This is a genomic window from Maledivibacter halophilus, from assembly GCF_900167445.1.
Lineage (GTDB): Bacteria > Bacillota > Clostridia > Peptostreptococcales > Caminicellaceae > Maledivibacter > Maledivibacter halophilus.
Window position 1 is genome coordinate 115,343 of record NZ_FUZT01000009.1, and the last position, 57,671, is coordinate 173,013.

The following is a 57,671-nucleotide window of genomic DNA, read 5'->3' on the forward strand; positions in this document are numbered from 1 at the left end:
GAAATCCAATGTAGAAGAAAAAGAGGTTGAAAAAATTAAAAGAAAAATGGAGAGCTTAGGATGTGAAATTCATGAATCAATAGGGGCAAATTATCATTTGCTTGGACTTGTAGGAGATACAAGTAGAATTGACCCATCCCAGATACAGGCAAATAGAAATGTTGAAAAATTAATATTTATACAAGAACCATATAAAAAAGCAAATAGATTATTTTGTCCTGAAGGGTCTGTAATAGAGGTAAGGGATAAAAAAATCGGTGGGAATAAATTTTCTGTAATAGCAGGACCTTGTTCAGTAGAAAGTGAAGAACAGATCATAAGTATTGCAGAGGATATTAAGGAAAGTGGAGCTTCCTTTTTAAGAGGTGGAGCATTCAAACCTAGAACTTCACCCTATAGCTTCCAGGGACTTAGAGAGGAAGGACTGGAGTTTTTAAAGGCAGCTAGGGAGAAAACAGGACTTCCAATAGTTACAGAGCTCATGTCACCGGATAAAATAGAACAATTTGTAGAGGATGTTGATGTAATTCAAATCGGTGCCAGAAATATGCAAAACTTTGATTTGTTAAAGGAAGTTGGTAAAACACAGAAGCCTGTATTATTAAAAAGAGGCATGTCTGCCACTATTGAAGAATTATTAATGGCTGCTGAATATATAATGTCCGAGGGAAATGAAGAAGTTATTCTTTGTGAAAGAGGAATAAGGACCTTTGAAAAATATACAAGGAATACATTAGATCTTAGTGCAATACCAGTAATAAAGAAAAAAAGTCATTTGCCTGTAATTGTAGACCCAAGTCATGCAGGAGGATTATGGTGGTTAGTTGAACCTATGGCTAAGGCAGCTTTAGCAGTTGGGGCAGATGGAATAATGGTAGAAGTTCACAATGATCCGGCAAATGCAAAATGTGACGGGCAGCAATCAATAAAACCCGAAAGATTTAAATCTTTAATGGATATATTAAAAAGAATGGCAGAAATAGAAAATAAAGAAATATAATGGGGTGGTTGTATTGAGTGAGATAGACTTTAATATTACTATAGTAGGATTGGGACTAATTGGTGGCTCCTTTGCAATGGCCCTTAAAGAACTAAATATTAAAAATCTTTGGGCAGTTGATATAGATACAAATGTCATAAAGACTGCTGAAGATATGAGAATAATTGATAAAGGATATACTGACCCTGAAACTCCTTTGCAAAACTCTGATATAGTAATAATATGTTTATATCCCAATTTAACATTGGAGTTTATAAAAGAAAACATGGATAGCTTTAAATCGGGAGCAATTATAACTGATACAGCAGGTATAAAGGAAAGATTAATAAAAGAGGTTGATTTGGTTTTAAGAAAAGACATAGAATTTATTGGTGGTCATCCAATGGCTGGAAGAGAGTATAAAGGCTTTGAATTTGCATCAAAGGAAATTTTTAAAGGTGCCAATTATATAATAACTCCTACCAATAAAAATAGCAGGGGAAATATAGAAAAAATAGAATTACTTATAAGGAGAATTGGTTTTAAAAGAATAATTAAAATTACTCCCCAAAAGCATGATGAGATTATAGCATATACAAGTCAGCTTCCCCATATAATGGCCACAGCCCTTATTAATAGTGATGAAGAATGCGATACAAATTCGTTTGTTGGAGGAAGCTTTAAAGATGCAACAAGGGTGGCTAGAATAAATTGTGATCTTTGGACCGAGCTATTGATTAATAATGGTGAAAATGTATTAGCTCAAATAGAGAGCTTTGAAAAAAGACTAGGTGATATAAAAAGGGCTATAATAGATAATGAAAGGGATGCTTTAAAAGCTCTATTTGAAAAGGGAAGTCTTAAAAGGGAGGAATTGATTTAAATCATGAAAATATTAGAGGTAAACCTTCCACAAAAAAAGTATTCTATATTAATAGAAAAGGGAATTTTAAATAATATAGGTAAAGAGATTAGAAAAATATATAAAAATAAAAAAATAGCCATAATAACCGATTCAAATGTTGAAGGGTTATATGGCGAAAAAATAATTGAGATATTAAATAAATATGATTTTCAGACTAAGACCATTGTAATAGAACCTGGAGAAAAAAGCAAATCTTTACATTCAGCTGAGGAAATCTATGAAGAATTATTGGACTTTGAAATAACAAGGGGAGATATGATAATAGCCTTTGGTGGAGGAGTAGTTGGAGATTTAGCCGGTTTTGTGGCTTCTACATTGCTAAGGGGAATTCCATTTATACAGATACCTACATCTCTTTTAGCCCAGATAGATAGCAGTGTAGGTGGAAAGGTTGCAGTAAATTTACCCCGTGGGAAAAATCTCGTAGGCAGCTTTTATCATCCTGAGGCAGTATTTATAGATCCGGATTTATTGAAAACTCTTGATAAAAGATTCTTATATGATGGGATGGCTGAGGTAATAAAATATGGATGTATAAGGGATAAAGAGTTGTTTGAAAGATTAATGACAATTGAAAACGAAGAGGAACTTTCTAATAATATGGAAGAAATAATATTAAAATGCTGTACTGTTAAAAGAGATATAGTTCAGAGGGATGAAAAGGATAATGGAGAAAGAATGCTTCTCAACTTTGGACACACAATAGGTCATGGAGTGGAAAAAAGCTTTGGATATAAAACATATACCCATGGAGAAGGGGTGGCCATAGGGATGTACAATATTACAAGGAGAAGTGTGGAAATGAACATAACAAAAGATAAAACATCTGATTTAATCAAAAGAATACTTATTAAATATAATTTACCCTGTGAAATGCCTGATATAGAAAAGGAAGAAATTATAAATGCTGTTAAACTTGATAAGAAGAATAAAGGCGATAGAATGAATATAGTACTGCTAAAGGAAATAGGTAATGCTTTCATAAAGAATATTGATAGAAAAGATGTAAAGCTGTATATTTGAAAGGGGATTGGTATATGAATACTGTTAAAATCTATCCTAATGATCTCTTTGGAGAAATAAATATTCCTCCGTCAAAAAGCCTGAGTCATAGAGCCATAATATGTGGGGGACTAGCTGAAGGAGTAAGTAATATAGATAATTTGATATTTTCAGATGATATTAAAGCAACATTAAAGGGAATGAGGTCTCTAGGGACAAGGGTTCAGTGTATAGAAACACAGGCCCATAAAGAAACATATTGTGTTAAATTAGAAGGAAATGCTAATCTTAAGGTCCTAGATGAAAATATAGATTGTAAAGAATCCGGGTCAACCCTAAGATTTTTAATACCCTTTGCAGGGCTCACAGGTGATAAAATAACCTTCACCGGCAGAGGCAAACTTGTAGAAAGACCTTTAGACCCATATTATAGGATTTTCGATAAACAGAATATAAAGTATAAAAATGAAAAAGGTAAACTGCCGCTGGAAGTAATGGGAAGGCTTAAGCCTGGAACCTTTGAGATTGATGGCAATATAAGTTCACAGTTTATAACGGGTCTTATGTTTGTGCTGCCATTACTTAATGGTGATTCCACCTTAAAGATAACAACTGAGCTAGAGTCCAAGGGATATGTTGATTTGACCTTGGATATATTGAAAAAGTTTAATATAAAAATCGAAAATAATGATTATAAAGAGTTTAATATAAAGGGAAATCAGCAGTATAAAAGTGGATACTATAGAGTAGAGGGAGATTTTTCCCAGGCAGCTTTTTGGATAGTTGCTGGGATTTTAGGAAGAAATATTAAATGCAAGGATTTAAGAATAGATTCTCTTCAGGGAGATAAGGTTATATTGGATATAATTCAAAAAATGAATGGAAAAATTCAAATAGAAGAAGATTTAATTGAAGTAAATCAGTCAAGAACTAAGGGGATTGTAATAGATGCTTCAGAGTGTCCGGATTTAGTCCCAATACTTGCTGTTTTAGGTTCTGTGAGCAAAGGGACCACAAAGATAATTAATGCAGAAAGACTTAGAATAAAGGAATCCGACAGATTAAAGGCAATATCTACTGAGCTGAATAAACTGGGAGCAGATGTAAAAGAACTAAAGGATGGGTTAATTATTGAGGGTAAAGAAGATTTAAGGGGTGGAGTAGTGGTAGATAGCTGGAATGATCATCGTATTGCCATGGCATTGGCAGTGGCTTCTATTAAATGTATTGACCCTATAATAATAACTGGCAGTAATGCAGTAAATAAATCCTATCCGAGTTTTTGGAGAGATTTTGCGGGACTAGGAGGTAAAATAGATGAGCGGTATTTGGGGTAAAAATATAAAATTATCTATTTTTGGAGAATCCCATGGTAAAGCCATAGGAATAGTTATAGATGGTTTGCCATCGGGGATAAAGCTTGACCATGAATATATCAGTAAAGAAATGAAAAGAAGGGCTCCAGGAAGAAGTAAAACAGCAACTCCCAGAAAAGAAGGAGACAATTATGAAATTTTAAGTGGATATTTTAATGGAAGAACCACAGGAACCCCTCTATCGGCAGCTATATATAATACTAATCAGAGGTCCAGAGACTATGAAGCTACTAAATCTATAATGAGGCCGGGGCATGCAGATTATACAGGTCATGTCAGATATTCAGGCTTTAATGACTATAGAGGAGGAGGTCATTTTTCCGGAAGACTTACAGCTCCATTAGTATTTGCAGGGGCTATTGCAAAGCAGATTTTATCTAATAAAAATATAGTAATAGGAAGTCATATAAAAAGTATAGGTGATATAGAGGATAGATCCTTTGATGGAGTGAATATTGAAGCTTCACTATTAAAGGAGCTTACAGGTAAAGAGTTTTCTGTAATTGACCCTGAAAAGGGAAAAGAAATGAAGGATTATATATTGAAAATAAAGGAAGAAAAGGATTCAGTGGGAGGGGTAATAGAGGCAGCGGTAGTAAATCTTCCAAGGGGTATCGGATCACCCTTTTTTGATTCTGTAGAAAGTAAACTTTCCCATTTGCTTTTTTCAATACCAGCGGTAAAGGGCGTAGAATTTGGAGCAGGCTTCGATATAACAAAAATGAAGGGAAGCAGTTCCAATGATGAGCTTTATATAAGGAAGGAAGAAATAAGTGCTTATTCCAATAATAACGGTGGAATAGTAGGAGGCATTACTAACGGGATGCCAATAATATTTAGAGTAGCTATAAAGCCAACTCCTTCTATAGGTAAGCTTCAAAGAACAGTTGATATAGAAAAAGGTATAAATACAGAGATAGAAATAGAAGGACGTCATGATCCATGTATAGTACCTAGGGCAGTGCCTGTAATTGAAGCAGTATGTGCCGTGGCATTAATTGATCTGATGATGGAAAAGGGTGGATTAATATGAATGAGCTAGAAAATCTAAGAAGAGAGATAGATAAAGTAGATAAAGAGATAGTGGCTTCATTTGAAAAGAGAATGGAAACTGTTTTAAAAATTGCAAAATATAAAGAGAAGAATAATATAGAAATTTTTAATCAAGCTAGAGAAATAGAAGTTTTAAAAAAGAATATTTTAAGATTAAAAAATAAAAGATTTGAAAAATCCACTGAAAGGTTTTTAAATAAACTTATGGAAATAAGCCGAGATATCCAAAAAGAACATTTAAGTGATGACAGGGGACGGTTCTTTGTCATGGAGAAACTTGACAAAGAACCGTCCCCTGTCAAACCGTCCCCTGTCAATATAAGAGTTGGATATCAAGGGGAGCCGGGATCCTTTAGTGAGGAAGCATTGACACAGTATTTTAAAGGCAATGTAAGTACACATAATGTAAGGGAATTTGAAGATGTGTTTGAAGCCCTTAAAAAGGATAAAATAGATTATGGAGTGCTTCCAATAGAGAATTCTTCTACTGGAGGAATCTCTGAAGTATATGACCTTTTGAGAAAATATGGATTTTATATAATTGGAGAAAGATGTATAAAGGTGCAGCATAATTTAGCTGCAATGAAGAATACAAAATTCCATGAAATTCAAGAAGTATATTCCCATCCTCAAGCATTTAAGCAGTGTGGAGAGTTTTTTAAGGATTATCCTAATATAAGATTAATACCATATAAAAATACTGCAATAAGTGCTAAATATATTGGTAAGGAGCAATCGAGATCAAAGGCGGCAGTTTGTAGTGAAAAAGCAGCTCAGTTATATGATTTAGAAATAATTAGAGGAGATATAAATTGTAATAAAAGTAATTATACTAGATTTATTATAATTGGGAAAAATCTTACTATAGATAATGATTGTAATAAAATTAGTATAGTGACTACAACCTCCCATACTCCTGGGGCACTATATAAGATTTTAGGATTTTTTGCTAAGAATAATTTAAATATGATGAAAATTGAATCCAGGCCAATCATAGGTAGGTCATGGGAATACTTCTTCTATATAGACTTTAGTGGAAATCTTAATAATAACTCAGTAAAACAATCTATTGAAGATATTGAAAAAAGCAGCAGTTATTTTCAGTTATTAGGTAATTATAAAGAACATAGCGTATAATGGATAATTAATAATTGTAAGGGTCAAGTCTTTGGGGTCTAGTAAGAGACTTAGTGCTAATAAATATGATAGGTGGGATAGGATGAGCAATTTATTTGGGCTTATAGGAGAAAAATTGAAGCACAGTTTTTCTCCTGCTATACATTCAATAATATTTAATGAGCTTAATATAGAAGGATATTATGATTTGTTTGAGGTGAAAAGCCAGGATTTAAAGATGGCAATCTACGGATTAAAGGCTATAGGTGCTAGAGGAGTAAATGTAACTATACCCTATAAGGTTAATATTATGGAGTACTTAGATGATTTGTCTCATGAAGCTAAAAAAATAGGTGCTGTAAATACCATTTGCTTTAAAGAAAATAAAACAATAGGATATAATACCGACTATTTTGGCTTTGGTATTATGTTGGATAAGTATGATATTGATATTAAAAACAAAGAAGCAGTTATTCTAGGGACGGGAGGAGCTTCTAAAGCTGTATTACAGTATTTACTTGATAAAGGAATAAGGGATATTATTTTTGTAAGTAGAAATATAAGAAAAAGCAAGGAAAGACTTAAAAATTATAAAGTTATATCTTATGATGACTTTAAAAAAATAAGTGATAAGGATATGATAATTAATTGTACACCATCTGGTATGTATCCAAAGGTGGAAAATTGTCCAGTAAGTAGAGATGATATATCAAAATTTCAGGCAGCTGTTGACTTGATTTATAATCCAGTAGAAACATTATTTTTAAAACATGCTAAAGATCAGGGAATAAAATCAGTAAATGGTCTATATATGCTTGTAGGGCAAGCTGTAAAGGCTCAGGAGCTTTGGAATGATATTGAAATTAGCAGTGAAGTGATTGAGAAAATATATGAGGAAATAAAAAAATTAAGATAAATTTAGTATACAGGGTGGTTATAAATCATGAAGAATAGAGATGTTAACATAGTTCTCATAGGTATGCCTGGCTGTGGCAAAACAACCATAGGGAAGCTTATATCAAAAAAATTAGATATTGGTTTTTGTGATATTGACCATTATATTGAAGAAAAAGAAGGAAGAAGTATTCCAGATATATTTAAAGATAATGGTGAGGAATATTTTAGAAGATTAGAGAGTAAAGCAGTAGAACAAATTAGTCAAAAGTCAGGATTTGTAATATCTACAGGTGGAGGAGTAATAAAATTTAACGAAAATATGGAATTGCTAAAAAAAAGTGGTATAATTATATTTATTAATAGAAAATTAGAAAATATAATATCAGATATAGAAACAGATGGACGGCCACTATTAAAGGATGGAAAGGAAAAACTTCATAAGCTTTACAAGGAAAGAATTGATTTATATAAAAAATACTCAGATCATGAAGTGCTCAATGAGGGGAGTTTAGAAGCTGTAGTAGAAAAAATTATAAGAATTATTTCTAACTAAGCTTTCTAAGGAATACCCTAATACTTAGAATTTGAAACTTATAACTGGCAGGAAGTCTTTAGACTACCTTGCCAAGAGGAGTTGAAGCCTTTGAAAATATTAATAATAAATGGGCCTAATATTAATCTTTTGGGAATAAGAGAAAAGCATATATATGGTAAAATTAACTATGAAGAAATGTGCAAATACCTTAAAGAGAAAGCGGAAAAATTAAAGCTTAATATAGATATTGTTCAAAGTAATATTGAAGGGGAATTAGTGGATCATATACAGGAGGCCTATGGCAAATATGATGGAATAATAATCAATCCAGCTGCTTATACCCATTATAGTATAGCTATACTAGATGCACTAAAGGCAGTTGATATTCCTTCGGTGGAAGTGCATATTAGCAATGTTAACTCAAGGGAGGAATTTAGAAAAAGATCTGTAACAGCTCCAGGATGCATTGGACAAATATGTGGTTTTGGTATATATGGTTATGTTATGGCTATGATGGGATTGATTAATGATTTAAAACAGGAATGAATTTTAAATAAGGAGATTTTAATATGGAATCAAAAAAAACCTTGTCACTAATTGCTATAATGATAACATCCACAGTATGGGGACTATCTTTATTGAGTGTAAAAGTTATAGTTGATGTTATACCGCCAATGACTATGACTTTTTTTAGGTTTTTAATAGGATCTTTAGTATTATCGATTATTTATATGATTAAAGAAAAAGAAAAGAAATTAGATAAAAAAGATATACCTATGTTTATTTTGTCAGGGGCTTCTGGGGTAAGTGCATTTATTTATTTTCAGAATAGTGCTGTTCAGTTTATATCAGCTTCTTCGGCCTCAATAATAGTTGCTGCTATTCCAATATTTGTATTGATTGCTGAGGTAATAGTTTTCAAGACTAAACTATCAAATAAGAAAATTATTAGTGTTATATTGTCCTTTATAGGTGTATATTTTATAGTAGGTTATGATAGTTCTTTAGCTTCTTCAGATTCCTTTAAGGGTTATTTAATGATGTTTGGAGCAGTTATAGCTTGGGTTGTTTATAGCATTGCAACAAAGCCCTTATATAAAAAATATTCTCAAATATCTATTGTATACTTTCAAACCCTGTTTGGAACATCGGTCTTAATCCCCTCTATATTTGTAGAAACAGCAAAATGGAGTCTGGTAAATAATGTGATAATATTAAATCTTCTATTCTTAGGAATATTCTGTTCAGCAATAGCCTATTATCTATATGTTTATGCGATGGAACATTTAGGTATCTCTACTACAGCATTATTTTTAAATCTTATTCCTGTTATAACAGTAGTAAGCAGCTATTTTATACTAAAGGAAAAAATAGGGATATATCATATAATAGGTGGAGCTTTAGTAGTTACTTCTGTTTATTTAGCTAATATTAAGGGAAAAAGTGGTGAGGAGAAATTGGTGGAAGAGGGAGAACTTAAAAAAGCTACATAGTAGAATAATGTAGCTTATGAAAGATAGAAAGTAAAGGTATGATTCTTAAAGGAGTCATACCTTTACTTTTATTCAAAATGATTTAAAATTTTTTAAAACTTCTCCAAAAAATCAATTGCAAACCTAAAATACAGTTCAGTTCCTATGGCTAAGCTGTCTTCATCAATATTAAATCTTGGATGATGATGGGGAAAATCTGCTCCTTTTTCAGGATTTCCTGCACCAACAAAGGCTATTAAACCAGGTATTTTTTCAAGATAATATGCCATATCCTCGCTTCCCGTTGTTTTTTCCATTTTCAAAAGCCCATCTTCTCCAAGCATGCTTAAAACAGTACCTTCAGCAATAGATGAGCATTTTTCATCATTGATTGTAGGTGGTGTTCCTTCTATATATTGAACCTTTGCCTTAGCTCTATAGGCTTTGGCAGTATTATCTGCATGTCTTTTAATTATTTCAGGGAGTATAGCCCTTGTTTTAGGATCAAAACATCTTACTGTACCTTCAATATGGGCTTCTCCTCCAATGACATTAAACCTTGTTCCAGATTGGATTTCCCCTATTGTAAAAACAACAGTATCTAAGGGATTTACTTCTCTACTCATAATGGACTGGGTATTCATAACAAGGGATGAAGCTGCAACAACTGCATCAATACCTTGATGGGGCATTGATCCATGTCCCCCCTTACCAATAATATCTATTTTCACATGATCTCCTGAAGCCATTCTAGGACCTGGGTCTACTGAAATTTTTCCGGTTTCGATACCAGACCATAGATGTATTCCCAAAATACCGTCAACACCTTCCAAAGCTCCTTCTTCAATCATTTCTTTTGCTCCTTGAACCATTTCTTCAGCAGGTTGAAAAATAAGCTTTATAGTTCCCCTGATGTTTTCCTTGATTTCATTTAAGGCTCTAGCAGCTCCAAGAAGCATGGCAGCATGGCCGTCGTGGCCGCAGGCATGCATTACTTTAGGATTTTGTGATTTATATTCAATTTCATTTTTTTCAGTAACCTCTAAGGCGTCTATATCTCCTCTTAAGGCCACTATTTTGCCTGTAGGCTTTCCTTTTATAGTAGCGACAACACCAGTTCCAGCCATTTCAATGTATGGAATACCCATATTTTCAAGTTCGGATTTGATTCTTCTAGAAGTTTCAAACTCTTTCCAGCTAAGTTCAGGATTCTTATGGAAATACCTTCTTAAGTTTATAACATAATCCTTTTGGATTTCTAGGAGCTTTTTATAATCCATTTTACCCCCCCTATCTATTTAAAAAGTCAATTGCAAATTGTGCATATAAAGATGAAGCTGTTTCAAGGGCATCTTCATCTATATCAAATTTTGGATGATGATGAGGGTAGTAATCTACCTTTTTCTCATTTCTTGAACCTACAAAGGCAAAGGCTCCTGGTGCTTTTTGAGTGAAGAAGGAAAAATCTTCTCCACCAGTGGTTTTTTCGTAGGTTACTAAAGCATCTTTTCCACTGGTTTTTTCTACAGCTTCTTCAGCTATGGCAGACATTTCTGGATCATTTATTGTTGGTATAACAAGCTGTTTGTAATCAACTTTAACCTTGGCTCTATAGCTCTTAGCAGTTTGATCAGCTACTCTAGTGATCATATCCTCAAAGGAATCATTTACTTCCATGCTAAAGCATCTAGTTGTTCCCTCCAAATGGGCTTCACCTGCAATAACATTGAATCTGGAACCGGCATTAAACATACCAACACTTATAACTGCAGGGTCAAGGGGGCTAATTTCTCTGCTAACAATGGATTGAAGATTCATAACTATGGCAGATCCAACAAGTACCGCATCAACACCCTGATGGGGCATAGAGCCATGGCCTCCTTTTCCTATTACATCAATTTTAAATATTCCTGCAGAAGCCATTCTAGGTCCAGCTTCTACAGAGACCTTGCCTGCTTCAGTGTCATTCCATATATGGAGTCCAAAGATTCCATCTACGTCTTCCATTACTCCTTCTTCTATCATTTTTTTGGCTCCCTGGGCTACTTCTTCACCGGGTTGGAAGAGTAATTTTACACTGCCACTAAATTCATTTTTTATTTCATTTAATATTTTAGCTGCTGTAAGTAAACTGGCAGTATGAGCATCATGGCCGCAGGCATGCATAAGTCCTTTAACCTTTGATTTATATTCCTTGTCATTTTTTTCATTTACCTCAAGGGCATCCATATCTGCCCTTAAAGCTACAGTTCTACCATCAGCTTTGCCTTTGATGATTCCTACTACTCCAGTTCCAGCTACCTTAGTACACTCAATTCCCATTTTTTCCAATTCTTCTATAACTCTACCGGAAGTTCTAATTTCCTTCATACTAGGCTCAGGATTCATATGGAACTCTCTTCTTAAGTCAATAGCATATTGTTTATATTTTTTAGCAAGCTCTTTAACAGTCATTTATAGTACCTCCCCTAAATCAAGTATTGTATTATATACAACTTCAATTCCTTTTTGCAGATCTTCATAATCAGTCCATTCCTCGGGACAATGGCTTCTACCATCCTTACTAGGAACAAATATTAATCCAACATCTGTTATACCTGCCATAACCATAGCATCATGACCTGCACCACTAAGCATTTTAATATATGAAAAGCCCTTTGAATCGGCATTTTTTTCAAAGCTTTTTATTATTTCTTCTGACATTTTAACGGGTTTTACATCTAACATTTCTTCTATTATTACATCTAGTCCAGAAGCATCAGTTTCTTTTTGAATTAATTCAATAACTTTATTTTTTACTTCTTCTATACAGCTTTTATTTTTTGATCTAATATCAATAGTAAATTGGGCTTCACCAGGCACAATATTTGCTGCACCGGGTTTAACACTTAAGGCACCTACAGTTGCAACAGTACCTTTTCCAGCTTCTATTGCATAATTAGGAATATGTGAAATTATTTTTGAAGCAGCAACAAGAGCATCGGCTCTCATATTCATTGGAGTAGTTCCAGCATGGTCAGGCCTACCCTTTATTGTGACTTTTAAGTTATAAAGTCCAACTATAAAATCAACTATGCCTAAGTCTTTTTCTCTATTTTCTAATACAGGTCCTTGCTCTATATGAAGCTCAATAAAGGCTTTTATATCTTCAGGATTTCTCTTAGCATTATTAATATCATCTGGATTAAAGCCAAATTCTTTAAAAGCTTCAGCCATAGATATTCCTTCATTATCCTTATTATTATTTAGTTCTTCTATTGATACAGAACCTGCCATTGCTCTACTTCCAAAAACCCCTGAGCCGAATCTGCCGCCTTCTTCTTCTATCATACCGACAAACTCAATTGGGTATTTTGTCTTAACATTATTCTCAGTAAGGACCCTCATTACCTCAAGAGCCATAATTACACCGGCAGGGCCATCAAAATTACCACCATTTTTTACAGAATCAAAATGAGACCCTATCATTATAACTGGAAGATCATCATCAGATCCTTTTTTTCTTCCAAATATGCTTCCAGCAGGGTCTTCATAAACCTCTAGTCCTAGCTTTAAAAGTTCATTTTTTATATAGTTTCTTGCACCTCTATCTTCCTCAGTAAGAGAAAATCTCGTAAGACCTTGACCAGGAGTTGCATTAAATTTTGATAACTCCTCTATGTCTTTTTTTATTCTATTAAGATTTGTTTTCAAAACATTTCCCTCCAATTTTAATTAGAACAATTCTTTATTAAAGATATAGATGTAGGTTTGTAAAGTTTAATTTACTCAGTTAGCCACTGAGAAACTTTTTGTGCTCCCCAGTGGCTAATTTCATTTCTAAAGTTTTATTAACGTACATTTATAAAGAGTTGTTCTAAAATTCTATAATAAATTAGTAAATATGCCTGCAATTATTACAGAAACAATTGTAACTGTAGTAAATCCACCAACAAGCATTTTAGGAAGCATTTCATCCATAAGGAATTTTTTTTCTTCCTCGCTTTCAGTAAGGGCTTTGGATGCTTCTTCAGTAAGAATATAGTTAGGTGGAAATCCGTAAAGTGCAGTAAGGGCTATAGCAAAGGACATTTCCTTAGTGTATCCTAATCTTTTGCCAATTAGCATTGAAAGTAAAGCCATTCCAGATACGCCTATAACTATTATTCCACCAAGAGGAACAGCTATTTGGGCAAGCATTGCAGGGGTGGCTTTAGCAAGACCTGCAAATATAAATGCCATAAGACCTGTGATTAGAAATCCAAATGAGCCTGAAAGATTAAGAGGCTTTTGTTCAACAAATCCTAATTCTTGAGCAATTACACCGAAAAACAGACACATAACAAAGGGTGAAATGTCGACTGCTGGCTTAATGAGGTTTGCGAATCCTACAGCAGCCCATGCAGTTATACCAAGCTTTGCAAGGATCATATATGTTGTTGAATAGTTTTTTGGTATAGCAGGTATAAGCTTTTTCTTAGGTGCAGTTTCCTCATTGGATTCAGCTTTTTCAGTAGGTTTTAGCTCACCATTTCTAAAACCATTTAAAAGTCTAGTTCCTTCTTTTTTCAACATTAGTGCTGTAAGGGGATAGCCAACAAAGCCCTGCATTACATAAGTAACTATGGCAAGGACTGCTAATTTATCCATTCCTATTTCAGCGGCTGCTTCAGACATTATGATGGCAGCTACAATACCACCTGTTAGTGGAGGTGTGGCTATAACAGCAGTTTCCCACCCAAATATAGCTTTACCTACTGTAAGGGTAAGTGCACATACACCTACGATTCCTATTAATGCCACGGTAATAGTTTTCCACTGGCTAGCCAGTTCTCTAATAGTTAGCATGGTACCCATATGAGTTATTAATAAGTACATGGATAAATAAATAATTGGCTTTTGAAAACCTGCGAGATCAACGATGTCCTGGGGAAAGAAAGTCCAGAAACCAAATAAAAATAATAGTGCCGAAACAAATACCGATGGAATGAATGCCTTTGATTTAGTAGACACAATATCTCCTATTGTTAAGACCACAAGTACAATAGAGAATGCCATTAATAAGCTCATTATTATTACCTCCTTTATTAGTTAATTTCATATAATATGTCCTTATATTCTAAACATTCTATCAACTATTAACATTTTTTTCTATGTTGCTGACACCAAAATTTTATAGACAAATTTAGTGTATTTTTATACAATAATAAGGATAAAGAATTATGTAGGGTTTATTATAGTAAAACTTAGTTTATACATGCCCAAATACTCAGTGCTTCTGGAAGTTTTGGACATGTATAAATTAAAGTCTTTACTTAAATCACTATAGGTATATAGAAATTCCCGTAAAGACTTTAATGCATACATATTAAAAATTACTATTGATGGAATGATATTATATATACATAAATTTAGTTTTACTAGGAACTCTATATAATAATTTAAAAGGAAAAATGAAGGGTTGAGTAAATGGAAAATAAACCAATTAAAGTAAATAAGTTGGAGGAGTTATTAGAAGCTAGTAAGCTTCTTAATTCTACCCAGGACACAGATTATATATTAGATTATTTATTAAAAAAATCCCTTGAGCTTATAAAGGGTGGAGATACAGGAGTGATTTTTCTTTATAATAAGGATACAGGCCTGTTAGAAATAAGGTCCTTTGTAGGCTTTGAAAGCGGTGTTGTAGAGGCCAAACTTTATCCTGGAGAGTCTATGACAGGGATTGCTTTTCTTAAACAGGGAACTATATTTTTCAGTAATTCTAAGGAAACAAAACAGGCTATGGGTACAATGAGAGAAAAAAATATGAAAATATTACAAAACTCCCTTAATAAAAAGCAGAATAAACTTTTACAATCTATATGCTGTCCTCTGATATATAGAGGAGAATGTATTGGAGTAATAGTGATAGACAATTTTGAAAACCCTGGTGCACTAGGGGAAGAAGATGTCTATCTTTTAGAAGCAATTTCCATTCAGGCAACTATAGCCATAATCAATGCACAAAACTATGAGAAGCAGCTTAAAAATAATGAAGATTTAGAAAAATATAATAAAATGTTAAAATTTGAAAAAAATAAGTATAAATATTCAACTAGTCTACATAGTAGATTTACTGAAATGATACTAAATGGTTGCAGTGTTGAGGATATTCTTTTAGAAGCATCGACATTATTGAAGAGAGACGTTTTTATTATTGATTTATTTTATAATATTAGCAATTATGTTTTTAATCACTATACTAATTTTGATGATGTTAAATTAATGAGCCATAATTTAATAAAGTATTTAAGTGAAAGCAAAACATCTAAATATCATAGCGAAGATAATAACCTTCATTTCTATTTTTCTCCTATAATGGTTAATAGAGATACATTAGGCTGGTTTTGTGTTATATCAGATGATGATAAGTATTCAGAATTAGATAATATTACTGTAGAAAGAAGTGTAACTATACTAGCCCTTGAGCTATTGAAAATGAATGAACTTAGTAATATGGAGCAAACCCTTAAGGGCGATTTTCTAGAAAGCCTTATAGCAAATCAGAACAAAGATTATATTATGAAATACGCAAAAAATTATGGCTTTCGTTTTGATAGAAAGCACCAGATAATCGTTATTGAAGTTGAAAGGAATAAGGAACTTGTGGGTCAAGAGCAGCATCAAAATAAATTTAGTAAATATATAAAATATTATTATAGTATTATAAATGAAAAGATTAATAGAATTTTCTTTAATTCTATAACTTTAATTAAGGGTAATAAGATTGTAATTATACTTCAATTAGATGATGATAATAACAAAGAGAAGATAAAGCTTTTTCTAGAAAATATTGTGACAGAAAATAATATAGGTTTTTTTACTAAATATGGGAATAAAAGGGTCAGAGCAGGAGTAAGTGACGAAATTAATGGCTTGGAAAATTTTAAGGATTGCTATTTTAATGCTATGCAAGCTGTTAAAATGACTAAGGATATCGATGGAGAGGATTTATATTATTTTTATGATGACCTAGAAATAAAGAAAATGCTATTAAATAATGATAAAAAGGATCTTGAATATTTTATTTCAAAAACCTTAGGAGCTCTTTTGAATTATAGAAAAAATGCAAGAAAGGAATACTTAGAAACTATTAAAACCTATATTAAGAGTAATGGTAATTGGACCTATACTAAAGATTATCTCCATATACATGGAAATACCCTTAGCTATAGGCTAAACAAGATAAAGAACTTACTAAATATAGATTTAAACGATTATAATCAACGATTAAGGCTGCAAATAGCCTTTGAGATACTTGATATACTTCCTTACATGGATAAAATAGAAAATTAAGAAGGGGGTTAAGAAGATTTTCTTAACTCCTTTAGTTTGTGTCTAATTCCATTGTATATATGATTGAAATACTTTTTTATCACTATGATTATTAATACCTTCAATGTAAAAAGAATTTATATTATTTTCAAAAACTCCTCTGAAGATGTGAATTATATCTTCAAATTTACATTCAGATATAAAGTTTATCTGCATTTCTTTTATTTCTTTTTCTTTAAATATGTCTTGTGGAAAGCTATCCATGATAAGTTCAACATATTTTACATTATTCATATGCTGATTTATATCTATATCTGAGTAACTTACTCTTTTTTCAAAAAGAAATTGCGTTTTGTCAGTCCAAGAGATTTTATCTGGAACTTCGTATAAAGAATGCTCGTTTTTGAAGTGGTGAAGCTTTTCTATATATAATTTAGGTCTTTTGGGACGCATTTTTTTACTATCAATAATTAACCAGGCTGTAGTGGCCTTGGCAATAATTTTATTTTCAGAATTGTAAAATTTAAAATCTCTAAGTACAAACAGTTTATCTATTCTCTTAGGCCATGTTTCAACTCTTATTTTGTCTCCAAGTTTAGGCAGATTAATAATTTCAATTTTCACCCTTGAAAGCACCCAAAACAAGTCTTCTTTTGATAAGTTATCATAACCTATTTTTAGATGGTTTGCATGATTTGTGGCAGATTCCTGCATGTAATTAAAGATAGAACTTATTTTTACTTGATTTTTAAAATCAACATCATATGTATGTATTTTAAAGGTTTCTTCCCAAACGATACTCATAGTACTTTTCTCCTTCAATATATAAATTTGAGCTTTTGCTTAAACTCCTATAATGATATTCTATAATATTAAGCTTACATATTTCAAATAAATATTATATTTAGCATTATATATACTCTTATAAAGTTTTATTTGTATATAAAATTTGATAATATTGAAATATATAGAAAAAAGCAATAGGGGGAATAATTATGGCTTTACTCAAGGTTATAGACCTGAAGAAACATTATAAAAATATAAAGGCAGTAGGTGGAATAAGCTTTGAGGTCAAAAGGGGTGAGGTTTTTGGACTCCTTGGGCCAAATGGTGCAGGAAAGTCAACAACAATATCTATTATATCTACTCTTATAGCACCTGATTATGGGGATGTTTTATATAAGGGTGAGAGTGTAATCAAATCACCTAAGAATTTACAGAAAAATCTTGGAGTAGTACCACAGGAAATAGCTTTATATCCTACTCTTACCGGCTATGAAAACCTTAGATTTTTTGGGAATATATATGGATTAACAGGTAGATTGTTGAAGCAGAGAATTGAAGAAGTATCGGAAATTATAGGAATAAAAGATAGATTAAAGGATAAGGTTGAAAAGTATTCCGGCGGCATGAAAAGAAGAATAAACATTGGTGCTGCCCTTTTGCATCGGCCTGAGCTTCTTATCATGGATGAGCCTACAGTTGGAATAGACCCCCAGTCAAGAAATCATATATTGGATACAGTTTTAGAGCTTAATAGAAAAGGTATGACTATTATCTATACAAGTCACTATATGGAAGAGGTTGAATATCTCTGCACAAGGATAAGTATTATGGATAAGGGAAAAATTATTGAATCTGGGACTAGGGATGAGCTTATAGAAGTTATAAAGGGAAATAAAAGGATAGAAATTAGGTTTGATAAAGTATCAGATGAACTTATAGAAAAAATAAGGGATATTAATTATGTAAATAAGATAGAAATAATAGAAAATGAGGTAACTATTACTATTAATAATGGAGATGAAATTTTCAAGGATATTATAGAAAGGGTAGGGGAGACAGACGTTAGTATACTTTCTATTGATGTTAAAAAACCTAACCTTGAAGAAGTATTTTTACACTTAACTGGTAAAGCTCTTAGAGATTAAGGGGGAAAGAATAAATGAAAATAATTGATATATTACGAAAGGACTTAAAAATAGTTTTAAGTGATAGAAAGGCTTTAATTACTATGATCTTTATGCCAATAATTCTTTCAACTATACTGGGCTTTGCTTTAAGTGGTTCTTTTATGAGTAGTGGGGATAGAGATATTTCAAAGTTTAATATAGCTATAGTAAAAAATTATAATATTGATGAAGAATTAAAAAAAGTTAATGAAGAATTAACAAGAGGTATGATAGGTGAAAATCTAAATAAAGAAGAAAAAAGTAATTTAATTAAAGTATCAAATGAGCTTGATATAGAAAGTATTTTTTTTGATGAATTTCTTGGAAGCAAGAAGATTAAAAGAATAGTTAATTATAGAATAGAAGATGAAAAAACATCAAGAAAATTATTGGAAAAAGGAAAAGTATCAGCTGTAGTAATATTACCTGAAGATTTTATTTATGATATGATTATTAATTTTTTAACTCCCTTTAGAAATATTGTAAAAATAGATATGATTGGAAATCCAGAGTATTCCATAGGTTTTCAAATAGTAGAAGATATAATGAATGGTTTCACTGATAGGATATCTTCAATAATAATTGGGAAAAATGTTTTTCTTGAAACTGTTTTAGAAAAAGATGTAGGCAAGAGGGCCTTTGAAGATATAGAAACTATAAAGAATAAGATTACAAATAATATAGGAAATATTGAAGTAGATATTAATTATGTAACTTTAAATGGGAAAAAAACTATCTCTAGCTTTGGATACTATGGAGCAGCAATGGCAACAATGTTTATTCTTTTTGCTGCTGGCTATGGAAGTAAAACTCTTTTAGAGGAAAGAGATAATATGACATACCAGAGGATGGTCATAGCTGGAATATCCAAATGGAAGATGACAATAGGTAAATTTTTCGTAATAGCCATTGTAGCATTATTACAAATATCTATTATAATACTTTATTCTAGTATCTTTTTTAAAGTCAGTTGGGGAAATATAGGATTGATTTTTTTAATAAGTATATGTACGGTATTTTCAGTAGCAGGACTAGGAATAATGATAGCTGGGGCCACATTTAAAGCTGGTAATTATAAGATTACAATTGCTTTTCAAAGTATAATAATTCAGATAATGGCTCTAATAGGAGGAAGCTATATCCCCCTTGAAACACTACCTGAATACATACAGAAAATCAGTATTTTATCAATAAATGGTATTGCCCTTAAATCCTATTTAAAATGTATGATGGGATATGGTATAGGGGAATTAAAGTTATATCTATTATTGCTTTTAGCCATGGGGGTAATATTTATTTTCTTTGGAATAATCCTTTTAAGAAATGGGGGAGACCTAAAAAATGCTTAGTATAATTAAGCTTAGATTTTTAATGCTTCGTGATGAGTATAAGTCCATAGTTTTATTAACAGCCATGGCACTTGGCTTCACTGCTGTTTTTGGGATATCCAATGTAGATGGATATAAACCTAAGGTGTTGATAATAGATGAAGATAATAGTAAATATTCACAGCTATTTATAGAGGAATTAAAAATGAGTAATAGCTTTGAATATGAAATAAGTAATTATGATAGAGGAATTAAGCTTGTGGATGAGGGAAAGGTATTAACAGCAATTATATTGAAGAACAATTTTGAGAAAGACATAGAGATGGGTAAGTCTCCTATTATTGATATTTTGAAGTTAAAGGATGATATTTATATATATAGATTAGAAGGTCTTATATCTAATATTTTTAATAAAATGATAAGTAATATAAAAATATCTGAGGCTGCTGCCGATTATATAGGGCGTTTAAAAAGTATCAACAGGCAGGAAATTGTAAGTAAAACATATTTAAAGGCTTTAGAAGCTTGGGAGTATGAAAAGCCTATAGTAATAAATCAAGAGATGATTGAAAGGAAGGGTAAGTCTGAGTATAATCATTTAAAGCATATGATGATAGGCTTTGCCATATTCTTTTCAACCTATACTGTGGTTTTTAGCATAGGAAATATTCTTAATGATAGAAAACATAATATATGGCAGAGAATGTTAATTTCACCTGTGTCAAAGACTTCCATATTAGGTGGCAGTATGATATCAGCATATATAATAGGATGTATTCAGCTTGGAATATTAATACTTGGAGGGAAATATCTATTTGGTATAGATTGGGGAAAGAGTGTTTTAGGAATAATAACAATAGCTGCATCCTTTGTATTCACAATGACATCATTAGGATTGCTGCTTTCTGGTATTGTTAGGACTGAGGCCCAGCTATCAGCTATCACACCAGTAGTTCTGACCAGTACTGGAATGCTTGGAGGATGTCTGTGGCCCCTAGAAATAATAAACTCAAAGGTATTACTTACAATTGCAAATTTTGTTCCCCAAAAATGGGCAGTTGAGGGAATGGAGAAAATAGCAGTAAATGGATACGGCTTTGAGGCTGCACTTATGCCTTCTTTGGTATTACTTGGAATGGGACTGATTTACTTTATGGTAGGGGTTAGATTGGTTAAGTTTGAATAAGTATAAATTAATTATTTTACTGGAATATCTATAGATATGGGCCAATACAAAGTTAAGAAAAGAAGTAGCCTCTGAGGTTTTCTTGCCATCAATTATTTAATCTAAAACTCATTTTCACATGAGCCAAAAGAATTCTCAGTGGCTACGACTACAGATTTTATTTTTTAAATAGACCTTTGTTAAAATCAATAGTTAATTTTCCATCTTCAAAATGAATGATATCATTTTGAAATAATGTTTTTTCAAACATTGGTTTAGGGGATGGAATATTTACAATATTACTTCTTCTATGTACAGATAAAATCAATCCTAATAGAAACATGGTGAAAGTAAAGCTAATAGCTCCATAGGATAAAAGTGGAGGTGCTTGTGTAAAGATACTATAGAAACCCAAATTGTTTACAATAGATCCAATAAACTGTAATAATAAAATTGACAGACACCCTAGAGATACTGATTTTCCTAAGATGTTATTTTGTCTAGTAGATATTTTATACAATCTATATAATAAAAAGAGGATTAATAAACCAACTACTATTGCAGGAATATATCCCAATTTTCCAATTATAAAGGCAAAGGAAAAATCACTACTCCATCCCGGGAGATACTTTTCCAAGGGTTCTTTGTGGATTGAAATGGTTCCAATGGGCTTGGCATTACTAATAATATGCCTAATAATATTTACTTGATATCCTAATCCTTTAGGGTCAGCATTTTGGGTAAATAGAGGTATAAGCCTTTTGATACGATAGGGTGCTTGGACTATTAAAATGAAAAAAACTAATATAGATGATAATATTGTTGGAATATAAACTAAACCTAGGCTCAATTTAGTATTACAATTAAATAATCCACTTTTGATCACTGAAGTAAGTATCACTAAACATGAAATAACTATTACTAAACCGGTACTCATAGATGGAATAAAAAGAGTTATAATAATTGGCGGGATACAAAGTAATCCCGATAAAATAATTCCCAAATATTTCATATTACCAAGATTATATACTAAACCTGAAAAAATAGGGATAAATAGTAAGGAAGCAAAGGGCCCATAGTATATGGCACCATTTATAACTGGTGAAAAAATAAATACTGCTATCATGAATAATATATAAGCTATATATAATATCCATGAGTATTTTTTTAATAGTGTATAATCAAAAAAATAAGCTATAGTAAATATTACAATTCCTATAGGTGCATATACAAGAAAACCACTAAAGTATTCTCCTTGGACACTATTTGAAAAAGGTTCTACAGTACTGTAGAGATATTGCATACCTCCACTTATTAAAAGAAATATTGCTGTAGTAATTAATACAGACCATTCAACTAAAGGCTTATGGGTCTTATTAAGTTCTTTACCAATTAATATAGGATCTCCCATATCTTCAATTGATTTAAGTAGGGCTTCCTTTTCATCCATTCCCTCTACAATATATGCTTCTTTTTGATCTTCAATATGGTCATTAAGCTCTTTTCGTATTTTTTTATGTAAATTTTTAGCTTTAACCCGCTTACATACAAGGTTTAAAAAATTTTCTTTATCTTTAAATTCCCTCAAAGTTTACACCTCCTAAAACCTTATTTACGCTATTGGTATATATAGACCATTCATTTTGCTTTTTGTCTAATAGTTTTCTTCCTTCATTGGTAATGCTATAATATTTTCTTAACTTTTGATTTTCAGATTTTTTTTCGTAGGAAGTCAAAAATTTTTGCTGCTCTAATTTGTGTAAAAGGGGATATAATGTTCCTGCCTTAAGGGTAAATACATTTTGTGAGCGAAGCTTTAGCTCCTCAATCATCTGGTATCCATACATATCTTCATTACTTAAAAGCTTTAAAATCAGCATTGTTGTACTTCCGGATACTAGACTTTTATCAACTTTCATAGTTTTCCTCCTATCATATATAGATTATCTACATATATTGTATATAGATGATCTATACAAGTCAAGGGAAAAAGCAAATTATATATAATTGAAATTAAAAACGTTGAAATATGATTGCTAAAATGCTAGAATTATAATGAACTGAATAAAGGATATTTTTATGGTGCAGTTTTACTGCTTAAAAGGGAAGCTAGTGAGAATCCAGCACGGTCCCGCCACTGTATATAGGGAGTACTATATCATGCAGCCACTGTTTTTTATAAAATGGGAAGGTGATAATAGTATGTTGATCTTAAGTCAGGATACCTGCCATATTAATACACGCTAAAGCTCACGAGGATGGGGAGGTGTTACAGCAGAGTACTTATATAGGTAGAGTACCTATGTCTATACTTCTTTATTTTTCATGAAGAAGTATTTTTATTTTTTTGCAATAAAAATACTAGGAGGAAATAATATGAAAAAAGTTTTAAGAAATAATAAAGTAACTATATTAGTATTAATCATAGCTATGATGTTAAGTTCAGCTTTACTTATTGGATGCAGTGGTCAAAAGACGACTGAACCTGCCGATACAGCAAAACCTAAAGAAACTACTGATGAGCAGAAGCAAGAGGAAACTATAAAGGATGAAGAAATTGTACTTGCTGCCCCTAGAGATGTTGCACCTGGAAAAGAAGACGCTTTTTTCACTAGTGTAATCCTATATATTTGGGAGCCTCTTATAGGGATGGGAGAAAATGGAGAGCCTGTTCCAAAGCTGGCTACATCCTGGGAAGCTTCTGAAGATAAAAAGGAATGGACATTAAAGCTCAGAGAAGGAGTAATTTTCCATAATGGCGAAAAATTTAATGCGAATTCAGTTGTTGCAAACTTTAATAGATATAAAAAAATGAAGTCTAGAAACTCAAAATTCTATACATTCAATGTTGATAAGGTATATCCAGGATTAATTGATTGTGAGAAGACAGATGATTTTACAGTTAAGATTACATTTAAAAATCCATTACCTACACTACCATACAATATGGTCAACTTTGGAAGTCCCATATACAGCAGTGACAGCTTTGATGAAAATGGTGATTTTGTAGGTATACCGAGTGCAACTGGACCATTCAAGCTAGTAGAGATGGAGAAGGATTCATATTGTGTATTAGAATCCTATAAAGGATATTATGGTGAAAAAGCTAAAGCTGAGAAAATAAGAGTGAAAGTAATTCCCGATGCCCAGACAAGATATTCGGCATTAAAGGCGGAAGAAATAATGGGAGTAATGGACCTTGGAGCCATAACACCTGCATTAGCCGAAGAGCTTTTGAAGGATGACAGATTTGAAAAATCAGTAGAGAAATCAACCATAAGCCATTATATTTCAGCTAATGGTAATAAACCTCCCTTTGACAATCTTAATATGAGAAAAGCAATAAGTCTTGCATTGGATAGACAACTTATAGTTGATGAGTTCTATAAAGGTCTTGGAAAGCCTACACAAAATATACTAAACTATGCTTCACCCTTTGAAAAAATTATAGAGCATGAATATGATATAGAAAAGGCCAAACAACTTGCAAAAGAAGCTCTAAAGGGAGAAAAAAAGGATATAGATATGATAGTTCCTTCGGCATTTACACAAAAATATCCATATAAAGAAGAAGCTGAATATATTCAAGCTACATTAAAAGAGCTAGGGTTAAATGTAAATATTCTCATTTATGATTGGCCTACATTTAAGGAATTAAGAAAAAATGGAGAATTTAATTTATCCATGCATATACAAGGACTGCCTAATATGGAGCCCTATTCAATATTTGACAGATTTATGAGAAGCAATGGTTCTACAAATATAGCCTACAATTTGGGATACAAAAATGATAGAGTTGATGAATTAATGGATAAATTAGATCAAACATTAGACCTTGATGAAAGGGCTAAAATATATGATGAATTACAGGATTTATCAGCAGAAGAGCTTCCTACTATTCCTCTTTTCTGCGATGCAAATTTAATAGTATTCAATAAAAAAATTGATGGGTATAAATCAATTATTTATGGCACAACTCTCCCAGAACTTCATTGGAGAAAGTAATGATAAACACTCTGAAATACATAGTTAAAAGAATATTAAATGCAATACCAGTTTTAATAGGTGTATCATTGATAGCATTTGTTTTAGGAATTATGGCGCCGGGAGATCCGGCCCTTGAAATTCTTACAATGGATGGAATGAGTTATCCCACTCAAGAGGAGCTGCAGGCTATGAGAGAGGAGATGGGGTTAAATGATCCAATAATAATACAGTACTTTAATTGGGGGAAAAATGCTTTAAAAGGAGATTTGGGAAGATCTTATATGACTAATGAGCCGGTATTTGACGAAATTATAAGAAGGTTACCTATTACCTTTTCAATAGCAAGTTTAGCAGTTATCATAGCCGTTTTACTAGGTATTCCATTGGGAGTTTTAATGGCTTTTAAGAGATACTCCCTAATTGACCATTTGGGGAGAGTTATTGGACTCATGTTTATCTCAATACCTGGTTTTTGGCTTTCATTTATGCTAATAACTGTTTTTTCTGAAAAGCTTAAAGTATTACCTACCAGTGGATATGGATCTTTTAGACACTTAATTTTACCATCGATAATTCTTGCTTCTGGAACCATAGGGGTGATTATGCGATTAAACAGGGCAACCTTGATAGAAGAGATAAATAAAAATTATATTCTTACAGCAAGGTCCAAGGGGCTATTTGACAGAATGATAATTGTTCATCATTCTTTGCTAAACTCTATTATGCCTGTTATTACATATTTAGGTAATTATTTTGGAGGAATACTAGGAGGCTCAGCTATAATAGAAACAATTTTTGCAATACCTGGAATAGGCAGCTTTGTAGTTGATGGAATTTTTAGTAGAGATTATCCTGTTATTCAGGGCTATGTATTATTTATGGGTATAGCCTATATATTATTTAACCTATTGGTGGATATATGCTATGTTATGTTAAATCCTCAGATAAGATTAGGAGGGAAAAATTAATATGACATTATGTAAAATTACATCTGCAGTATTGATAGTTATTTTACTTCTTAGTTTGTTTGCTCCATATATAGCCCCATATAATCCTAATGAAATAGATATGGGAAATAGGCTAAGTAAACCATCAACAAAGAATTTTTTAGGGACGGATTCATTGGGAAGAGATGTTTTTAGTAGAATTCTTTATGGTGGAAGAACATCTATATTATTATCTATTATAGCTTCTATGCTTACAATGCTTCTAGGACTTATTTTAGGAATTATATCGGGATACTTTGGAGGGAAGCTTGACAGTTTCATACAAATACTTGTCAATATTTTTCAAGCCCTACCTAGTATTAGTTTTATGATATCCCTTATAGGAATAATGGGACCGGGAATAAAAAGTATACTTTTTTCAGTGGTTTTAACATCCTGGGCTAATTTTTCTAGAATTGTAAGGGGAGAAGTATTAAAAATAAGGGAAGAAAATTATATAGAAGGAGCTAGAGCCCTTGGTGCTAAAAATTTTTATATTATTATTTATCATATAATACCTAATATTATAGGGCCATTTATTGTACTTTTTACAACCAGAATTGGGAAGGTTATCTTGTCCATTGCAGGTCTTAGTTTCTTAGGACTTGGACTTCAGCCTCCTACTCCTGATTGGGGAGTAATGATAAGTGATGCAAAGACTTATTATATAAGTAATCCAATATTGATTATAGCTCCGGGCATGTGCATAATGGTCCTTAGTCTAAGTATAAATCTACTTGGTGATGCACTAAGAGATTATTTAGATAGCAGCGAAAAATCTTATACACAATTATTGTAGTGAGCTAGGAGATATTTATGAAAGAAAATATAAAAATTGAAAGCTTAAATATTTATTTTAAGACAAAGGCTGGAAATGTAAAAGCAGTAGATAATGTTTCTTTAGAATTAGAAAAAGGAAAAGTAATTGGTTTAATAGGTGAAACTGGCAGTGGTAAATCAGTTTTAGGTTTATCTATATTAAGACTTCTTGCTGGGAATGCAGTAGTGTCAGGAAGTATTATTTACAAAGATATTGATATATTGAATTTAAATAAAACGAATATAGTAGGTATTAGAGGGAAAGAAATTGCCCTTGTCCCCCAAAATCCTGGAACAGCATTGAACCCTATAATAAAGGTTGGTAAACAAATAGCAGAGGGTATAATACTTCATGAAAAAGCTAAAAGAAAAGAAGCAAAGACTAAGACCTTAGCTATTATTAAAAGACTTATGATGGATAGTAGTATTTCAAAGGCTTATCCCTTTGAGCTAAGTGGTGGAATGAAACAAAGAGTTTTAGCAGCAATAGGAATTTCATCTGATCCTACATGGCTTATAGCAGATGAACCTACAAAGGGTTTGGATGCAATAGTTAGGAATCAGGTGTATAAAACATTTAACAAAATAAAGAAAAGAAAAGATACTGGAATACTCCTTATAACCCATGATTTAATCCTTGCTGAAAAATTATGTGATAAGATTGCAGTGATGTATGCCGGTGATATTTTAGAATTTGGCTTAAGTAAAGAAGTCTTAGAAAATCCTAAGCATCCATATACAAAAGGCTTAGTAAATTCTCAGCCCCATATGAATTTAAAGCCTATGAAAGGCTTGTCTCCTAGCTTAATAAACTTGCCTAAAGGATGCAAATTCCATCCAAGATGTGGGTATGCTATGAAAAAATGTTTCTTAGAAAAACCGTTACTCTACAAGACGCCAAGTGGCTCTAAGGTGAGGTGTTTTTTATTTGATAAGACTAGAAAATATTACAAAGATATTTAAGAAAAGAAGTTTTTCTGGTGAAAATACTTTGGCAGTAGATAATGTATCTCTAACTATTGATAAAGGAAAAATATTAGGTTTAGTTGGGGAAAGTGGATGTGGAAAATCTACTTTAGGAAGAATAATACTTAGATTAACACCAGTTGATAAAGGTAAGATATATTTTTATAATAGGGATATTACTAATTATACATTTAAAGAAATGCAAGCTATAAGAAGAGAAATGCAGATCATTTTTCAGCATCCAGATACATCATTAAACCCTCGTAAAAAAATAAAGCATAGTTTAATAGAGCCATTTAAGATTCATAGATTAAGCAGTAAAAATGAGGATAATATAATGTCAAGAATCATGAAATATTTAGATTTAGTTGGGTTAAATGAGGAAATATTGGATAGATATCCAAATCAAATAAGTGGTGGACAGATTCAACGGGTTGTACTTGCAAGGGTTTTAGTGCTTGAGCCTAAATTTTTAATACTTGATGAAGCTACTTCGATGCTAGATGTATCTGTACAGGCTCAAATTATAGAGCTTCTAAGAAAGATTAAAAAAGAGTTTGATATAACATATTTATTTATTTCTCATGATATTGATTTGGTGAAGGCTTTTTGTGATGATATTGCTGTTATGAAAGATGGTAAAATAGTAGAATTAGGCAGCAGTGAAAGAATATATAATTCACCTGTTCATGAATATACAAGAAAACTAGTAAAAACATTTAGAGAATTTTAAAGGATAAGAGGATTATGATAAATAAGAGTAAATTTATGTTGGATATAAGTAAGAAATATAATTTGGATTTTCAAAAATTATGGCAAGAGAGTATCTTGACTAAGGGAGAATATAATGTTAAAAGAGCCTTAGATGATAATGTGGAATCAAAGTTTTGGGAAAAATTGGCCTCTAAATATGATTGTAGGGAAACTCTCTACGATTATGCACCAGAAACATTTGATAAGCTTCTTAATATTATTGGCAAAAATAGAACTATTATTGAAATAGGTTGTGGAACTGGAAAATTTACAATTCCAATGTCAAAGTATTCAAAATCAATTTTAGCCATTGATTTTTCAAAGGATATGTTAAGTATTCTAGATCAAAAAATTAAGAAAAATAATATAACTAATATAAATACAAAATGGATGAAATGGGAAGATATAAAAGTAAATAAAGTAGATGTAATTTTCAATGTAAATGCAATTTATCGTATGTGGAATATAAGAGAAGCTCTACTTAAGATGAATAAATATGGTAAAGAAAGAGTAGTTTTAGTATGGACTCTTCAAAGATCATTATTTGACTCAATATTTGCTGAAATGGGTATATTTGGTATAGGTGCAAATAGCGATTATATACATATTCAGAACATATTGTATGGACTTGGTATAGATGCAAATACTGAAATTTTAAGAATTACAAGGCCAGTTATTTATAAAAGCCTAGAAAAAATATACGATGATTTTAGAAAGGATTCTAAGAATTTAATTCTATCAGATGATAAATTTGTAGAAATATTAAATAGAAATATAATTAAGAAAAATGATCATTATATATACAATGCTAAGCTTAAGGTTGCTTTTATACATTGGGTTCCAACGATAAAATGTTTATATTGACTTTCATCTAGTATAAGAGCTATTTATATGGATTTAATCATTTTAAGAGTGGGTTATGTTTATTGCCTGCTTTTTTTCTTGTAAATAATCTGTTTTATATCTAGTTTATATTTTATTTTAAAAAATCAAAAGAATGTGTTAGAATTGAATTAAGAAATAATACCCTCCTTAAATTTTGTTTACCCTATTAAAATTATTTAACTTCAATTTAGATGTGAAAAATTTCTTAAAGTTCTTTTCAATAGAATGAAAATGTGTTTTCTTATTAAATTTCCTAAGAATATGTTTTTAACTTAATTAAATGAGCAAATCGTATAACTTTTTTTAAAAAAATTACTACATATTCCTTTAAAATCTTCTAAACTATACCTTATATAATATTCAGTTTTCTTAAACTACAATTATGCAATTGTTTCAGGCATAAAGTGGGTTTTTTAATAGAGGCTATAAAATAATATTTGGTACTATAAAAGGAGAAATCTTAATATATGAAAAAAAGAATAATTTATTGTATATCAATTTTTTTGTTGTTTACTATCTTATCTATAAATATTTATTTAAATACTAAATATAATATAAGCTTATTTCAATATTTAAGTAGATCTAACAAAATAACTAATGAAGAAAGAAATTGGCTTGAAGACCATGGAACCATTATATATGGGACTACAAATAATAATCCTCCACTTAGATATGTAGACAAAGAAAGCGGAGTTGTACAAGGTTTGGTAATTGATTATATTACTGCCTTGTCTATTGAATTAGAAACAGAAATAAAGCTTAAGCCTCTTTTATGGAATGAAGCAGTAGAAAAGTTGTCCCTAGGAAAAACCGATATTTTAGATATGTTTGCTTCTCCGGAAAGATCAAAATTTTTTCTGTTTTCAGATCCTATTTATAATATGAGGGGAGTTATTATTATATCTAATGATGAAAAAAATATTAATTCCTATTGGGATTTGAGAAATAAAAGAGTTGCTGCATTAAAGGAAGATTATTGTATAGAATTTTTAAAATCAAATGTGAAAGATATAAAATATTTAGAAACCGATGATGTTAAAGATGCAATGCTATTATTAAAAGAAAATAAAGTAGATGCCGTTGTAGGGGATGAGCCGGTAATTAGTTATTATAGAACAGCTTTAGGAATGAAAAATAGATTTGAAATTATTGAAGAGCCAATGTATGAAAAAAAAGTTGTTTTAGCAGTACCAAAAACCCGTAAAAAGCTCCTTAATATATTGAATAAGGGTATTTACAATCTCAATAAAAGAAAAATAATGAATAAAATTCAGCAAAAGTGGTTTGGAATATCAACCCCCCTATATAAAGAGAAGGTTACAGAAAAATTCATTTCAATAGTTTTAATATTTATAGCAATAATATTTTTAATCGCTTATATTTCTTATTTTTGGAATAAATCATTAAAAAAGGAAGTCAAAAAAAGAACAGAAGAACTATATATTAGTAGGAAGGATCTAGAGATAACCTTTGATGGATTGACTAATCTATTAATAGTTTTAAATCAAGATTGCAATATAATAAATGTAAATAAATCTTTTTGTAATATGGTGAGGTTCAATAGAAAGGAAATATTAAACAATAATTGCAAAGGTTTTCCTGGAATTCTTTGTGTAGATTGTGATAATTGCATTGTTAAAGAAACCTTTAAGGATAAAAGAAATCATCAAAAAGAAATTAATTTTGAAAATAAAATATTTGAAAAAACTACTTATCTCTTAAAGGATACAACCCGGGACAGCCATAGAGTATTAGTTATGCTTAAGGACATAACTAAGGTTAGAGTAAGTGAACAACAGCTTTTACATTCTAATAAAATGGTGGCTGTAGGACAGCTTGCAGCAGGAGTGGCCCATGAAATAAGAAATCCTTTAGGCTTAATAAGAAGCTATTGCTATATATTAAAAAATAAAAAAAATAGGGAGGATGTAAAAATTGACAAAGCTTTAAGGGTAATTGAAGGTTCTGTTAAGAAAGCTAGTAATACAATAGATAATTTACTTAATTTCTCTAGAATTTCTAGTAATAAATGGGAAAAAGTCAATATGAGGGACTTAATTAATAGTATTGTAAAACTTAAAAATAGAGATATGGAAAAAAGGAATATAGAAAAGGAGATAGACTGTGAAGATAATCTTTTATGCTATACGAATACAGAGTCCCTTAAGCATATAATAATTAATTTATTAGCTAATGCTATAGATGCAATTCCTAATAGAGGAGTAGTATCAATTAAATGTAGTATAGAAAATAATAAGCTGTTAATAGAATGTGCTGATAATGGAAAGGGAATAAAAAAAGAGGATATTGAGAATATTTTTAATCCCTTTTTTACTACAAAGCCTAGAGGAAAGGGTACTGGGATGGGGTTATATATTATATACAATGAAGTACAAAAACTAGGGGGAGAAATTTCTGTTGATAGTGTATTAAATAAGGGAACAAGCTTTTATGTTACACTACCACTTAGATGGGAGGATATAAATGAAAGGGAACTTTAATCATTTTAAAATACTTATTGTAGACGATGAAGAAGAATATAGGGAGGTCTTTAAAGAAATACTTGATGAAAAGGGGTATATTACAAAGGCTGCATCTAGTGGAGAGGAAGCTTTAAATATATTAAAAACCCATAGCTTTCATTTAGTTTTAACGGATTTAATTATGAAGGGCATAGATGGTATAGAGCTTTTAGAAAAAATAAAAGAAGAATATTCTGAAACAGAGGTTATAATTATAACTGGATATGGAACAGTAGAAAATGCAGTTGCGGCAATGAAAAAGGGGGCATTCACCTATTTTATTAAAAGCCATGATCTAGAAGAGCTTACAATAGAAATAGAGAAAATTAGAAAAATCTTTTATTTGGAGAATGATAACGAAATTTTCAAAAACCAACAAAAAAATTCTAAATATATGTTGAATACAAATAATAAAAAATTTATAAAAATTATTAATATGGCTGAAAAGGCTGCAAATAGCAATGTGAATATATTGATTTTAGGAGATTCTGGTGTTGGAAAGGAAGTATTTGCAAAATATATTCACAGCTGTAGTGAGAGAAAAGACCGACATTTTTTGGCCGTTAACTGCCATGCCTTTTCTGATAATTTACTTGAGTCAGAATTATTTGGACATGAAAAGGGGGCTTTTACCGGCGCCATAGAACAGCGAAAGGGAAGATTTGAGGCGGCCCATGGTGGGACCTTATTTTTAGATGAAATTGGTGATATATCCTTAAGCACTCAAGTTAAGCTTCTTAGAACAATAGAGACAAAAAAAGTGGAAAGAATAGGTAGTAATAAAACTATGGATGTGGATTTTAGACTCATAAGTGCCACAAATAAGGATATACAAAAATCCATTTCAAATGGAGAATTTAGGGAGGATTTGTTTTATAGAATAAGTACTATAATAATAGAGATACCTCCTTTAAGGGATAGAAAAGAGGATTTACCAAATTTAATAGAGTTTTTTCTAGAAAAATCAAAGCTTGAATTAAAAAAACAAATACACACAATAGAAAAAAAAGTAATGGAGCGTCTTCTTTCCTATGATTATCCAGGGAATGTAAGGGAATTAAAAAATATAATTGAACGGTTAGTTGTATTATCTGAAAATGGTATAATAAAGGATATTGATTTAAGCAAATATAGGGTAGATAGTGAAAGAGATACAAAAAGCAGAGAAGAAAAAATCCATAATAATAAAGAAGTAGAGGAAATTCAAAGGATAAGATCCCTTAAGGATATAAGATCAGAGGCTGAAGCCAAATATATAAAGAAAGCTCTTGAAATAAGCGGCAACAATGTAACTGAAGCTGCAAGGAAATTAAGTATAAGTAGAAGACAATTATTTAATAAAATTAATGAATATAAATTGAGATGATTTCATTTTAACAAAAGAATTAAAGTTGGGGTGGAAATTTACTTCACAGCTGCATGGTAATTAATTTCACAGAAAGCTGGCAATTTTTTTCCCATATTTAATAGAATAATAAAAAAACATACCTAAAATTCAGGTGTGTTTTTTTATTATTTTAAATTTATGATGACTGCTATTCTTTTAAATTCAATAGCGTAGAGGCCCAAGAAAAATTAAAATTTTGAATTGTCTAAAAAATGGCACATATGTTGCTTAATTATTAGGATATAAGAAAACAAAATCAATAAGGAGGGAAAAAACAAATAGTTGTTTAAAAAATTAATCTAAGAGAAGGAAGAGGAGGAAAAATTATGGAGGGTAATAGAAAAGTGGCTATTTTAGGAGGTGGACATGGAGCCCACGCCATGTCAGCAGATTTAACATCCCGTGGATTTTCAGTAAATCTCTATGAAATGCAAGAATTCAAAAGTAATATAGAAAAACTATTTGAAACCCAAACAATAGAGGCTGAGGGAATAGTTAAAGGAAAATTTAAGCTTAATATGGTTACATCAGATATTGGAAAGGCCATTGATGGAGTTAAGTATATACTCATTGTTACTCCCGCATTTGCCCATAAAAACTATGCACAGCTCCTTAAAGGAAAGGTGAAAAGGGATCAAATTATTGTTGTATATCCTGGAGCCTTTGCAAGTCTTTTGTTTAAAACCGTATTTGGAGAAGAAGAATGCCCAGTTATAGCAGAAGCTAATAATTTGCCCTATGATGCAAGGATTTCTGCTCCATGTAAGATTTCAATATTTGGACGAAATAAAATAAATATAGCTTATTTACCAGCTGAAAAGGGAGTAGAATTAATCGATGATATGAGAAGTATTCATCCTTACGAGAGAGTTTATGAAGATGTATTAGAGGCAGGTTTAAGCATAGTAAATCCAGCTTTTCATGCAGGGCCATGTTTATTTAGTGTAAATTCCATTGAAAATTGGCCTAAAAGATCATTCTTCCTATATGAGCATGGAGTAACACCAGCATCGGTTAAGCTTAATGTTAAATTGGACAAGGAAAGAAAAAATATTGGAAGCAAGCTAGGATATAAATTGACTCCTATAGAGGATTTTAGTGGATTAAAGGAAGGATATCAATGGCAGGATTTATATATGGGTATGCATGGAAATATATCCCTTACTCCTATTAGTGGTCCTCACGATATAAATAATAGATATTTTACAGAGGATGCTCCCTATGGATTGGTTCCTTGGAGTTTTATTGCAAAGGCTGTAGGAGTTGAAACACCAATAATTGATTCAGTAATTAATATTTATAATATTATCCATGAAAGAAATTGGTGGGAAATAGGAAGAAATGCAGATGACTTAGGACTTTCAGGAATGACTTTAGAAGAAATAAAGGAATATGTTAAAACTGGGAAAAAATAATAATCAAAAGGAGGTCCCGTTTTGAAAAAATTAATAGCCATTTTATGTATATTCGTTATGATAATTTCCTTAATTGGATGCTCAGGCGGTGAAAAAGCAGCAAAGTCAGATGGAGGAGAAAATACTAAGGCAGAAAAGTTTAAGCTTCGTATAGCTTCCCATTATCCAGAGGAGCATATTGCTGTAAAAATATTAAAAAATGTTAAAGAGAAAATTGAAACAGAGACAAATGGAAATATTGAAATCAGAATATATCCTGGGGGACAGCTTGGGGACTATACCCAGGTTTATGAGGAAGTAATGAGGGGAACTATTGATATGGCTCATATTGCTATTCCAAGTCAATATGATGAAAAGATTGAAATGAATTTTATTCCTTATTTAATAGAGGATTATGAGCAGCTGGAAAAGGTTTTCGCTCCAGGATCCTATTTTTATAATAAATATGAAGAAATCCACAAAAATCAAGGAGTTCAACTTTTAGGAATATATGCAGAAGGCTTTATAGGTTTTGGAACCAAGGATTTACCTAAGGACTTAGCTGATCCATTAGTTAAAAAGGATGCTCTTATTCGTGTGCCTCCTATTGATGTATACAAACTAGTTACTGAGGATATGGGATATAGAACTACAACTATTCCCTATGCAGATCTTTACAGTGCTCTACAAACTGGTGTAGCCGATGGATGGATTGGAGGAACACCATTACTTAACTATTTACAGTTTAGGGATGCTATTAATTATTTTATTCCATACAATGTGTTTATGGAAAATACAGGATATTTTATCAATGAAGAATTATTAAATTCAATGCCGGAAGAATATCAAAAATTAATTAAAGATACATTTATGGAAGAAGCTAAAAACAGCTATAAACTGGCAAAGAAAAATGATGAAGAAGCAATGGCGAAATTAAAGGAATATGGCGTTGAAATTGTTGAAATGAGTAATGAAGAAAGAAAGTCTATTGCCAAACATGTTCGAGAAACAACCTGGCCTAAGCTTCAAAAAAAATTCGGCGAAGAAATTATGGAGGGACTATTAGGGGATATCCAATAATTTCATTAAATAAAATATTTTAGATTTGAAACAATCAGCTAAATTAGATCAATGATAAAGTTGAAAATGAGTTATGTAAATGATTTAAAAATAATGTGCATAGCTCATTTTTCAAATTATAAAGAAAGGAATGAATTATTTTGAAGGAGAAAAAAAGCATTACAGATTCTTCTTTGTGGAAGGGACTGCTTCTTTTACAAAGATGGATTTTGACTATAACTAGTATTCTAGCGGTTTTAATTATTGTTACAAGTGTTGTAATGCGCTATGTCTTTAAATCGGATTTATTTGGTATTGAGGAAATTCTTATTATAGTTGCTTTTTGGCTTTATTTTATTGGTGGGGTCCATGGAAGCTATGAAAGGAGTCATATAAAGGCGGATTTGCTTTCAATTTATATAAAAAATGAAAGGGCAAAATTAATTTTATCCTTTGTAGAAACCTTTATTACTTGCATTGTAGCTATTGTATTATCTTTTTGGGGATATAAATATTTTATTTGGGGGATAGAAATGGGTGCAAAATCTCCAGGCTGGAAGATACCTTTAGTAATATCTCAAAGTCCAATATTTTTTGGTTTTGTTCTTATGACTTTTTATTTCATTTATCATTTAATAATAGATTTTAAAAAAATGAAGGGTGAAATATAAATTATTGATAATGTTTAGGAGGAAAATTTATGGAAATTCTAATTTCTGTTTTAATATTACTTATAGCATTGATTTTAGGGGTGCCAGTTCCCTTTAGCTTTGGAGCTTCAGTAATATGGCTGACTTACTCATTGGGATATAGTCCCGACTTTTTATTACCTATAGGATATAGTAAGCTTGGATCCGTTGTACTATTGGCTATTCCCTTGTTTATTATGGCTGGAGGAATTATGGAGAAGGGCAAAATTGGCGGGGCCCTTGTTGATTTAGTTAATAAATTTGTTGGAAGGATTAAGGGAAGCTTAGCCTTTGTTACAATTATTTCCAGTGCCATATTTGGATCAATTTCAGGAAGTGCTTCAGCGACATTATCCTGCATAGGGTCTATTATGTATCCTAAGCTGAGGGAATACAAATATCCCAAGGGAATTTCAGCGGCATTTATTGCAAATGCATCACCCCTTGGGCTTTTAATTCCCCCCAGTTCTGCACAAATATTATATGCTTGGTCAGGTAATCAATCGGTGCTTGCTTGTTTTTTATCAACAATTATTCCTGGGATTATTTTGACAACTCTTTTATGTTTAGTTAATTATTTTATGCTTAAAGGCAATAAGGATATGGAGACTCAACGGGAAATGACGAAAAGTGAGTGGGCAAAGGATTTAGGAGTAAAGACTAAAAGAGCAGTTCCTGCATTATTTATGCCCTTTATTATACTAGGAGGAATTTATGGTGGTTTTATGACTCCTACAGAATCTGCAGCCGTAGCAGTACTTTATGCTATTCCTGTAGGAATGTTTATTTACAAGGGATTGGATGTGAAAAGTTTAAAGTCAACCTTTGTAGAAACGGCTACAACTACTGGTGTGGTAATGGTTATGTTTTATGTTGTAATGATGTTAAGTCGACTATATGTAATGGAAGATTTACCGGGAACAATAATGAATATACTTACTTCAGTTTCTTCAAATAAATACATCATATTAATAATGATAAATTTATTTATGGTGATAATAGGAATGCTTATGGATGATGTAAGTGGAATTTTATTAAGCACACCTATACTTTTACCAATAGTGACAAAGCTAGGGGTAAGCCCTATTCAATTTGCAGCAATTTTGGGAGTCAACCTAGGTATGGGGAATATAACACCTCCAACGGCGCCACTTCTTTATCTTGGAGCTAGGGTAGGAAAGGCTAGAGTCAATGAAATGTTAAAGCCAACTTTAATAATGATATTATTTGCTTGGATTCCAACCTTACTTCTTACAACCTATGTACCACAAATTTCATTGTTTTTACCTAGATTGATATTGGGGAATAATTTTTAGAAAAATATAAATCCAGTAGATTAGAAGGAGAAAATATGATAAAGGAAGACAAACAAAGAATGATTCAAGAATATGTTCCTGGTAAGCAGGTTACTCTAGCCCATTTAATAGCGAATCCCCAGCCCAATATTTATAAGAAGCTTGGATTAGGTGATGATAAAAATGATGCAATAGGCATACTTACCATAACACCAAGTGAAGGTGCAATAATAGCAGCCGATGTTGCTACAAAGGCTGCTGTTGTAGAAATAGGGTTTTTAGATAGATTTAGCGGGTCCTTAGTAATAGTGGGAGATGTGTCTAGTGTAGAATCAGCTTTAAATGAGGTCTTAGAGGTGCTTACGAAAATATTATCCTTTACTCCAACTAAAATAACAAGATCCTAGAAGGGATAGATAATATGAGGAAAATTATATTAATAGGTCCTACTGGAAGTGGTAAAACCACATTTACCCAAGGAATAAATAATAAAAAAAGAAAATATAAAAAGACCCAGTCAATAGAAAGAGACAAAGAAATTATAGATACTCCGGGGGAGTATATAGAAAATAGAAGGTTTTACAATGCTTTAATAACAACTTCCTTTGATTGTGAAATAATTGGATTGGTTCAAGATTGTACTAGGGATGAATGTCTATTTCCTCCAAGCTTTGCTGCTATCTTCAATAAACCGGTAATAGGAATTGTAACTAAGGTAGATAGTGAAGAAAAAAACTTAGCTTATGCTGAAGAATGTTTACTTGATGCAGGAGCAGAGAAGATTTTCAAGGTCAGTTCTTTAGATGGAACTGGTATGGATGAAATAAAAAAATTTTTAGATATTGATTCTTTTACTGCAGAAAAAGGGGAGCTTCAAAGATGAGGGAGTATATCTTAAGTGTGGGAATAGATATTGGAACTTCTACAACACAATTGGTTTTTAGTAGAATAGCCATTGAAAACACAGCCTCAATAAGTTCAGTACCAAGTATAAGGGTTGTGGAAAAAAAAGTTATATATAAAAGTGATATATATTTAACTCCACTTATTTCTAGGGATGTAATAAATGGAAAGAATATTAGAAAAATCATAGAAGGAGAATATAAAAAAGCTAATATAAAGCCCCCTGAGGTCGGTACTGGAGCAGTGATAATAACCGGTGAAGCCGCAAGAAAGGATAATGCAGATGAAATATTAAACACTTTAAGTGGATTGGCTGGAGAGTTTGTAGTTGCAACGGCAGGTCCTGATTTAGAGGGTATTATAGCAGGAAAAGGAGCCGGAGCCCATTTAATATCTAAGGAGAGGGGCTGTATAGCTGCAAATATTGACATTGGAGGAGGCACAACCAATATAGCTGTGTTTAAGAATGGAGAAGTAATAGATACCTCTTGTTTGGACATAGGAGGAAGGCTTATAAGATTTAGAAAAGCCATATTGGAGGCAGCCTATGTATCTTCTAAACTTGAAAAGTTAGCTAATACAATAGGGATAGATATTTTTGAAGGTAGAAAACTTAATGTAGATGAAATTCAAAGAATTGTCTTTAGAATGGCAGAAATTTTAGAGGAAGTAATAGGAATAAAGGAAAAATCCCAGGAATTGGAATTTATGATAATGGATAAGGACCTTAAAAGAAATTATGAAATAGATTATATTTCCTTTTCCGGTGGTGTTGCAGATTTTATATATGAATCTAATATAAGGGATAAATTCAAGTATCAAGATATAGGAATAGTACTTGGGGAGGCAATAGGGCAGTCTAAGTTAATTAAGGAGAAAAAATTAATAAAAGCAGCGGAAACCATAAGGGCAACAGTGGTTGGAGCAGGCTCCCATACAACCGATGTTAGCGGAAGTACAATAACCTTTACAGAAGATATTTTACCCCTTAAAAATGTGCCAATATTAAAGATTACTAAAGAGGAGGAAAAGCTTCCTTCAAAGGAGCTTATTGAATTAATAAAAAATAGAATAGGGTATTTCAGCTTAAAAAAAGATAAACAGCTGGTTGGAATTGCCTTAAGTGGACAAAGTAATTACAGCTTTAAGGAAATTCAAAGTCTTTCTAAAACTATTATAGAGGGGATGGAGAAAATAATAGCTTTAAATCTTCCTTTGATAGTAATAGTAGAGAAGGATATAGCTAAGGTATTAGGACAAAGTATAAAGGCCCAGTTGAAATTTGACAAGGGTTTGATTTGTATAGATTCAGTTAAGGTTGAAAATGGAGACTATATTGATATAGGTAAATCCTTAGCTGGAGGAAAGGTAGTTCCAGTAATAGTTAAGACTCTATTGTTTAGCTATTAATTAAAATAATTACATTAATAAATTCCACTAGATTGAAGGAGAGAAAAGAATGGGACTCAAAACAAGGCTTTTTGGAACCATCTATACCTTTAAAGATATAAAGGAAGTATTGGCAAAGGCCAATGAAGAAAAATCTGGAGATAAGCTGGCAAAGGTTGGGGCAAAGTCAGTAACTGAAAGAATAGCTGCAAAGGAAGTGTTAAGTAATTTGACATTAAGTGAACTTAGAAATAACCCGGTAATTCCCTATGAAGAAGATGAGGTAACAAGAATAATACAGGACGGAGTAAATGAAAAAATCTATAATGAAATAAAAAATTGGAGGGTTTCAGAGCTTAGGGAATGGATACTCAGCTATGATACAAATGAAGCAGATATAAAAAGAATAGGCCGAGGGCTTACAAGTGAAATGGTAGCTGCAGTAACAAAGCTTATGTCAAATTTGGATCTTATTTATGGAGCTAAAAAAATAAATGTAACAGCCCATTGTAATACAACTATTGGTAAGCCTAAAACCTTGTCCTTTAGACTTCAGCCAAATCATCCAAGGGATGATCTGGATGGAATTATGATATCCCTTATGGAAGGTTTAAGTTATGGAGTTGGAGATGCCGTTATAGGCCTGAATCCTGTAAATGATACTGTGGACAGTGTCTATAATGTCTTAAATATGTTTGAGGAATTTAAAAGAAAATGGGAAATTCCTACACAAAATTGTGTTTTAGGCCATATTACTACCCAGATTGAAGCAGTAAAAAAGGGTGCTCCTGCCGATATGATATTTCAAAGTATAGCTGGAACAGAAAAGGGAAATACAGCCTTTGGTGTTACCGCCCAATTAATTGAAGAAGCCCAGGAATTAATGCTTAGACAGGGCATGGGTACTGGGCCCAATCTTATGTATTTTGAAACAGGACAAGGTTCGGAATTGTCATCTCAGGCTCATCATGGAATTGACCAGGTTACACTTGAGGCCAGATGCTATGGCTTTGCTAAAAAATTCAATCCATTTTTAGTGAATACAGTAGTTGGATTCATTGGACCAGAATACTTATATGATGGGAAGCAGGTTATAAGGGCCGGTCTTGAGGATCATTTCATGGGTAAGCTTACGGGAATCCCCATGGGAGTAGATGTTTGCTATACAAACCATATGAAGACAGATCAAAATGATATTGAAAACCTGGCAGTTTTATTGGCAGGGGCTGGATGCAATTACGTCATTGGTATACCTGCTGGAGATGATATAATGCTTAACTATCAATCCTTAGGCTATCATGAAGCACCGGCCTTAAGGGAATTGCTTGGATTAAAGCCAATTAAAGAATTTGAAGAGTGGCTTGAAAAAATGGGGGTTTATGAAAATGGAAGATTAACTAAAAGGGCTGGAGATGCTTCAATATTTATTAGATAGATTAAAGGAGAAAATATTAATTTTATGGAGGTGAGAATTTGATTTCCCAAGGGGATTTAAAAAATATTATAAAAAAAATTGTTCTTGAGATGACCAGTGAAGAAAGGGAATTTTATATTCCCAATATTCCTGATTTAACAAGTATTGATATAAAAAAAGAGCTTCTAGTTCCAAATCCTAAAAAGAAGGATGCCTATTTTAAATTTAAGGAAGCCACTTCCGCAAGGGTTGGGGTATGGAGAACTGGAGCAAGATATAAAACTGAGACATTATTAAGGTTTAGAGCAGATCATGCAGTTGCTCAGAATGCTGTTTTCACCTATGTGTCAGAAGAATTTTTAAAAGAAATGAATTTGTTTTCAGTAACAACCATGTGTCGTGATAAGGATGAGTTTTTAACCAGACCGGATTTAGGCAGAAAATTTGATAAGGAAAATGAAAAAATTATACTTAAAAACTGTAAAAGGAAACCGAGGGTTCAAGTTTATATATCCGATGGACTAAGCTCAACTGCTATTGAAGCCAATGCGAAGGATACCTTTGAGGCTCTAGTTCAAGGACTCAAGGGCTATGGAATAGAAATAGGCACTCCCTTTTTTGTTAAACATGGTAGGGTGCCAGCTATGGATATGATTTCGCAGCTCCTTGATGCCGAAGTAACCGTTGTATTAATAGGAGAAAGGCCAGGACTTGCCACTGCCGGAAGTATGAGCTGCTATATGGCATATAGGGCAAAGCCTAAAATGGCAGAATCCAATAGAAGGGTTGTTTCCAATATTCATGATGGTGGGACTTTAGCCGTAGAAGCTGGGGCATATATAGCAGACATTATCAAAAGGATATTAGAGGAAAAAACAAGTGGATTAGACCTTAAATTATAAAAAGTGGAGGTTTAACTATGAGAGATGATCCATTACCTAATAAGGTACTAAGTGTGAAATTAATACCCAATGTAGCTCAGGATATGGCTGAGAAATTAAATCTTGGGACTGGTCATAGAAGTATAGGGATGATTACTACAGATTGTGATGATGTTGGATATACTGCCCTTGATGAAGCCACTAAAAAGGCCTATGTAAAGGTCATATATGCAAAATCATTGTATGCTGGAGCAGCTAATGCAAATACAAAGCTGGCAGGAGAGTTTATAGGTATATTGTCGGGGCCAGATCCAGCAGCTGTTAAAAGCGGTTTGAATGCGGCAGTAGAATTTATAGAAAATGGAGGATGCTTTTATAGTGCCAATGATGATGATTCAATAGTGTACTATTCCCACTGCATATCAAGGACTGGATCATATCTATCCCAGATGGCAGGAATAAATGAAGGTAAGGCTTTAGCTTATCTCATTGCACCTCCAATAGAAGCAATTTATGGATTAGATGCTGCATTAAAAACTGCCGATGTTAAAGTTGCGAAGTTTTTTGGTCCCCCTACAGAAACGAATTTTGGTGGAGGTCTTCTTTCAGGAAGCCAATCAGCATGTAAAGCTGCTTGTGAAGCCTTCTCTAAAGCTGTAAAATTTGTAGCAGATAATCCAAAGAAGTATTAAGAGGATGAAGAATATGACTAATAAAGCCCTAGGGCTAATAGAGACCTATGGATATGTTCTAGCGTTAGAAGCTGCTGATGTATGTCTTAAAGCAGCTGATGTAAAAATAATTGGATTGGAGCTAGTAGGGGGAGGATTTGTAACTTTAAAGATTTGCGGAGAGGTAAGCTCTGTAAAGGTATCTGTAGATATCGGGGCAGCTGCAGTGAATAGAATGGGAAGGGTAGTATCAGTAGATGTTATATCTAAAACAGCCATAGGCCTAGAAAAAATAATATATTCCAATGAAAAAAGAGAAAGAAGCAATAAAAATGATCTTGAAAAAATAGTAGAGAAAAAAGGAATTAATTTTGAGGATATTATTATATCAAGTGAAAATTGTAATAAATTAAACAAGTTCAAGGTTGTGGAGCTTAGGAAAATAGCTAGACAAATAGATGATTTTCAAATGGACAAAAAGAAAATAAAATTTGCCAAGAAAATAGAACTTATAAAAGCAATAAAAAATTATTTAAAAGGCCAGGAGGGGTAGATATTGATTAAAGATAAGGATTTAAGATCTATTCAAGAAGTAAGAAATCTAATTACAATGGCAAAAACCGCCCAAAGAGAATTCGCCAAATCCAGCAGGAACTTTATTGATAAATTAGTTTATAAGTTATCAAAGGCGTCTTTAAGGGAAGCAGAGGCCTTGGCAAAGATGGCTTCTAAGGAAACAGGTTTTGGTAAGTGGGAGGATAAACTTATAAAGAACAAAATAGCCAGTAAAAATGTATATGAATATATTAAGGATATGAAGACAATTGGAATTATTAATGAGGATAAAGAAAGGAAAATAGTTGAAATAGGTACTCCGGTAGGGGTTATTGCAGGACTTATACCTTCAACAAATCCTACATCTACGGTTATATATAAAACCCTAATAGCATTAAAATCTGGTAATTCTATTATATTTAGTCCCCATCCCAATGCACTTAATTGCATATTGAAAACTGTAGAGATATTAAACAAAGAAGCAGTAGAATTTGGTGCACCAAAGGGACTTATAAGCTGTATGTCTATACCTACTATAGAAGGTACAGAGGAGCTTATGAAAAATGAGGATGTAGCCCTAATACTTGCAACCGGTGGATCAGGAATGGTTAAGGCAGCCTACAGCTCTGGGACCCCAGCCCTTGGTGTAGGGCCTGGAAATGTGCCAGTATTTATAGAAAAAAGTGCAGATATAAGTCAAGCCGTAGAAATGATTTTTGCTAGTAAAACCTTTGATAATGGCACTGTGTGTGCTTCAGAACAAGCTATTGTTACGGAAGAGGTTGTGGCAGATAAAGTTAAAGAAGAGTTAATTAGCCATGGAGGATATTTTCTAACCGGTGATAAATTAAAAAGGGTAAAAAAGGTTATGGAAAGGCCAAATGGAGGTATGAATCCTAAAATAGTTGGGAAATCAGCTCAGGATATAGCAAGTATTGCTGGTATAGATATTCCTCAAGGAACTAGGGTTTTAATTTGTGAGGAAAAGGGGGTTGGAAAAGAATATCCCTTTTCTAAGGAAAAGCTAACGACACTCCTTGGATTTTACACAGTAGAAAACTGGAAAACAGCCTGTGATTTATGCTTTGCTCTCCTTGAAAATGGAGGAAAAGGCCATTCCCTAGCCATTCATTCAAAGGATGAGGAAATTATTAGGGAGTTTGCATTAAGGAAGCCAGTTTCAAGATTTTTAGTCAATACTCCATCAACCCAGGGGGCAATTGGACTTAGTACAAATCTTGCGCCTTCATTTACCTTAGGCTGTGGAGCTGCTGGAGGTAGTGCTACTTCCGATAATGTAGAGCCTAATCATTTAATAAATATAAGAAGAATGGCCTATGGTATAGATGACCTAGGGATAAATGGAAAAGAAGAAAAAGAAAATTTTATAAATGACATAAATAATGTAGACATAGAAACTATATGTAAAGTGGTTATGGAAGAATTGAAAAAGAATAATTAAAATAAAGGAGGAATTATAAATGGCAAATATGAATGCACTTGGAATGGTTGAAACAAAAGGATTAGTAGGTTCTGTTGAAGCAGCAGATGCAATGGTAAAGGCAGCAAATGTGACACTTATTGGAAAGGTACATGTAGGTGGAGGACTGGTAACAGTAATGGTTAGAGGGGATGTTGGAGCAGTAAAGGCTGCTACCGATGCAGGTGCAGCGGCAGCAGAAAGGGTAGGAGAATTAATATCTGTTCATGTTATTCCAAGACCCCATAGTGAAGTTGAATTAGTACTTCCTAAAACTGAGGGATAAATTTCTATTAGATTATAGCTTATGGTGTAAGTTCTAAGGTTGAAGTTATTTTGATGGTTGTTCTTAATATAAGGGATTTATTGAGCTTTTTTTATTAAATAAATTTCTATTAGATAAAATGATTTTAAGGCTTAGAACTTATTACTTAAAGCTGTAAATTCTCTAGAGTAGGATGTTTGTTTACAATTAAAGGGAGTGGGGGAAATGAAGGTATTAACTGAAGATATACTTCGCAGAAAACTTAAGGAAAAATCCTTTGACAAATATTTTATAACTAAAAATGTTATTATAACCCCTTTAGCAAAACAATATTTAAAGGATAGAGGGATTGAGCTGATAATAGAAGATGATTTACAAAGGGATGAGGATTTAGATATTTCCAACAAAAAAATTATTCCTAAATATATTTCCTATTATTTAGGAGGAGTTTTTGAAAAAAAGCCAGAATATATGACCCAAATATACGGAAATAAATTGGTTTTTAAGGATGATCCCAGAATAATATTTAGAGGAAAGCTAGACAGCCTTCAATCTCAAATAATGGAGCTTCAAATTTTATTGGATTCTCAAAATATAAATAGGCTTGTAGAGGAACTTGAGGAAGTTTTAAATTATATCAGGGAAATTCTAAAGTCTGAAGTTTTAGAGGAAGAGTTATGTAGGAAAAAGCTTATAGGACTAAATCAAGAAGAGCTCAGGGAAATGTCCCATAATCCTAAAAAACATTTTGATATAGACCATATATTACCAAATTACAAGATGGGAAAAGTATTAATAGGCCTTAACACCTTAAGATGTAGTGTTAGAGAAGCAGAACTTACAGCAGTAAATGCATTTAAAAAAAATTTAGAAATTAGCAGAATCGATATAATAAGGGGATTAAATAGATTAAGCAGCTGCATTTATATACTTATGTGTAAGTATAAAGCAGGCTTATATAAGTAAGAGGGGTTGATACTTTGGAGGAAGCATTAATAAAGGAAATTGTAAAAAGGGTAATGGATAGGGTGGACTATAATATGACAATACCTATAGAAGCATCGGCAAGGCATGTACATCTAAGTCAAAATCATATGGAAAAGCTTTTTGGCAAGGAATATAAAATGTCAAAGAAAAAGGATTTATCTCAACCAGGACAGTTCCAATACAAGGAGAGGGTTACATTAATAGGACCTAAGGGAGTAATAAAGGGAGTAGCAATATTAGGACCGGCAAGGGAAAAGACCCAGGTGGAAATTTCAAAGACAGATGCAAGAATATTAGGAATCGATCCTCCAATTAGAGAATCTGGAAAATTAAAGGATAGTGATTCTTTATTCATAATGGCTGGAAAAGTAGTTATAGAAGCTAAAGAATCAGTAATTATAGCTAAAAGGCATATTCACATGACTCCAAGGGATGCAGAAAAATTTGCTATTACAGATAAACAATTGGTAAAGATAAGGGTTAAAAGTGAAAGGCCTATTGTTTTTGAAGATGTTTTAGTTAGGGTAAGCAGTAGATATAAACTAAGTATGCATATAGATTTTGATGAAGCCAATGCAGCCGATTATAAGGAAGGTATATTTGGAGAGATAATTCTTCAAAGTATTTCTATGGATTGAAATAAGGATGTGGTAAAGTGATGGTGGATAATCTAAGCAAGATCATAGCCCAGGAGGTATTAAAAAGAATAAAGGAATCAGAAAATTATATGGATATAGTACGGAGTAAGAAGCTGTTGATTTTAGATAATAGTTCAAATAAAGAAAATTATGCTGACGTATATTTTAAAAAAACTAAGGTTAAATTTTTAAATGAATCCTGTATTGAGGAGTTGGATTCATTTAAATACATTATAGCTCCTAATTTGTCTAATAAGGATCTAGCTGGTATAGCCCTAGGAATTGAAAAAAGTAATATTTCTAGGTTTATAATAGAAGGAATTTTAAGAGGGAAAAAAATTATAGCTATAGAAGATGGAATTGAATATAAAAAATTTAAGGAAAGGTCTAATTTAAATTTTTTTAGGATCTTCGAGGAATACCAAGAAAAAATAATGAAATTTGGTATATCAGTAGTAAAAAGAGAAAATCTTTATATGATTTTTAAAGAAAAAGAGACAAAAAATTTTTCAAAGAAATTAGATGGTTTGAAAGAAAATTTAGATGAGGCTCTGTTAAATAAGAAGGTTATTATTGAAAAGGATATTTACAATGCCTATAACATAGGATATAAAAACATTTGTATTAATAAGAAATCAATAATAACACCCCTTGCAGTAGATTATATAAAATCTAATAAAATTAATATTAGATATAAATAGAATAGTTTAAGAGAAAATCCTTCTAGAAAGGAAGATTAATATGATTATTGGAAAGGTTGTAGGAAATGTATGGGCCACCAGAAAAGAGGAATTACTAAATGGCTTTAAATTACTGGTTATTAAGCCAATTAATTATTATACTAATGAAGATTTAAAAACCTTTGTGGCAGTAGATAGTATTGGTGCAGGTATAGGTGAAACTGTTTTAATTGTAATGGGGAGTTCTGCAAGAAAGGCGATTCATAAAAAAGAAGCTCCAATAGATGCAACGGTTGTGGGAATTATTGATGAAGTAGAAATAAATAGGGAAATCAAAGTATAGCTTAAGGGGGTAAGAAATATATGGATTTGATTCAAAGGATATTTGAAGCAGGAGTTATTGGAGCTGGAGGTGCAGGATTTCCTACCCATATAAAGCTAAATTCAGAGGCTGAAATTTTAATTGTAAATGGAGCTGAATGTGAGCCCCTTTTAGAAACAGATAAATTTTTAATGAGAGCCCATAGCCGTAAAATAGTAAGAGCTATGGAAGAAGTAGGGAATCATATAAAGGCTAAAAAATTAATTATAGGGCTTAAAAGGAAATATAAAGAAGAAATTAAGGAACTGAAGAAGGCTATAGAAGATTTAGATTCAAGGGTAGAGCTTTTTCTTTTAGATAATTTCTATCCTGCTGGGGATGAACAAATATTAGTATATGAGGTCACAAAACGGTCTATACCAGCAGGTGGAATTCCCCTAGATGTAGGTGTAGTTGTATCTAATGCTGGAACTATGATGAATATATATGAAGCTATTAATGATAAGTCCGTAACCTATAAATATGTTAGCATAATCGGAGAAGTTAAAAAACCATCTATTATCAAGGTACCCATAGGAATAAGTATAGATAAATGTATTGAGGGTGCTGGAGGAGCAAAAATTGAGGATTATAGTGTAATATTAGGTGGGCCTATGATGGGAAAAATTATTAATAGATGTGAAGTGAAAAATGAAGTAATAACTAAAACCCTTGGAGGAATTATATTGGTTCCACAGAATCATTATATTGTTAAAAGAAAAGAAGCGCCTATAAAGCATATAGTCAATAGGGCTAAAAGTGCTTGTATTCAGTGCTCTATGTGTACAGACCTATGTCCAAGATATTTAATAGGCCATAGACTTAGACCCCATAGAATAATGAGGGCGGTAAGCTTTTCGGAAATAAATCAGGAGGTTTTAAAAGAGGCCTTGATATGCTGCGAATGTGGAATATGTGAATTATATGCTTGTCCAATGGGCTTATCCCCTAGGACAATAAATGTATATTTAAAAAATGAGTTTAGGAAAAATAAAGTTAGATATAAAAAGCAAGATATAAAAACTACAGCAAAGGAAATCAGGGAATATAGAAAAATACCTGTTTCAAGGTTGATTTCAAGGATAGATTTAACAGAATATATAGGAGAAAAAATTAATGGCCCCTATGATATAGAAGCCCTTGAGGTTAAAATTCCCTTAAATCAGCATATTGGTAAACCAGCAAGTCCCGTGATAAAGGTTGGAGATAGGGTGTCAAGGGGACAAATAATTGGAAAGGTGGATATGGGTGATTTTGGTGCTAATATCCATTCTAGTATTAATGGAATAGTATATGAAGTTGGAGAAAATATAGTTATTAAAAGTGAAGAAAATGAGGTGATTTTATGATAAGAACAATAGGTTTATTAGAATTAAATAGTATAGCTAAGGGAATAGAAGTGGCCGATAATATGATTAAGGCTGCTGAAGTTGAATTGATAAGGGCTAATTCAATATGCCCAGGTAAATATATTGTTCTTATCTCGGGAGATGTGGGAGCAGTTAAGGCCGCGGTAGAAGTAGGTACAGAAAAGGGAAAGGAATTTGTTGTGGATAAATTAATCCTTCCAAGTATACATCCACAGCTGATAAGTGCAATAAATGGAACTACATTTATAAATGAGCTTTGCTCATTGGGGGTATTAGAATTTTTTAGTGTTGCCACATCTATTGTGGCCGCTGATGCAGCAGCTAAGGCAGCCTCTGTGGATTTAATTGAAGTAAGATTAGGCTTTGCAATAGGTGGAAAGGCCTTTGTTACACTAACAGGAGATGTAAGTGCAGTTCAAGAAGCCGTTAAGGCAGGTGTAAAGGTGGCTAATGATACTGGAATGCTTGTAAATAAAGTAGTGATTCCATCGCCTAGAAGGGAATTGTTTGATAAATTACTATAAATATTCCAGCAAAATAGTTAAATTATATATATCGAAAAGCCCCAGAAGCATTGGATATTTTTATATGTACAAATTAAGTTTTGCTATGGAAAATTTATATAATCTTCTTATGTAATTTTTAAATCTTTGATTTTAATATTCGATACCGAGGTTTTTAAAATATAATTTGTATCAATTATTACAATTATATTATACTATAATTATTCACATGTAAATATATACTCAATAAACTCTATACAAATTTAAAATGGGATGATTATGTTATATTAAAAGAATTTTATTAGTTTAAATAAATTTATTTTTTAAAGATGTTGAACTTAATACCGAGTTCTTTTTTTAGATAGTTATTAGTTAATAACTAGTTATATACCCATTTATAGTATAGGGTAAAAAATCTGAATTTTCATATAATGGGGATGATAAAATGTATAATATAGTCCAGATCAATGATTTAAACCATTATAAATTAATTTTTGAAGAGATTCTAGATATGACCGAAGACGGCTTTGTTGTAACATCTACAGATGGTACAATATTAGAAATAAATACAGCCTATTGTAATTTCTTAGGTACAACTAAGAAAAAGGCTATTGGACGGAATATTGGAGAGTTTATAAAAAACACTAAAATGCTTGAAATAGCTAAGACTGGTATGAAGGAAATTGATACTATACATGAACTGGTGGATGGGCAGCAATATAAAGGGGATAAATTTATATTTGTTACAAGATCTCCAGTAAAAGAAAAGGGGAAAGTAATAGCTGCTGTGGCTCAAGTTAAATTTAGAATGAATACCCTTAAATTGACAAAACAGCTTTTAAAACAGGATAAGGAACTTAAATACTATAAAGCTGAGTTACAAAGGTTGAGAGAAAGTACCTTTGATTTGAATTCTATTATAGGACAAAGTAAAATATTTATGGAGTCAAGAAAACTAGCAAGAAAAGCTGCTGGAAGTGATTTGCCAGTATTAATTAGTGGAGAAACTGGAACTGGAAAAGAAGTATTTGCCAATGGAATTCATAATGCCTCATATAGAAAGAGCAATCCTCTAATTAGTGTAAATTGTGCCGCAATACCTGGAAATTTACTGGAATCGGAATTGTTTGGATATGAAGAAGGTTCTTTTACTGGAGCAAAACGAGGTGGGAAAAAAGGGAAATTTCAGCTTGCCCATAAAGGAACACTATTTTTAGATGAAATAGGTGATATGCCACTTCATATGCAAGCTAAGCTTTTAAGAGTACTTCAGGAAAATAAAATAGAAAAAATTGGTGGATATTCTCCCATAGATATTGATGTAAGAATAATAGCTGCAACAAATAAGGATTTATGGCAAATGGTTAGGGAAAAGAAATTTAGAGAGGATTTATACTATCGTCTTAATGTTATAAATATAAAAATACCTCCTTTAAGGAAAAGAAAAGAAGATATAATGTTATTTGTTAATTATTTTTTACAGGATCTGAATAAAAAATATAAAACAGATGTAATAATAACACAAAGAGCAAAGGAAGTTCTTGCTAACCATAAGTGGCAGGGGAATATAAGGGAACTTAAAAATGTAGTTGAAAGTGCGTATGTATTAGCTGAAAATAATTATATAGGCGTTAAAAATCTCCCGTCAAATCTATTAACTTGTAGTGTTGATGAAAATACTACAGTAAATGGCGGTTCTTTAAATCGAATTTTAAGTGAGTTTGAAAGAGATATTATTTTAGAAACTTTAATTGAAAATAATTATAATGCAACAAAGACAGCATATGATTTAGGAATTCATAGGACTACTCTTTACAAAAAGATGGATAGATTTAATATTAAAATTTCCAGGATAGTAAAAGGTTAGTTTAGCAATTGAGGAAATTGCATAGCTATAACTTGGAAAAATAGCACAATACATGTAAAAATAAGTTTATAATTTCCTATGTGTTATAAAAAACAGCAGGGAAGTGTAGAAATTTTTCTACACTTCCCTGCTGTTTTTTCAAAATAAAACTAGATGAAGTAAAGAATATATGCAAAGTGTATATATTTTTCTACATATTATAAATTTATCTACATATACCACTTGTTATTTTCAGAAAATTTCGTTAATAATAAATCATTAAATCTGATTTTGAGAGGAATTTTAAAATTAAATTTAGATTAAAAAGTGATTTTATTAAATCATATATTAGGCAAAAAGCCTTATAAAGGTTTTATTTTTTTAGTCTTATTCCATTATATGGAATGATAAAATAATAACGATTAATAGCCTTGGCAAGTGTTTTGCTTTATGTAAAGTTATGATTAATATAAAGCATTGCTGAAATATATTTTTAAAAAATTTACTTGAGGGGGGTTAGTATATGGCAGGATCAGAATTTATAAGCTTAATAGGAATTATTATTGCATTTATTTTATTAATGGGTTCAATCATTTTAATTATAGTTGTGAATAAAGCAATGAAAAATGGAGAGACTTTTGTGGCTAAACCTATGGACATATTCCATGAAGATGCAGATTATCCAAGCGGGTTATTGGCTTTGCTTCCTCTAATTCTAACTATATTATTGATTAATGTAAAGATAGATGGTAAAGCCATAGTACCGATTGAGGCAGGAGTTTTTATTGGATCTATGCTGGTATTAATTTTCTTAAATAAATATCAGGATAATAATAAAATACTTCACAATATTGGAGAAGCAAGCAAAATATCTATTGTTTCTATCACTAACACTTGTTCTGTTGTTGGATTTGGGGCTGTTGTAAAGGCTTCTTTAGCTTTTCCATCAATAGTAGATTCTATGGTTAATATACCTGGACCGGATTATGTAGGTGTGGCTGTAGGAACTACGGTTATAGCTGGAATAACTGGTTCAGCTTCAGGAGGACTGGGAATTGCTGCTCCTTTATTGGCTCCTGTTTATTTGGCAAAGGGTGCAGTGGCAGGTGCAATTCACAGAACAATGACAATATCCTCAGCGGCATTGGATTCCTTGCCGCATAATGGCTATATTGTAACAGTTACTAATGGTCTATGCAATGAAACCCATAAAGATGCTTATGGACTCATATTTTGGTTAACAGTTGTGACACCCTTTGTAGGTTCCATAGTGGCAGTAGCTTTATTTTCACTTTTCCCATTCCTGCCATAAAAAGTTCTCAATTAGTATTTTAAAATTAATAATTTTAATTGAGGAAATTGCACAACTCCAATTTGCTCAATTATGCAAGTTTCTTAAATAATAAAATTTATTATCTGTTTTAACTAATTTAAAGAGGGAGAGGGATTAATATGGTAGATAAAAATAAAGTAAATAATATTATCTACGGATATCAGGGTAAATGGCTGGGGGTTGATTTAACTTCTGGAGTTTTAAAGGATCAGATCTTTGAAGAGGAAGTTTTAAAGAAGTTTTTAGGATCATCTGCATTGGGGACTAAAATTCTTTATGAAGAAACAGGACCTGAAACAAAACCCCTTGGACCAGATAATGTATTGATATTTGCATCGGGATTTTTTAATAACACCAGGTGTTTATTAGGAGGGAGGTATCAGGTTATTTCTAAATCTCCATTAACTGAAGGATTTGGTGAGGGAAATAGTGGAGGAACCTTTGGTCCGATGCTAAAAAAAGCAGGCTATGATGGAGTTATTATTAAAGGAAGAGCAGAAAAGCCAGTATTTTTATCAATAATTGATGGCGTTGCTCAAATAGAAGATGCAAAGGAACTGTGGGGATTAGATACCTTTATAACCTCAGAAAAACTTCAGAAGAAATATGGAAGCAAGGCTGTAGTGTCATGTATAGGTCAGGGAGGAGAAAATCTTGTAAAGTATGCATCAATTATGAATGATGGACCAGAAGCTAGATGTATAGGGAGATCAGGAATGGGAGCAGTTATGGGTTCAAAAAATCTAAAGGCTTTGGTTGTATATGGCAGTAAAAAATCCAATATTCTATATGAAGAAGAACTGATTGAAGATATAAAAAATATTTCAAAGAAGTTAGGTAAGGACTTGAAGGAGCATCCCTTTAGGAAGTATGGAACTCCCTTTGCATATGCAGGTTCTTTAGCTACCGGAGATTTACCTATTAAAAATTGGCAGCTTGGAGCTTATGAAGGGATGAATGAATTATCAGCATCTGCTATAGAAAGGAAAATGGAGATAAAACCATATTTTTGCAGCCAGTGTATCCTTGGCTGTGGTATTACTGTACATGTTAAAGAAGGGAAATATGCCAGCATAAAAACTGGTGGACCAGAATATGAAACCCTTGGAATGCTGGGAGCTAATTTATTAATTACAGATCCACAAGCTGTTCAATATGGGAATGAATTATGTAATAGATATGGCATAGATACCATTTCCTGTGGAAGCACAATAGCTTGGGCCATAGAAGCCTTTGAGTATGGATATATTACGAAAAATGAAACCCAGGGACTTGAACTCAGATGGGGAGATTCTGATATGATGATAGAGCTTATTGAAAGAATTGTTTTTAGAAGGGACATTGGTGATATTCTTGCAGAAGGAAGCTATAGAGCATCCCAGGCTATTGGTAATAATAGTGAAGCCTTTGCTGTACATGTGAGAGGTCTAGATTTGCCTGCCCATGATCCAAGGGCCCATGTCTCAAGTGCCGTTGCATATGTTACCACTCCAAGGGGAGCATGTCATCAGGCAGGAGCCCATAGTTCAAATAGCAAACCTAATGCTATTGAGACAGTTCGGTGGAGTAAAGAGATGGTACCAGGAAAACCAGAAAATGTAGGTTCATGGGTGGCAGAATTGCAAAATGCCATGAATATGGCAGATTCTTTGGGAGCATGTAAATTTTCTGGTCTTGTATTAGGAGGAAGTCCTATCTCAAAACATGCTGAGTGGATCAATTTGATTACCGGGTGGAATATGACTCCTACGGACATAGCTGAAGTGGGTGAAAGAATTCATAATTTAAAATGGCTTTATAACTATAGATGTGGTACTACTCGTAAGGATTTGGCAATGCCTACAAGAATATCGACCCGTAAACGGGGGGAAGGAGTAAATGGAAATGAACTTCCAGCAATTGATATTATGTTAAGTGATTATTTTTATCAGCGTGGCTGGAGTGAATTTGGAATTCCGCTTCCCGAGACCTTGGAAAAATTGAAAATTATTGAATACATGCCTGAAAATTATACTGCTGGACCTAAGCTTTCAAAGGGTTAATTTATTATAGAACTATTAATCGGAGGTTAAAATTATTGTGCTAAAAGTAAATGGAGACGATATTTGGATTGAAAAAAGTATGACTATATCGGAAATTATATCTAAACTTAGAGAAGAATCCTATAATGATATACTTCTTAATCAACCCTTTATAATATTAGTCAACAAAAAATATATTCCTGAAGATAAATACAATAAATACAAACTAGACTTTGGAGACGAAGTTACAATAATTCCTTATATTGCAGGAGGATAAAAGACTGTTCCATTAAATAAAGTGAGGTAATAGTGAACTTTAAACTATAATTATTATGAAACTCAACCAATTTAGAATTATGCAATTTCTTGATTTATATAAATTATTAAATAATAAGAGGAGGAAACAACCATGAAAAAAATAGGCGTTTTAGGTGCAGGGGCAATGGGCAGAGGCATGATTAAAAATTTAATAGAATCAGGATACGAGGTTTATGTATACGATCCATCTTCCAAGGCCCAGGAGATATCCAAAAATATGGGAGCTGATGTACTTAATTCTCCAAGGGAAGTTGGAGCAGTAGTTGAAATTTTATTAGCTAGTTTACCAACAAGTCAGGCTGTAAAGGATTCTATATGTGGAGAAAATGGTGCTCTGCAATCATTAAAAGAGCAATCAATTATATGTGATATGAGTACTACAGCCGTTTCTACTGAAAAGGAATTGTATGCACTATGTAAGGAAAAGGAAATTGGTTACTTAGATTGTCCAGTTAGTGGTGGACCAATGGGAGCAGAAAATGCTACTATGTCTATTATGGTTGGAGGAGATAAGGAGATTTTTGATAAGTCAAAGGAAGTTTTTAATATTATTGGAGGCAATATTTTCTATTTAGGTAAATCTGGTTCAGGTCAGACTATAAAAATATGCCATAATATGGTGTTAGCCGTAACAACCATATCCCTTGTGGAATCCTTTATAACTGCTGTTAAAGCGGGGGTTAACCCTAAAACCCTTGCCGATGTATTTAAGGTGAGCGTAGCTAAAAGTGGTACTTTAGATGTATTTGGCGATAATTTGGTAAATGGTACCTATGAAAAAACTATATTTGCCCTGAGCCATATGCATAAGGATGCAAATCTTTATATGGGATTGGCTGATGAATTAAAAACACCGTCTCCAGTTAGTAGTGTTGTATATCAATTATTTAATGCTGCTATAAATAAGGGACTGGGTTCTAAAGATCAAACTGCGGTTGCAGAAGTTTTAGAAGAAATGTCAGATTTCAGAATAGCTTTTAATCAATAGTCTACAGTTTATTATGAATTTATAAGTAAGATTGTAAAAAAATAATTCTTTAATTTGAGGATCAATAAAGCGGATTTTTCTATGGGAAATCCGCTTTATTATAACAAGCTTATATATAGACGGATGCTAAAAAGGAGAGGATATGCGATGAATTTGCCATTAGAAAATATTAAGGTTTTAGACTTAACTAGGGTATTGGCAGGCCCATATTGTACAATGATTTTAGCTGATTTGGGAGCCGAAGTCATTAAAGTTGAAAGGCCCTATACTGGAGATGATTCAAGGGCATTTGGTCCATATGTGGAAAATGAGAGCATGTATTTTATTAGTATAAATAGAAATAAAAAAAGTATTACAGTTAATTTAAAAAGTGATAAAGGAAAGGATATTATTAAGGAATTAGTTAAGAAGGTTGATATAGTAGTTGAAAACTTTAAGCCCGGAACGATGGAAAGATTAGGGCTGGGATATGATACATTAAAATCAGTAAACGAAAAAATTATTTATGCCGGATTATCAGGATTTGGCCATTATGGACCTTATAGCAGCAGACCAGCCTATGATGGAGTAGTTCAGGCCATGGGTGGGATAATGAGTATTACAGGTCAAGAAGGAGGAGAACCAACGAGGGTTGGCTCTTCAATAGGAGATATATTTGCTGGGATTTTTGGTGCTATAGGGATATTATCAGCAATTAATAAGAGAAAAGTTGACAGGCTAGGAATGAAAGTAGATGTATCTATGCTGGACTGCCAGGTTGCAGTACTTGAAAATGCTATTTCTAGATACTTTGCAACGGGAAAATCTCCAGTACCTATGGGTAATAAACATTCTTCCGTTGTTCCCTTCGAACCTTTTAGTACAAAAGACGGAAAAATAATGATAGCAGTAGGAAACGATAATTTATGGTTGAAGTTTTGCACATCAATAAACAGGGAGGATTTAAAAAAGGATGGAAGGTTTAAAACAAATCTTTTAAGATATAATAATTATGATTATCTAAGGCCAATAATCCAAAAGGAATTAATTAAAAAGACTACGAAGGAATGGGAAAAAATCCTGATAAATGAAGGAATTCCTAGTGCACCTATTAATAATATAGAGATGTTGGTCAATAATGAACAGGTAATTGCGAGAAAAATGATTCAGCAGATAAAGCATCCTAAAGCCGGTAGGGTAAGTATTCCTGGAGTTCCTATTAAGATAAGTGGGTGCTCTGATGACATAAGG

54 protein-coding genes and 1 riboswitch (2 of these 55 running past the window's edge) are annotated in these 57,671 nt (G+C 32.2%); of the genes, 47 read left to right on the top strand and 7 right to left on the bottom strand.

Features of this window, described 5'->3' with window-relative positions:
• The 10 genes from aroF to B5X81_RS17345 all read left to right on the top strand — a co-directional run.
• Nucleotides 1–1,000: the 3' portion of a 3-deoxy-7-phosphoheptulonate synthase gene (gene aroF / locus B5X81_RS17300; protein ID WP_079493423.1), read on the top strand. Its footprint begins 14 nt before the window's first position; only the last 1,000 of its 1,014 coding nucleotides appear in the window; its start codon lies beyond the left edge, outside the window; it ends in the stop codon at nt 998–1,000.
• A gap of 13 nt (nt 1,001–1,013) precedes the next feature.
• The gene (locus B5X81_RS17305; RefSeq protein WP_079493424.1) at nt 1,014–1,862 is read left to right on the top strand and encodes a prephenate dehydrogenase; all 849 of its coding nucleotides are present in this window, start codon (nt 1,014–1,016) and stop codon (nt 1,860–1,862) included.
• Between the two features lie 3 nt (nt 1,863–1,865).
• A complete protein-coding gene (aroB, locus tag B5X81_RS17310; protein ID WP_079493426.1) occupies nt 1,866–2,927 on the top strand; it encodes a 3-dehydroquinate synthase in 1,062 nt (353 codons plus the stop codon).
• A 14-nt stretch (nt 2,928–2,941) separates the two neighbouring features.
• The gene (gene aroA / locus B5X81_RS17315; protein ID WP_079493427.1) at nt 2,942–4,243 is read left to right on the top strand and encodes a 3-phosphoshikimate 1-carboxyvinyltransferase; all 1,302 of its coding nucleotides are present in this window, start codon (nt 2,942–2,944) and stop codon (nt 4,241–4,243) included.
• Nucleotides 4,224–5,315: a chorismate synthase gene (aroC, locus tag B5X81_RS17320; RefSeq protein WP_079493429.1), complete on the top strand. Its 1,092-nt coding sequence runs from the start codon at nt 4,224–4,226 to the stop codon at nt 5,313–5,315. The genes aroA and aroC overlap by 20 nt, the downstream gene beginning before the upstream one ends.
• Entirely contained in the window at nt 5,312–6,472 is a 1,161-nt protein-coding gene (locus B5X81_RS17325) for a chorismate mutase (RefSeq protein ID WP_079493430.1), read from the top strand. The genes aroC and B5X81_RS17325 overlap by 4 nt, the downstream gene beginning before the upstream one ends.
• A gap of 82 nt (nt 6,473–6,554) precedes the next feature.
• The gene (aroE, locus tag B5X81_RS17330; protein ID WP_079493432.1) at nt 6,555–7,367 is read left to right on the top strand and encodes a shikimate dehydrogenase; all 813 of its coding nucleotides are present in this window, start codon (nt 6,555–6,557) and stop codon (nt 7,365–7,367) included.
• A gap of 27 nt (nt 7,368–7,394) precedes the next feature.
• On the top strand, nt 7,395–7,901 hold the full coding sequence (locus B5X81_RS17335; RefSeq protein ID WP_079493433.1) for a shikimate kinase: 507 nt from the start codon (nt 7,395–7,397) through the stop codon (nt 7,899–7,901).
• A gap of 90 nt (nt 7,902–7,991) precedes the next feature.
• A complete protein-coding gene (gene aroQ / locus B5X81_RS17340) occupies nt 7,992–8,429 on the top strand; it encodes a type II 3-dehydroquinate dehydratase (protein ID WP_079493435.1) in 438 nt (145 codons plus the stop codon).
• Nucleotides 8,430–8,452: 23 nt separating this feature from the next.
• Nucleotides 8,453–9,376 carry a DMT family transporter gene (locus B5X81_RS17345; RefSeq protein ID WP_079493436.1) on the top strand — a complete coding sequence of 308 codons (924 nt, stop codon included), beginning with the start codon at nt 8,453–8,455 and terminating at the stop codon, nt 9,374–9,376.
• Between the two features lie 92 nt (nt 9,377–9,468).
• Here the strand turns inward: B5X81_RS17345 and B5X81_RS17350 are convergent, their stop codons facing one another.
• From B5X81_RS17350 to B5X81_RS17365, 4 genes are all read right to left on the bottom strand, one after another.
• Complete coding sequence (locus B5X81_RS17350; protein WP_079493438.1) at nt 9,469–10,635, bottom strand: M20 family metallopeptidase; 1,167 nt, start codon at nt 10,633–10,635, stop codon at nt 9,469–9,471.
• A gap of 10 nt (nt 10,636–10,645) precedes the next feature.
• Nucleotides 10,646–11,809, bottom strand: coding sequence for a M20 family metallopeptidase (locus tag B5X81_RS17355; protein ID WP_079493439.1), 1,164 nt, complete (start codon nt 11,807–11,809; stop codon nt 10,646–10,648).
• Nucleotides 11,810–13,048, bottom strand: coding sequence for a Zn-dependent hydrolase (locus B5X81_RS17360; protein WP_079493441.1), 1,239 nt, complete (start codon nt 13,046–13,048; stop codon nt 11,810–11,812).
• Nucleotides 13,049–13,219: 171 nt separating this feature from the next.
• Entirely contained in the window at nt 13,220–14,404 is a 1,185-nt protein-coding gene (locus B5X81_RS17365; RefSeq protein ID WP_079493442.1) for a hypothetical protein, read from the bottom strand.
• 399 nt (nt 14,405–14,803) lie between these two features.
• Here B5X81_RS17365 and B5X81_RS17370 point away from each other — a divergent pair, with 399 nt between their 5' ends.
• Complete coding sequence (locus B5X81_RS17370; protein ID WP_079493444.1) at nt 14,804–16,672, top strand: helix-turn-helix domain-containing protein; 1,869 nt, start codon at nt 14,804–14,806, stop codon at nt 16,670–16,672.
• Nucleotides 16,673–16,714: 42 nt separating this feature from the next.
• Here B5X81_RS17370 and B5X81_RS17375 read toward each other — a convergent pair whose 3' ends face one another.
• Nucleotides 16,715–17,455: an acyl-[acyl-carrier-protein] thioesterase gene (locus B5X81_RS17375; protein ID WP_079493445.1), complete on the bottom strand. Its 741-nt coding sequence runs from the start codon at nt 17,453–17,455 to the stop codon at nt 16,715–16,717.
• A gap of 191 nt (nt 17,456–17,646) precedes the next feature.
• Here B5X81_RS17375 and B5X81_RS17380 point away from each other — a divergent pair, with 191 nt between their 5' ends.
• Genes B5X81_RS17380 through B5X81_RS17390 form a run of 3 tightly spaced genes read left to right on the top strand, consistent with a single transcriptional unit; the run spans nt 17,647 to nt 21,117 of the window.
• A complete protein-coding gene (locus tag B5X81_RS17380) occupies nt 17,647–18,582 on the top strand; it encodes an ABC transporter ATP-binding protein (RefSeq protein ID WP_079493447.1) in 936 nt (311 codons plus the stop codon).
• Nucleotides 18,583–18,596: 14 nt separating this feature from the next.
• A complete protein-coding gene (locus tag B5X81_RS17385) occupies nt 18,597–19,952 on the top strand; it encodes an ABC transporter permease (protein WP_079493448.1) in 1,356 nt (451 codons plus the stop codon).
• A complete protein-coding gene (locus B5X81_RS17390; protein WP_079493450.1) occupies nt 19,945–21,117 on the top strand; it encodes an ABC transporter permease in 1,173 nt (390 codons plus the stop codon). The genes B5X81_RS17385 and B5X81_RS17390 overlap by 8 nt, the downstream gene beginning before the upstream one ends.
• A 157-nt stretch (nt 21,118–21,274) precedes the next feature.
• On the opposite strand, the gene B5X81_RS17395 is transcribed toward B5X81_RS17390, so the two are convergent.
• Together B5X81_RS17395 and B5X81_RS17400 are read right to left on the bottom strand one after the other, a co-directional pair.
• The gene (locus B5X81_RS17395) at nt 21,275–22,684 is read right to left on the bottom strand and encodes an FtsW/RodA/SpoVE family cell cycle protein (RefSeq protein WP_079493451.1); all 1,410 of its coding nucleotides are present in this window, start codon (nt 22,682–22,684) and stop codon (nt 21,275–21,277) included.
• On the bottom strand, nt 22,671–23,015 hold the full coding sequence (locus tag B5X81_RS17400) for a PadR family transcriptional regulator (RefSeq protein WP_079493453.1): 345 nt from the start codon (nt 23,013–23,015) through the stop codon (nt 22,671–22,673). The genes B5X81_RS17395 and B5X81_RS17400 overlap by 14 nt, the downstream gene beginning before the upstream one ends.
• Nucleotides 23,016–23,159: 144 nt before the next feature.
• A riboswitch (cobalamin riboswitch) is annotated at nt 23,160–23,343 on the top strand.
• A gap of 129 nt (nt 23,344–23,472) precedes the next feature.
• Between B5X81_RS17400 and B5X81_RS17405 the strand changes: the two genes are divergently transcribed.
• The 33 genes from B5X81_RS17405 to B5X81_RS17565 all read left to right on the top strand — a co-directional run.
• Entirely contained in the window at nt 23,473–25,101 is a 1,629-nt protein-coding gene (locus B5X81_RS17405; RefSeq protein WP_079493455.1) for an ABC transporter substrate-binding protein, read from the top strand.
• Nucleotides 25,101–26,051 (top strand): nickel ABC transporter permease, encoded by a 951-nt coding sequence (nikB, locus tag B5X81_RS17410; protein ID WP_079493456.1) that lies wholly within the window; start codon nt 25,101–25,103, stop codon nt 26,049–26,051. The genes B5X81_RS17405 and nikB overlap by 1 nt, the downstream gene beginning before the upstream one ends.
• Before the next feature lies 1 nt (nt 26,052).
• Nucleotides 26,053–26,868: an ABC transporter permease gene (locus tag B5X81_RS17415; RefSeq protein ID WP_079493458.1), complete on the top strand. Its 816-nt coding sequence runs from the start codon at nt 26,053–26,055 to the stop codon at nt 26,866–26,868.
• 17 nt (nt 26,869–26,885) lie between these two features.
• Nucleotides 26,886–27,851 carry an ABC transporter ATP-binding protein gene (locus tag B5X81_RS17420; protein ID WP_079493459.1) on the top strand — a complete coding sequence of 322 codons (966 nt, stop codon included), beginning with the start codon at nt 26,886–26,888 and terminating at the stop codon, nt 27,849–27,851.
• Complete coding sequence (locus tag B5X81_RS17425; RefSeq protein ID WP_079493461.1) at nt 27,817–28,587, top strand: ABC transporter ATP-binding protein; 771 nt, start codon at nt 27,817–27,819, stop codon at nt 28,585–28,587. Before B5X81_RS17420 ends, B5X81_RS17425 begins: the two co-directional genes overlap by 35 nt.
• A 14-nt stretch (nt 28,588–28,601) precedes the next feature.
• Nucleotides 28,602–29,471 (top strand): class I SAM-dependent methyltransferase, encoded by an 870-nt coding sequence (locus B5X81_RS17430; protein WP_079493462.1) that lies wholly within the window; start codon nt 28,602–28,604, stop codon nt 29,469–29,471.
• Between the two features lie 488 nt (nt 29,472–29,959).
• Nucleotides 29,960–31,993, top strand: a complete 2,034-nt coding sequence (locus B5X81_RS17435; protein ID WP_079493464.1) for an ATP-binding protein — start codon at nt 29,960–29,962, stop codon at nt 31,991–31,993.
• Nucleotides 31,977–33,380 (top strand): sigma-54-dependent transcriptional regulator, encoded by a 1,404-nt coding sequence (locus tag B5X81_RS17440; RefSeq protein WP_079493465.1) that lies wholly within the window; start codon nt 31,977–31,979, stop codon nt 33,378–33,380. Before B5X81_RS17435 ends, B5X81_RS17440 begins: the two co-directional genes overlap by 17 nt.
• Before the next feature lie 347 nt (nt 33,381–33,727).
• Nucleotides 33,728–34,816, top strand: a complete 1,089-nt coding sequence (locus tag B5X81_RS17445) for an NAD/NADP-dependent octopine/nopaline dehydrogenase family protein (protein ID WP_079493467.1) — start codon at nt 33,728–33,730, stop codon at nt 34,814–34,816.
• Between the two features lie 21 nt (nt 34,817–34,837).
• Nucleotides 34,838–35,875 carry a TRAP transporter substrate-binding protein DctP gene (gene dctP / locus B5X81_RS17450; protein ID WP_079493468.1) on the top strand — a complete coding sequence of 346 codons (1,038 nt, stop codon included), beginning with the start codon at nt 34,838–34,840 and terminating at the stop codon, nt 35,873–35,875.
• 140 nt (nt 35,876–36,015) lie between these two features.
• Entirely contained in the window at nt 36,016–36,525 is a 510-nt protein-coding gene (locus tag B5X81_RS17455; protein ID WP_079493469.1) for a TRAP transporter small permease, read from the top strand.
• Nucleotides 36,526–36,554: 29 nt separating this feature from the next.
• Nucleotides 36,555–37,859 carry a TRAP transporter large permease gene (locus B5X81_RS17460; protein ID WP_079493470.1) on the top strand — a complete coding sequence of 435 codons (1,305 nt, stop codon included), beginning with the start codon at nt 36,555–36,557 and terminating at the stop codon, nt 37,857–37,859.
• A gap of 35 nt (nt 37,860–37,894) precedes the next feature.
• Nucleotides 37,895–38,245 (top strand): ethanolamine utilization microcompartment protein EutS, encoded by a 351-nt coding sequence (gene eutS, locus B5X81_RS17465; RefSeq protein WP_079493472.1) that lies wholly within the window; start codon nt 37,895–37,897, stop codon nt 38,243–38,245.
• A 14-nt stretch (nt 38,246–38,259) separates the two neighbouring features.
• Nucleotides 38,260–38,721, top strand: coding sequence for a EutP/PduV family microcompartment system protein (locus B5X81_RS17470; RefSeq protein WP_079493473.1), 462 nt, complete (start codon nt 38,260–38,262; stop codon nt 38,719–38,721).
• Complete coding sequence (eutA, locus tag B5X81_RS17475; RefSeq protein ID WP_079493474.1) at nt 38,718–40,151, top strand: ethanolamine ammonia-lyase reactivating factor EutA; 1,434 nt, start codon at nt 38,718–38,720, stop codon at nt 40,149–40,151. Before B5X81_RS17470 ends, eutA begins: the two co-directional genes overlap by 4 nt.
• A gap of 49 nt (nt 40,152–40,200) precedes the next feature.
• The gene (locus B5X81_RS17480; protein WP_079493475.1) at nt 40,201–41,565 is read left to right on the top strand and encodes an ethanolamine ammonia-lyase subunit EutB; all 1,365 of its coding nucleotides are present in this window, start codon (nt 40,201–40,203) and stop codon (nt 41,563–41,565) included.
• 38 nt (nt 41,566–41,603) lie between these two features.
• The gene (gene eutC / locus B5X81_RS17485) at nt 41,604–42,446 is read left to right on the top strand and encodes an ethanolamine ammonia-lyase subunit EutC (RefSeq protein WP_170917482.1); all 843 of its coding nucleotides are present in this window, start codon (nt 41,604–41,606) and stop codon (nt 42,444–42,446) included.
• Nucleotides 42,447–42,463: 17 nt separating this feature from the next.
• On the top strand, nt 42,464–43,117 hold the full coding sequence (gene eutL, locus B5X81_RS17490) for an ethanolamine utilization microcompartment protein EutL (protein ID WP_079493476.1): 654 nt from the start codon (nt 42,464–42,466) through the stop codon (nt 43,115–43,117).
• Between the two features lie 13 nt (nt 43,118–43,130).
• On the top strand, nt 43,131–43,649 hold the full coding sequence (locus tag B5X81_RS17495) for a BMC domain-containing protein (protein ID WP_079493478.1): 519 nt from the start codon (nt 43,131–43,133) through the stop codon (nt 43,647–43,649).
• Nucleotides 43,650–43,652: 3 nt separating this feature from the next.
• Nucleotides 43,653–45,113: an acetaldehyde dehydrogenase (acetylating) gene (locus B5X81_RS17500; RefSeq protein WP_330397406.1), complete on the top strand. Its 1,461-nt coding sequence runs from the start codon at nt 43,653–43,655 to the stop codon at nt 45,111–45,113.
• A 19-nt stretch (nt 45,114–45,132) separates the two neighbouring features.
• On the top strand, nt 45,133–45,417 hold the full coding sequence (locus B5X81_RS17505; RefSeq protein ID WP_079493481.1) for a BMC domain-containing protein: 285 nt from the start codon (nt 45,133–45,135) through the stop codon (nt 45,415–45,417).
• Between the two features lie 204 nt (nt 45,418–45,621).
• Nucleotides 45,622–46,362: a hypothetical protein gene (locus B5X81_RS17510; RefSeq protein ID WP_079493482.1), complete on the top strand. Its 741-nt coding sequence runs from the start codon at nt 45,622–45,624 to the stop codon at nt 46,360–46,362.
• 14 nt (nt 46,363–46,376) lie between these two features.
• On the top strand, nt 46,377–47,021 hold the full coding sequence (pduL, locus tag B5X81_RS17515; protein WP_244282145.1) for a phosphate propanoyltransferase: 645 nt from the start codon (nt 46,377–46,379) through the stop codon (nt 47,019–47,021).
• 17 nt (nt 47,022–47,038) lie between these two features.
• The gene (locus tag B5X81_RS17520; RefSeq protein ID WP_079493484.1) at nt 47,039–47,722 is read left to right on the top strand and encodes a hypothetical protein; all 684 of its coding nucleotides are present in this window, start codon (nt 47,039–47,041) and stop codon (nt 47,720–47,722) included.
• 40 nt (nt 47,723–47,762) lie between these two features.
• A complete protein-coding gene (locus B5X81_RS17525; protein WP_079493485.1) occupies nt 47,763–48,044 on the top strand; it encodes a EutN/CcmL family microcompartment protein in 282 nt (93 codons plus the stop codon).
• Nucleotides 48,045–48,064: 20 nt separating this feature from the next.
• Complete coding sequence (locus B5X81_RS17530; protein WP_079493487.1) at nt 48,065–49,411, top strand: 4Fe-4S dicluster domain-containing protein; 1,347 nt, start codon at nt 48,065–48,067, stop codon at nt 49,409–49,411.
• On the top strand, nt 49,408–49,956 hold the full coding sequence (locus B5X81_RS17535; protein WP_079493488.1) for a BMC domain-containing protein: 549 nt from the start codon (nt 49,408–49,410) through the stop codon (nt 49,954–49,956). Before B5X81_RS17530 ends, B5X81_RS17535 begins: the two co-directional genes overlap by 4 nt.
• 424 nt (nt 49,957–50,380) lie before the next feature.
• Nucleotides 50,381–51,802: a sigma-54 interaction domain-containing protein gene (locus B5X81_RS17540; protein WP_079493490.1), complete on the top strand. Its 1,422-nt coding sequence runs from the start codon at nt 50,381–50,383 to the stop codon at nt 51,800–51,802.
• Nucleotides 51,803–52,304: 502 nt separating this feature from the next.
• A complete protein-coding gene (locus tag B5X81_RS17545; RefSeq protein ID WP_079493491.1) occupies nt 52,305–53,093 on the top strand; it encodes a GntP family permease in 789 nt (262 codons plus the stop codon).
• A 140-nt stretch (nt 53,094–53,233) separates the two neighbouring features.
• The gene (locus tag B5X81_RS17550; protein ID WP_079493492.1) at nt 53,234–55,156 is read left to right on the top strand and encodes an aldehyde ferredoxin oxidoreductase family protein; all 1,923 of its coding nucleotides are present in this window, start codon (nt 53,234–53,236) and stop codon (nt 55,154–55,156) included.
• A 37-nt stretch (nt 55,157–55,193) separates the two neighbouring features.
• A complete protein-coding gene (locus B5X81_RS17555) occupies nt 55,194–55,412 on the top strand; it encodes a MoaD/ThiS family protein (protein ID WP_079493494.1) in 219 nt (72 codons plus the stop codon).
• A gap of 132 nt (nt 55,413–55,544) precedes the next feature.
• On the top strand, nt 55,545–56,441 hold the full coding sequence (locus tag B5X81_RS17560) for an NAD(P)-dependent oxidoreductase (protein WP_079493495.1): 897 nt from the start codon (nt 55,545–55,547) through the stop codon (nt 56,439–56,441).
• Nucleotides 56,442–56,588: 147 nt separating this feature from the next.
• Nucleotides 56,589–57,671, top strand: the 5' portion of a protein-coding gene (locus B5X81_RS17565; RefSeq protein ID WP_079493497.1) for a CaiB/BaiF CoA transferase family protein. 105 nt of this gene lie beyond the right edge of the window; only the first 1,083 of its 1,188 coding nucleotides appear in the window; the start codon lies at nt 56,589–56,591; the stop codon falls past the right edge of the window.

Coding starts and splice junctions, on each gene's coding strand:
- aroB (WP_079493426.1), top strand. CDS start 1,866: ATGAAAATATTAGAGGTAAACCTTCCACAAAAAAAGTATTCTATATTA.
- aroA (WP_079493427.1), top strand. CDS start 2,942: ATGAATACTGTTAAAATCTATCCTAATGATCTCTTTGGAGAAATAAAT.
- aroC (WP_079493429.1), top strand. CDS start 4,224: ATGAGCGGTATTTGGGGTAAAAATATAAAATTATCTATTTTTGGAGAA.
- B5X81_RS17325 (WP_079493430.1), top strand. CDS start 5,312: ATGAATGAGCTAGAAAATCTAAGAAGAGAGATAGATAAAGTAGATAAA.
- aroE (WP_079493432.1), top strand. CDS start 6,555: ATGAGCAATTTATTTGGGCTTATAGGAGAAAAATTGAAGCACAGTTTT.
- B5X81_RS17335 (WP_079493433.1), top strand. CDS start 7,395: ATGAAGAATAGAGATGTTAACATAGTTCTCATAGGTATGCCTGGCTGT.
- B5X81_RS17345 (WP_079493436.1), top strand. CDS start 8,453: ATGGAATCAAAAAAAACCTTGTCACTAATTGCTATAATGATAACATCC.
- B5X81_RS17350 (WP_079493438.1), bottom strand. CDS start 10,635: ATGGATTATAAAAAGCTCCTAGAAATCCAAAAGGATTATGTTATAAAC.
- B5X81_RS17355 (WP_079493439.1), bottom strand. CDS start 11,809: ATGACTGTTAAAGAGCTTGCTAAAAAATATAAACAATATGCTATTGAC.
- B5X81_RS17365 (WP_079493442.1), bottom strand. CDS start 14,404: ATGAGCTTATTAATGGCATTCTCTATTGTACTTGTGGTCTTAACAATA.
- B5X81_RS17370 (WP_079493444.1), top strand. CDS start 14,804: ATGGAAAATAAACCAATTAAAGTAAATAAGTTGGAGGAGTTATTAGAA.
- B5X81_RS17375 (WP_079493445.1), bottom strand. CDS start 17,455: ATGAGTATCGTTTGGGAAGAAACCTTTAAAATACATACATATGATGTT.
- B5X81_RS17380 (WP_079493447.1), top strand. CDS start 17,647: ATGGCTTTACTCAAGGTTATAGACCTGAAGAAACATTATAAAAATATA.
- B5X81_RS17385 (WP_079493448.1), top strand. CDS start 18,597: ATGAAAATAATTGATATATTACGAAAGGACTTAAAAATAGTTTTAAGT.
- B5X81_RS17390 (WP_079493450.1), top strand. CDS start 19,945: ATGCTTAGTATAATTAAGCTTAGATTTTTAATGCTTCGTGATGAGTAT.
- B5X81_RS17400 (WP_079493453.1), bottom strand. CDS start 23,015: ATGAAAGTTGATAAAAGTCTAGTATCCGGAAGTACAACAATGCTGATT.
- B5X81_RS17405 (WP_079493455.1), top strand. CDS start 23,473: ATGAAAAAAGTTTTAAGAAATAATAAAGTAACTATATTAGTATTAATC.
- nikB (WP_079493456.1), top strand. CDS start 25,101: ATGATAAACACTCTGAAATACATAGTTAAAAGAATATTAAATGCAATA.
- B5X81_RS17415 (WP_079493458.1), top strand. CDS start 26,053: ATGACATTATGTAAAATTACATCTGCAGTATTGATAGTTATTTTACTT.
- B5X81_RS17420 (WP_079493459.1), top strand. CDS start 26,886: ATGAAAGAAAATATAAAAATTGAAAGCTTAAATATTTATTTTAAGACA.
- B5X81_RS17430 (WP_079493462.1), top strand. CDS start 28,602: ATGATAAATAAGAGTAAATTTATGTTGGATATAAGTAAGAAATATAAT.
- B5X81_RS17435 (WP_079493464.1), top strand. CDS start 29,960: ATGAAAAAAAGAATAATTTATTGTATATCAATTTTTTTGTTGTTTACT.
- B5X81_RS17440 (WP_079493465.1), top strand. CDS start 31,977: ATGAAAGGGAACTTTAATCATTTTAAAATACTTATTGTAGACGATGAA.
- B5X81_RS17445 (WP_079493467.1), top strand. CDS start 33,728: ATGGAGGGTAATAGAAAAGTGGCTATTTTAGGAGGTGGACATGGAGCC.
- B5X81_RS17460 (WP_079493470.1), top strand. CDS start 36,555: ATGGAAATTCTAATTTCTGTTTTAATATTACTTATAGCATTGATTTTA.
- eutS (WP_079493472.1), top strand. CDS start 37,895: ATGATAAAGGAAGACAAACAAAGAATGATTCAAGAATATGTTCCTGGT.
- B5X81_RS17470 (WP_079493473.1), top strand. CDS start 38,260: ATGAGGAAAATTATATTAATAGGTCCTACTGGAAGTGGTAAAACCACA.
- eutA (WP_079493474.1), top strand. CDS start 38,718: ATGAGGGAGTATATCTTAAGTGTGGGAATAGATATTGGAACTTCTACA.
- B5X81_RS17480 (WP_079493475.1), top strand. CDS start 40,201: ATGGGACTCAAAACAAGGCTTTTTGGAACCATCTATACCTTTAAAGAT.
- eutL (WP_079493476.1), top strand. CDS start 42,464: ATGAGAGATGATCCATTACCTAATAAGGTACTAAGTGTGAAATTAATA.
- B5X81_RS17495 (WP_079493478.1), top strand. CDS start 43,131: ATGACTAATAAAGCCCTAGGGCTAATAGAGACCTATGGATATGTTCTA.
- B5X81_RS17505 (WP_079493481.1), top strand. CDS start 45,133: ATGGCAAATATGAATGCACTTGGAATGGTTGAAACAAAAGGATTAGTA.
- B5X81_RS17510 (WP_079493482.1), top strand. CDS start 45,622: ATGAAGGTATTAACTGAAGATATACTTCGCAGAAAACTTAAGGAAAAA.
- B5X81_RS17525 (WP_079493485.1), top strand. CDS start 47,763: ATGATTATTGGAAAGGTTGTAGGAAATGTATGGGCCACCAGAAAAGAG.
- B5X81_RS17530 (WP_079493487.1), top strand. CDS start 48,065: ATGGATTTGATTCAAAGGATATTTGAAGCAGGAGTTATTGGAGCTGGA.
- B5X81_RS17535 (WP_079493488.1), top strand. CDS start 49,408: ATGATAAGAACAATAGGTTTATTAGAATTAAATAGTATAGCTAAGGGA.
- B5X81_RS17540 (WP_079493490.1), top strand. CDS start 50,381: ATGTATAATATAGTCCAGATCAATGATTTAAACCATTATAAATTAATT.
- B5X81_RS17545 (WP_079493491.1), top strand. CDS start 52,305: ATGGCAGGATCAGAATTTATAAGCTTAATAGGAATTATTATTGCATTT.
- B5X81_RS17550 (WP_079493492.1), top strand. CDS start 53,234: ATGGTAGATAAAAATAAAGTAAATAATATTATCTACGGATATCAGGGT.
- B5X81_RS17560 (WP_079493495.1), top strand. CDS start 55,545: ATGAAAAAAATAGGCGTTTTAGGTGCAGGGGCAATGGGCAGAGGCATG.